Source organism: Micromonospora sp. NPDC049559 (assembly GCF_040676675.1).
Taxonomy (GTDB): domain Bacteria; phylum Actinomycetota; class Actinomycetes; order Mycobacteriales; family Micromonosporaceae; genus JBFAPK01.
Genome location: NZ_JBFAPK010000027.1, coordinates 56033 through 113062, shown reverse-complemented (window position 1 = coordinate 113062; position 57030 = coordinate 56033). Strand labels below are relative to the sequence as shown.

General features: G+C 72.4%; 53 protein-coding genes (2 of these 53 only partly in view). 30 read left to right on the top strand and 23 right to left on the bottom strand.

From position 1 onward, the window contains the following. The 3 genes in view from AB0J86_RS26000 to AB0J86_RS25990 are tightly spaced (at most 2 nt apart) and all read right to left on the bottom strand, a layout consistent with a single transcriptional unit that may run on beyond the window. Positions 1–79, bottom strand: the beginning of a protein-coding gene (locus tag AB0J86_RS26000) for a carbohydrate ABC transporter permease (RefSeq protein WP_363860220.1). Its footprint begins 782 nt before the window's first position; only the first 79 of its 861 coding nucleotides appear in the window; it begins with the start codon at positions 77–79; the stop codon falls past the left edge of the window. A 2-nt stretch (positions 80–81) separates the two neighbouring features. Continuing rightward, entirely contained in the window at positions 82–1080 is a 999-nt protein-coding gene (locus AB0J86_RS25995; RefSeq protein ID WP_363860219.1) for a sugar ABC transporter permease, read from the bottom strand. Continuing rightward, positions 1077–2384 carry an extracellular solute-binding protein gene (locus AB0J86_RS25990; RefSeq protein ID WP_363860218.1) on the bottom strand — a complete coding sequence of 436 codons (1308 nt, stop codon included), beginning with the start codon at positions 2382–2384 and terminating at the stop codon, positions 1077–1079. Before AB0J86_RS25990 ends, AB0J86_RS25995 begins: the two co-directional genes overlap by 4 nt. 140 nt (positions 2385–2524) lie before the next feature. Here AB0J86_RS25990 and AB0J86_RS25985 point away from each other — a divergent pair, with 140 nt between their 5' ends. Beyond that, the gene (locus AB0J86_RS25985) at positions 2525–3529 is read left to right on the top strand and encodes a LacI family DNA-binding transcriptional regulator (protein WP_363860217.1); all 1005 of its coding nucleotides are present in this window, start codon (positions 2525–2527) and stop codon (positions 3527–3529) included. A gap of 163 nt (positions 3530–3692) precedes the next feature. Here AB0J86_RS25985 and AB0J86_RS25980 read toward each other — a convergent pair whose 3' ends face one another. Further along, positions 3693–4568 carry an LLM class flavin-dependent oxidoreductase gene (locus AB0J86_RS25980; RefSeq protein WP_363860216.1) on the bottom strand — a complete coding sequence of 292 codons (876 nt, stop codon included), beginning with the start codon at positions 4566–4568 and terminating at the stop codon, positions 3693–3695. After that, entirely contained in the window at positions 4561–5883 is a 1323-nt protein-coding gene (locus AB0J86_RS25975) for an MFS transporter (RefSeq protein WP_363860215.1), read from the bottom strand. The genes AB0J86_RS25980 and AB0J86_RS25975 overlap by 8 nt, the downstream gene beginning before the upstream one ends. On the opposite strand from AB0J86_RS25975, the gene AB0J86_RS25970 reads away from it, so the two are divergent. Continuing rightward, positions 5882–6556, top strand: a complete 675-nt coding sequence (locus AB0J86_RS25970; protein WP_363860214.1) for a MarR family winged helix-turn-helix transcriptional regulator — start codon at positions 5882–5884, stop codon at positions 6554–6556. The genes AB0J86_RS25975 and AB0J86_RS25970 overlap by 2 nt on opposite strands. A gap of 309 nt (positions 6557–6865) precedes the next feature. Beyond that, positions 6866–7786, top strand: coding sequence for an alpha/beta hydrolase (locus AB0J86_RS25965; RefSeq protein WP_363860213.1), 921 nt, complete (start codon positions 6866–6868; stop codon positions 7784–7786). 114 nt (positions 7787–7900) lie between these two features. Here AB0J86_RS25965 and AB0J86_RS25960 read toward each other — a convergent pair whose 3' ends face one another. Beyond that, a complete protein-coding gene (locus AB0J86_RS25960; RefSeq protein WP_363860212.1) occupies positions 7901–8338 on the bottom strand; it encodes a heme-binding protein in 438 nt (145 codons plus the stop codon). Between the two features lie 235 nt (positions 8339–8573). Then, positions 8574–9395 (bottom strand): MarR family transcriptional regulator, encoded by an 822-nt coding sequence (locus AB0J86_RS25955; RefSeq protein WP_363860211.1) that lies wholly within the window; start codon positions 9393–9395, stop codon positions 8574–8576. A 208-nt stretch (positions 9396–9603) separates the two neighbouring features. Between AB0J86_RS25955 and AB0J86_RS25950 the strand changes: the two genes are divergently transcribed. Further along, positions 9604–10182, top strand: a complete 579-nt coding sequence (locus tag AB0J86_RS25950; RefSeq protein WP_363860210.1) for a hypothetical protein — start codon at positions 9604–9606, stop codon at positions 10180–10182. 226 nt (positions 10183–10408) lie between these two features. On the opposite strand, the gene AB0J86_RS25945 is transcribed toward AB0J86_RS25950, so the two are convergent. Beyond that, positions 10409–10903, bottom strand: coding sequence for a DinB family protein (locus AB0J86_RS25945; protein ID WP_363860209.1), 495 nt, complete (start codon positions 10901–10903; stop codon positions 10409–10411). Positions 10904–11088: 185 nt separating this feature from the next. Here AB0J86_RS25945 and AB0J86_RS25940 point away from each other — a divergent pair, with 185 nt between their 5' ends. Then, positions 11089–11298 carry a hypothetical protein gene (locus AB0J86_RS25940; RefSeq protein ID WP_363860208.1) on the top strand — a complete coding sequence of 70 codons (210 nt, stop codon included), beginning with the start codon at positions 11089–11091 and terminating at the stop codon, positions 11296–11298. Between the two features lie 62 nt (positions 11299–11360). Here the strand turns inward: AB0J86_RS25940 and AB0J86_RS25935 are convergent, their stop codons facing one another. Together AB0J86_RS25935 and AB0J86_RS25930 are read right to left on the bottom strand one after the other, a co-directional pair. Beyond that, complete coding sequence (locus tag AB0J86_RS25935; RefSeq protein ID WP_363860207.1) at positions 11361–11720, bottom strand: hypothetical protein; 360 nt, start codon at positions 11718–11720, stop codon at positions 11361–11363. A 110-nt stretch (positions 11721–11830) separates the two neighbouring features. After that, entirely contained in the window at positions 11831–12805 is a 975-nt protein-coding gene (locus AB0J86_RS25930; RefSeq protein ID WP_363860206.1) for a GlxA family transcriptional regulator, read from the bottom strand. Between the two features lie 453 nt (positions 12806–13258). Between AB0J86_RS25930 and AB0J86_RS25925 the strand changes: the two genes are divergently transcribed. The 3 genes from AB0J86_RS25925 (at position 13259) to AB0J86_RS25915 (ending at position 16410) form a co-directional block, all read left to right on the top strand. Beyond that, complete coding sequence (locus tag AB0J86_RS25925) at positions 13259–13897, top strand: HD domain-containing protein (protein ID WP_363860205.1); 639 nt, start codon at positions 13259–13261, stop codon at positions 13895–13897. A gap of 157 nt (positions 13898–14054) precedes the next feature. Continuing rightward, the gene (locus AB0J86_RS25920) at positions 14055–14993 is read left to right on the top strand and encodes an NADP-dependent oxidoreductase (protein WP_363860204.1); all 939 of its coding nucleotides are present in this window, start codon (positions 14055–14057) and stop codon (positions 14991–14993) included. Positions 14994–15150: 157 nt separating this feature from the next. Beyond that, positions 15151–16410: a nucleotide disphospho-sugar-binding domain-containing protein gene (locus AB0J86_RS25915; protein WP_363860203.1), complete on the top strand. Its 1260-nt coding sequence runs from the start codon at positions 15151–15153 to the stop codon at positions 16408–16410. A gap of 158 nt (positions 16411–16568) precedes the next feature. On the opposite strand, the gene AB0J86_RS25910 is transcribed toward AB0J86_RS25915, so the two are convergent. The 5 genes from AB0J86_RS25910 to AB0J86_RS25890 all read right to left on the bottom strand — a co-directional run bounded on the left by AB0J86_RS25910 (position 16569) and on the right by AB0J86_RS25890 (position 22249). Then, a complete protein-coding gene (locus tag AB0J86_RS25910; RefSeq protein ID WP_363860202.1) occupies positions 16569–17531 on the bottom strand; it encodes a DMT family transporter in 963 nt (320 codons plus the stop codon). Between the two features lie 10 nt (positions 17532–17541). Continuing rightward, a complete protein-coding gene (locus tag AB0J86_RS25905; protein WP_363860201.1) occupies positions 17542–18519 on the bottom strand; it encodes a BadF/BadG/BcrA/BcrD ATPase family protein in 978 nt (325 codons plus the stop codon). Between the two features lie 120 nt (positions 18520–18639). Continuing rightward, positions 18640–19812 carry a tagatose-6-phosphate ketose isomerase gene (locus AB0J86_RS25900; protein ID WP_363860200.1) on the bottom strand — a complete coding sequence of 391 codons (1173 nt, stop codon included), beginning with the start codon at positions 19810–19812 and terminating at the stop codon, positions 18640–18642. After that, entirely contained in the window at positions 19809–21110 is a 1302-nt protein-coding gene (locus AB0J86_RS25895; RefSeq protein ID WP_363860199.1) for a D-tagatose-bisphosphate aldolase, class II, non-catalytic subunit, read from the bottom strand. The genes AB0J86_RS25900 and AB0J86_RS25895 overlap by 4 nt, the downstream gene beginning before the upstream one ends. A gap of 293 nt (positions 21111–21403) precedes the next feature. After that, complete coding sequence (locus AB0J86_RS25890; RefSeq protein ID WP_363860198.1) at positions 21404–22249, bottom strand: GntR family transcriptional regulator; 846 nt, start codon at positions 22247–22249, stop codon at positions 21404–21406. 67 nt (positions 22250–22316) lie between these two features. On the opposite strand from AB0J86_RS25890, the gene AB0J86_RS25885 reads away from it, so the two are divergent. Both AB0J86_RS25885 and AB0J86_RS25880 read left to right on the top strand, forming a co-directional pair. Continuing rightward, positions 22317–22682 (top strand): class II D-tagatose-bisphosphate aldolase, non-catalytic subunit, encoded by a 366-nt coding sequence (locus AB0J86_RS25885; protein ID WP_363860197.1) that lies wholly within the window; start codon positions 22317–22319, stop codon positions 22680–22682. A gap of 66 nt (positions 22683–22748) precedes the next feature. Beyond that, a complete protein-coding gene (locus AB0J86_RS25880; protein WP_363860196.1) occupies positions 22749–24824 on the top strand; it encodes a glycoside hydrolase family 36 protein in 2076 nt (691 codons plus the stop codon). A gap of 92 nt (positions 24825–24916) precedes the next feature. Here the strand turns inward: AB0J86_RS25880 and AB0J86_RS25875 are convergent, their stop codons facing one another. The 5 genes from AB0J86_RS25875 to AB0J86_RS25855 all read right to left on the bottom strand — a co-directional run bounded on the left by AB0J86_RS25875 (position 24917) and on the right by AB0J86_RS25855 (position 31058). Then, a complete protein-coding gene (locus AB0J86_RS25875) occupies positions 24917–27373 on the bottom strand; it encodes a DUF4132 domain-containing protein (protein ID WP_363860195.1) in 2457 nt (818 codons plus the stop codon). A 38-nt stretch (positions 27374–27411) separates the two neighbouring features. Beyond that, positions 27412–27804, bottom strand: a complete 393-nt coding sequence (locus AB0J86_RS25870; RefSeq protein ID WP_363860194.1) for a hypothetical protein — start codon at positions 27802–27804, stop codon at positions 27412–27414. 130 nt (positions 27805–27934) lie between these two features. Then, the gene (locus tag AB0J86_RS25865; protein ID WP_363860193.1) at positions 27935–28759 is read right to left on the bottom strand and encodes a carbohydrate ABC transporter permease; all 825 of its coding nucleotides are present in this window, start codon (positions 28757–28759) and stop codon (positions 27935–27937) included. Further along, positions 28756–29727, bottom strand: a complete 972-nt coding sequence (locus AB0J86_RS25860; protein ID WP_363860192.1) for a sugar ABC transporter permease — start codon at positions 29725–29727, stop codon at positions 28756–28758. Before AB0J86_RS25860 ends, AB0J86_RS25865 begins: the two co-directional genes overlap by 4 nt. Then, positions 29724–31058, bottom strand: a complete 1335-nt coding sequence (locus AB0J86_RS25855; protein WP_363860191.1) for an extracellular solute-binding protein — start codon at positions 31056–31058, stop codon at positions 29724–29726. The genes AB0J86_RS25860 and AB0J86_RS25855 overlap by 4 nt, the downstream gene beginning before the upstream one ends. Positions 31059–31457: 399 nt before the next feature. Here AB0J86_RS25855 and AB0J86_RS25850 point away from each other — a divergent pair, with 399 nt between their 5' ends. The 3 genes from AB0J86_RS25850 to AB0J86_RS25840 all read left to right on the top strand — a co-directional run bounded on the left by AB0J86_RS25850 (position 31458) and on the right by AB0J86_RS25840 (position 34454). After that, the gene (locus tag AB0J86_RS25850; protein ID WP_363860190.1) at positions 31458–32498 is read left to right on the top strand and encodes a LacI family DNA-binding transcriptional regulator; all 1041 of its coding nucleotides are present in this window, start codon (positions 31458–31460) and stop codon (positions 32496–32498) included. A 67-nt stretch (positions 32499–32565) separates the two neighbouring features. Beyond that, entirely contained in the window at positions 32566–33531 is a 966-nt protein-coding gene (locus AB0J86_RS25845) for a family 43 glycosylhydrolase (protein WP_363860189.1), read from the top strand. Beyond that, entirely contained in the window at positions 33528–34454 is a 927-nt protein-coding gene (locus AB0J86_RS25840) for a carbohydrate kinase (protein ID WP_363860188.1), read from the top strand. Before AB0J86_RS25845 ends, AB0J86_RS25840 begins: the two co-directional genes overlap by 4 nt. A 63-nt stretch (positions 34455–34517) precedes the next feature. On the opposite strand, the gene AB0J86_RS25835 is transcribed toward AB0J86_RS25840, so the two are convergent. Beyond that, a complete protein-coding gene (locus AB0J86_RS25835) occupies positions 34518–35771 on the bottom strand; it encodes an NAD(P)/FAD-dependent oxidoreductase (RefSeq protein ID WP_363860187.1) in 1254 nt (417 codons plus the stop codon). Positions 35772–35802: 31 nt separating this feature from the next. Next, entirely contained in the window at positions 35803–36393 is a 591-nt protein-coding gene (locus AB0J86_RS25830; protein ID WP_363860186.1) for an OsmC family protein, read from the bottom strand. A gap of 75 nt (positions 36394–36468) precedes the next feature. Between AB0J86_RS25830 and AB0J86_RS25825 the strand changes: the two genes are divergently transcribed. From AB0J86_RS25825 to AB0J86_RS25765, 13 genes are all read left to right on the top strand, one after another. Further along, positions 36469–37671: a homoserine O-acetyltransferase gene (locus tag AB0J86_RS25825; RefSeq protein WP_363860185.1), complete on the top strand. Its 1203-nt coding sequence runs from the start codon at positions 36469–36471 to the stop codon at positions 37669–37671. Between the two features lie 28 nt (positions 37672–37699). Beyond that, a complete protein-coding gene (locus tag AB0J86_RS25820) occupies positions 37700–39025 on the top strand; it encodes an O-acetylhomoserine aminocarboxypropyltransferase/cysteine synthase family protein (RefSeq protein ID WP_363860184.1) in 1326 nt (441 codons plus the stop codon). 7 nt (positions 39026–39032) lie between these two features. Continuing rightward, on the top strand, positions 39033–39515 hold the full coding sequence (locus AB0J86_RS25815) for a CoA-binding protein (RefSeq protein WP_363860183.1): 483 nt from the start codon (positions 39033–39035) through the stop codon (positions 39513–39515). A 565-nt stretch (positions 39516–40080) separates the two neighbouring features. After that, on the top strand, positions 40081–40779 hold the full coding sequence (locus tag AB0J86_RS25810; RefSeq protein WP_363860182.1) for a DUF1684 domain-containing protein: 699 nt from the start codon (positions 40081–40083) through the stop codon (positions 40777–40779). 35 nt (positions 40780–40814) lie between these two features. Further along, positions 40815–42314, top strand: a complete 1500-nt coding sequence (locus tag AB0J86_RS25805; protein WP_363860181.1) for an ABC transporter substrate-binding protein — start codon at positions 40815–40817, stop codon at positions 42312–42314. Between the two features lie 10 nt (positions 42315–42324). After that, positions 42325–43290: an ABC transporter permease gene (locus AB0J86_RS25800; RefSeq protein WP_363860180.1), complete on the top strand. Its 966-nt coding sequence runs from the start codon at positions 42325–42327 to the stop codon at positions 43288–43290. Next, the gene (locus AB0J86_RS25795; protein WP_363860179.1) at positions 43287–44102 is read left to right on the top strand and encodes an ABC transporter permease; all 816 of its coding nucleotides are present in this window, start codon (positions 43287–43289) and stop codon (positions 44100–44102) included. The genes AB0J86_RS25800 and AB0J86_RS25795 overlap by 4 nt, the downstream gene beginning before the upstream one ends. Beyond that, the gene (locus tag AB0J86_RS25790) at positions 44099–44905 is read left to right on the top strand and encodes an ABC transporter ATP-binding protein (protein ID WP_363860178.1); all 807 of its coding nucleotides are present in this window, start codon (positions 44099–44101) and stop codon (positions 44903–44905) included. The genes AB0J86_RS25795 and AB0J86_RS25790 overlap by 4 nt, the downstream gene beginning before the upstream one ends. Beyond that, positions 44902–45687 (top strand): ABC transporter ATP-binding protein, encoded by a 786-nt coding sequence (locus AB0J86_RS25785; RefSeq protein WP_363860177.1) that lies wholly within the window; start codon positions 44902–44904, stop codon positions 45685–45687. The genes AB0J86_RS25790 and AB0J86_RS25785 overlap by 4 nt, the downstream gene beginning before the upstream one ends. Before the next feature lie 166 nt (positions 45688–45853). Continuing rightward, positions 45854–47128: a CHAT domain-containing protein gene (locus AB0J86_RS25780; RefSeq protein WP_363860176.1), complete on the top strand. Its 1275-nt coding sequence runs from the start codon at positions 45854–45856 to the stop codon at positions 47126–47128. A gap of 11 nt (positions 47129–47139) precedes the next feature. Continuing rightward, positions 47140–47466, top strand: coding sequence for a hypothetical protein (locus AB0J86_RS25775; protein ID WP_363860175.1), 327 nt, complete (start codon positions 47140–47142; stop codon positions 47464–47466). After that, positions 47463–48080, top strand: a complete 618-nt coding sequence (locus AB0J86_RS25770; RefSeq protein WP_363860174.1) for a hypothetical protein — start codon at positions 47463–47465, stop codon at positions 48078–48080. The genes AB0J86_RS25775 and AB0J86_RS25770 overlap by 4 nt, the downstream gene beginning before the upstream one ends. Next, positions 48077–53479, top strand: a complete 5403-nt coding sequence (locus AB0J86_RS25765) for a hypothetical protein (RefSeq protein WP_363860173.1) — start codon at positions 48077–48079, stop codon at positions 53477–53479. The genes AB0J86_RS25770 and AB0J86_RS25765 overlap by 4 nt, the downstream gene beginning before the upstream one ends. 60 nt (positions 53480–53539) lie before the next feature. Here the strand turns inward: AB0J86_RS25765 and AB0J86_RS25760 are convergent, their stop codons facing one another. Further along, positions 53540–54031: a type II toxin-antitoxin system PemK/MazF family toxin gene (locus tag AB0J86_RS25760; protein ID WP_363860172.1), complete on the bottom strand. Its 492-nt coding sequence runs from the start codon at positions 54029–54031 to the stop codon at positions 53540–53542. A gap of 174 nt (positions 54032–54205) precedes the next feature. On the opposite strand from AB0J86_RS25760, the gene AB0J86_RS25755 reads away from it, so the two are divergent. The 4 genes from AB0J86_RS25755 to AB0J86_RS25740 form a co-directional block, all read left to right on the top strand. After that, positions 54206–54997, top strand: coding sequence for a MerR family transcriptional regulator (locus AB0J86_RS25755; RefSeq protein ID WP_363860171.1), 792 nt, complete (start codon positions 54206–54208; stop codon positions 54995–54997). After that, positions 54994–55536, top strand: coding sequence for a GyrI-like domain-containing protein (locus tag AB0J86_RS25750; RefSeq protein ID WP_363860170.1), 543 nt, complete (start codon positions 54994–54996; stop codon positions 55534–55536). Before AB0J86_RS25755 ends, AB0J86_RS25750 begins: the two co-directional genes overlap by 4 nt. 215 nt (positions 55537–55751) lie before the next feature. Next, complete coding sequence (locus AB0J86_RS25745; RefSeq protein WP_363860169.1) at positions 55752–56921, top strand: serine hydrolase domain-containing protein; 1170 nt, start codon at positions 55752–55754, stop codon at positions 56919–56921. 28 nt (positions 56922–56949) lie between these two features. Beyond that, positions 56950–57030, top strand: the 5' end (the start) of a protein-coding gene (locus AB0J86_RS25740; protein ID WP_363860168.1) for a D-alanyl-D-alanine carboxypeptidase. Its footprint extends 1206 nt past the window's final position; only the first 81 of its 1287 coding nucleotides appear in the window; its start codon is at positions 56950–56952; the stop codon falls past the right edge of the window.

The following is a 57030-nucleotide window of genomic DNA, read 5'->3' as shown; positions in this document are numbered from 1 at the left end:
CCAGCGCGTAGGTGAGCGGGGTGCTCCACGCCACCGGGCGGCGCGGGGCGGGCAGGGGCGGGGCGGGGTTGCCGGCCACGGTCACTTCACCTTCCCGGTGATGGCGCCCTCGATGTCACGACGGAGCAGGAAGCGCTGGAACAGCAGCGCCGCGACGAACGAGATGACGAACAGGATCACGGCCACGGCGTTGCCGTAGCCCCACAGGCGGGCGAAGAAGCCGTTGTCCACCATGTAGGTGGCCATGGTGGCCGACGCGCCGAGCGACCGCACCGCGGGCACCGAGGTGACCCAAATGACGTCGAAGACCTGCAGCGAACCGATGATGGACAGGAACATCCAGATCCGGATGGTCGGGCCCAGCAGCGGGAGCGTGACGTGGCGCTGGGTCTGCCACCAGCTCGCGCCGTCGATCGCGGCGGCCTCGTTCAGCTCCTGCGGCACGTTCGACAGGCCGGCGAGGAGCAGGATGATGGCGAAGCCGACGTACTTCCAGGTGAGGATGACCAGCAGCGTCCAGATGACGACGTGGAGGTCGGCGAGCCACGCCTGCACCAGGCCGCCCAGTCCCAGGGACCGCAGCAGCGCGTCGAAGGTCCCGCCGCCGGTCAGCAGCAGCTTCCACATGATGCCGACGGTGACCTCGGCGAGCACGTAGGGCACGAAGACCAGCAGGCGGAACACGGTACGCCCGCGGAAGCGGCGGTTGAGCAGCAGCGCGATGCCCAACGCGATGGGACCCTGGATCACGAGCGACCCGACCACGATGATCGCGTTGTTGCGCAGCGCGTCGAGGAAGATCGGGTCCTGGAAGGCGAGGACGTAGTTGTCGAAGCCGACGAAATCGGTGGGCGGCCCGACCCCGCGCCACCGGTAGAGGCTGTAGTAGACCGCGAAGCCCATCGGCACGAGCACGAACATCACGTACACGACGATGGCCGGCGTCGTGAGCCCGATGATCTCGTACCACTTGCGTCTGGTCTCGGCCGCGCGGGTGGACGAGCGCCGGGCGGCGGGGCGCCCCGCCGGCGGCGCCTTGCGGCCGCCGGCGGGGGTCAGGGTCGGGTTGGTGGAGGTCACTTCTTCGCGGCCGCCTTCATCGCCGAGACGACCTGTTCCGGGGTGCCGTTGCCGGCGAAGATGGCGACGATCGCGTCGTTCATCGCGTTGCCGACGGTGCTGCCGAAGGCCGTGTCCAGCCAGAGCTGCAGGTAGGTCGCGCTGGAGGTGGCCGTCAGGATGGACTTCAGGGCGGGGTCGGAGATGCCGGCGTCCGCGCCCTTGGTGACGGGCAGGCCGGTGCCGGTCTCGGCGTAGCCCTTCTGCACCTCCGGGCTCACGAGGTACTTGAGGAACTCCACGCACTCGGCCGGGGCGTTCTTGGCGCAGGCGAACCCGTCGCCGCCGCCGAGGGCCGCCTTCGGGTCGCCCGCGGAACCGGCGATCGCCGGTACGGGGAACCAGCCGAGGAACTTGCCGAGGGCAGCCTTGTCGGTGGCCACGGTGTCCAGCGTGCCCCGGTTCCAGTCGCCCATCAGTTCCATCGCGGCCTTGCCGTTCGCGAGCAGGCCGTTCGCGCTGGTCGGGTCGTTCTGACCGGGCGTGGCGATGAAGTTCGGCTGGAACGGCTTGGTGTCGATGAAGCTCTTCAGGTCCTGGCCGGCCTTCACGAAGCACTGGTCGTCGAAGGACAGGTCGGTGGACGCCTTCTTCAGGGTGTCGACCGAGCAGGCGCGCAGCGCGAAGTTGTACCACCAGTGCGCGGCGGGCCACTTGTCGCCGGCGCCGACGGCGATGGGGATGACGTTGATCGCCTTGAGCTTGGTGACCGCGTCGTTGAGCTCGTCGAAGGTGGTCGGCGGGGCGGCGATGCCCGCCCGGGCGAACATGTCCTTGTTGTACCAGATGCCCTCGATGCCCATCCGGTACGGCAGGCCGTACTGCTTGCCGCCGGCCTGCCAGATCTCGGCCGCGCTGCCGATGTTGGCAACCTCGTCCTTGACCTGGTCGGTGATGTCCTTGAGGTAGTCGGCCTCGACCTGCTCGCGGATCTCCCCGCCGCCCCAGGACTGGAAGATGTCCGGCGGGTCGCTGCTGAGCAGCGCGGCGGGCAGCCGGGTGCGCTGGAGCTGGTTGGTCTCGATCCCCTCGGCCTTGATGGTGACCGTCGGGTGCAGGGCGGAGAAGTCCTTGGCGACCTTCTCCCAGTAGGTCTTGCCGGGCCCGTCCTGGGAGGCGTTGTGCCACCACGTCAGGGTCACCGGGTTCTTGTAGAGTTCGTTCTCGGCGGGCTCTTCGTCCCCGCCGCCGCCACAGCCGGCGACGAGGAGCACGCCGGTCGTGACCAGTGCTAGGACGGCGCCCGCGCGGCGCTTAACTGCCATCGATATCTCCTCGACTAGTCAGTCGCGATACTCGACCTGCCGGCGAGTGTTACAGCCGTGCAACGTCGATGTCAATCGTTATCGATAACGTTTTCGAAGCTGTGATGACGGGGTGCCGGAGGCGCTCTATCATCGTCGGCGTGGCGTTCCCGCAGCGTGTCAAGATGTCGGACGTGGCCCGTACGGCCGGCGTCTCGGTGGCGACCGTGTCCAAGGTCGTCAACGGCCGGTACGGCGTGGCAGAGGCGACGGTCGAGCGCGTGCAGCAGGTGATCCGCCAGCTCGGGTACGAGGCCAGCCTCGGGGCGCAGAGCCTGCGCAGTCACCGCACGAACGTGCTGGGCATCCTGGTCGCCGAGTTCGAGCCGTTCTCGACCGAGCTGCTCAAGGGCGCGTCCAGGGAGGTCGCCGGCACCGGCTACCAGCTGCTGGCCTACTCCGGCGGTGACGGCGAAGCCGCGGCCATCGGCTGGGAACGGCGGTCGCTGGCTCGCCTGTCCGGAACGCTCATCGACGGGGCGGTGATCGTCACCCCGACCGTGGTCGAGACCAAGCAGGGCTTCCACGTCGTGGCCGTCGACCCCCACACGGGCCCGTCCGGCCTCCCGACCGTCGACTCCGACAACTTCGCCGGCGCCGTGCTCGCGACCGAATATCTGCTCTCGCTCGGCCACCGCCGCATCGGGCACATCAGCGGACGCCCCGACCTGGAATCGGCGCGCCTGCGCGAGGCGGGCTTCCGCAAGGCCATGTCCGACGCCGGCGTCGCGGTCGACGAGCGGCTCGTGCTCGTCGGCGGGTTCCGGACCGAGAGCGCCGCCGACACGGCCGCCACGCTGCTCGCGCTCCCCGACCGGCCGACCGCGATCTTCGCGGGGAACGACCTCTCGGCCATCTCCACCATGGAGGTCGCCCGGAGCATGGGCCTCACGGTGCCCGACGACCTGTCCGTGATCGGCTTCGACAACGTCCCGGAGTCGGCGCTGGCCAACCCGCCGCTGACGACCATAATGCAACCGCTGCAGCGGATGGGTGCCGAGGCGATGCGCCTGCTCGTCGACCTGATCGGCGGCGTCGAGCGCGACACGCACATCCGGCTGCCCACCGATCTGGTCATCCGGTCGTCCTGCCGCCCCTACCGCTGACCCGCCACCGGCCGAGGAACCACACCGTCACGCCCGCCGAGCGTGACGGACGCGACGGTGGCGGTCCGGCCGGGCGGTTCAGGCGATACCGAGGTGACGGCGCGCCGCCTCAATCCCGCCTCGGCTCGACATGATCGACAGGACCCGGCCTAACCAGGTCTGGTCACCGGGCCGGGGCGGTGGTATTGCGAGCGGCGTTGACGAGTTCCCGAACGGCGGGGACCACCTCGGCCGCGTACAGCCGGACAACCTCGGGTGAGTCGGTGGGCAGCAGGAAGCCGCTGACGCCGTGTTCCAGGGTGAGTTCGGCCAGCTGCGGCGCCCACGCCGTGGGCGGTCCGGCGGGAGCGATGTTGTAGAGCCGCCGGATGGACCCCGGTGACCTGCCGGCGGCGACGGCCGCGTCGTCGACGATCCGTTGCCCGGAGGCGAGCTGGTGGGGCGGGATGCGCGGCCAGCTCGGTAGCCAGCCATCGGCGACCTGCCCGACCAGGCGCAGGATCCGGGGCTTGAGCGCACCCACCCAGATCGCGATGTGGTGCTCGGGCGCGGGGCCGGGCGACGCGCCATCGAGTCGGTAGTGCTCACCGTGGACCCAGGCCCCCTCGCCGCCGGTTTCCCACAGCGCCCGGATGACGGCGACCGCCTCGCGGAGCGCTTCCAGGGCGTGGCCCGGCGTGCGGCGAGGCCCGCCCTCGGCGGCGATGGCGTCCCAGTACGCGCCAGCGCCGAGTCCCAGCTCCGCCCGTCCGCCGCTGAGGATGTCCAGGCTCGCCGCCGCGCGGGCCAGCGCCGCCGGCGGCCGCAGCGGAAGGGTCGCGACGTTGGGGAAGACCCGTACCCGGGTGGTACGCGCGGCGATGACCGACAGCAGCGTCCAGGCGTCCAGGAACGCGGGCTGGTACGAATGGTCGGCGACGCTGACGAGGTCGAGTCCGGACTGGTCGGCGATTCGGGCGAGGGCGACGACCTCGCGCGCCCGGCCGGCGAGCGGGGTGAGGACGAGCCCGAACAGCAGGTCGTGTCCGTAGTCAGGCACGGTCACCGCCCAGCAGGTGGCCCGGACCGGCGAGCGCGGCGAGCGCGGCGACGCCCATGGCGGCGGCGGACATGACGAACGCCTGGGTGTAGCCCACCTCGGCGGGGACCGGCAGGCCCGTGACCTGATGGCTGGCGACGATCGTGGCGGCGATCTGGGCCCCGAGCGTGCCGCCGACCGTACGCATGATGGTGTTGACCCCGGTGGCCTCGCCGGTCTGCCGGGCGTCGACCGCGTTGACCACCAGGTTGGCCAGCGCGGCGAAGGCGAAGCCGACGCCGACACCGAGTACCGCCGCGCCCAGGTAGATCGTCCACTCGTGGTCATGGGCGGCGGCGAAGAGCACGAACCCGGCCGCCCCGACGACGCAGGCCAGCACGAGCGGGAGCTTGAAGCCGGTACGCGCGCCGAGCCGGCCTGCCAGTGGGCTGGCGAACAGCATGGTGATCGCCATCGGGACCATGAACAGCCCCGCCTCGGTGACCGACGCGCCGAAGCCGTATCCGGCCGTGGTGGGTGTTTCGACCAGCGCCGGCACCATCGTGAACGCGCCGTACATGCCGAACCCGACGATCAGGGCGGCGGCGTGCGAGGTGAGGACGGCGCGTCGGCGTAGCAGGGCAACATCGATCAGCGGCCGGTCGAGCCGCGACTCGACCAGCACGAACGCGACCAACAGTGCCACCGCCCCGCCGAGCAGGCCCAGCGTGCCGGCGGATCCCCACCCCCAGGTGCGCCCCTCGCTGATGGCCAGCAGCAGGGCGACCAGCCCGCCACCGAGCAGCACGGCCCCGGCCCAGTCGATCCGGCCGGGCGATCGGACGGCCGACTCCGGGATGAAGACCCAGACCGCCACCAGCGCGGCGAGGATCACCGCCAGCCCGACCCAGAAGATCCATTGCCAGCTCAACGCGTCCACGATCAATCCAGGTACGACGAGACCGGCCGCGAAGCCGATCCCGAACGTGGAGCTGATCAACCCGATCGCGACCGGCACCCGCTCGCGGGGAAACTGGTCCCGAACGATGCCGAAGGCCAGCGGAAAGGTCGCCGAGCCCACTCCCTGGATGGCGCGGGCGGCGATCAACGTCCCGATCGACGTGGACAGGGCGGCGAGCAGCGTGCCGACGGCGAAGATCGCGAGGCTGGCCAGCAGCAGGCGGCGCCTGCCGAACATGTCGCCCAGCCGGCCGAGTACGCCGGTCGCCACGGCTGAGGTGAGGAGGAACGCGCTGAGGACCCACGACACCGCGGTGGTACTGACGCCGAACTGCTGCCGCAGGTCGGGCAGGGCGGGCACCACCATCGTCTGCATGAGCGAGAACGACAGCACGGCGGTAAGCAGCGCCGTGAAGGGGGCCGCGGTGCCACGGGTCGTGCCGGGAGGGGAGATTGCCGGAGCTGATGCCATGGCGGAACGATTACATGAGGACATTATTTCGTCAAGCTATACTTTCGTCGTGGACACCGCCGACATCCGCCCGCCCTCGCTGCTCGCCCTGCCGTCCTACCTGGCCGGCAACGTGGCACGCATCGGCCACCAACTCCTGATGGAGGCGCTCGCCGCGCACGACATGCGGCTGCCGCACTTCGCCGTACTGAGCGCGCTCGCCGACTTCGGGCCGCAGGCGCAACACGAGCTCGCCGACCGACTCAATCTCAATCGCAGCCACCTGGTCGGTTATCTGGACGAGATCGAACAACGTGGGCTGGTCCGGCGCGAGCGCGACCCCGACGACCGCCGCCGCCAGCAGGTCGCCCTGACCCCGTCCGGTACCACGCTGTTGGGCCAACTCCAGCGGGTCGCCCGCGACTCTCAGACCGACTTCCTGCGGATGCTCACCGAAGCCGAACGCGAGACCCTGATCTCACTGCTCCGCCGGGTGGTACGGGCCCACGACGCCGCCCGCCTCACCGGAAACGACGTCGTCGTCGAACCGTCCCCCACGGCGGGCTCACCAGGTTCCGTCCGACGCCCGCCGGCATGACCGCTCCGCCGCGCGCTGGTTCGCCCCGGGAAGCCGCTCACCGAACCGATCGCGGCCGTGCCGGGATCATGGCCAACCCCTTGAAACCGCGGTATCGGGGCAACCGGCGTCGCGTAGCCCGTTCGGCGCAACGCCTGCGCGAGGTCGAAGTTCGATCGAGGGGCCAGCATGCGCGAGGTTGAAGTTCGATCGCTGGGGTCAGCAGCGCACTTCGAACCGACTGGTACCATCTCCCGCATACCCGTTCCCGAAGGCAGCAGCCCGGGCCCAGGCTCTTGCTCGCCTGCGTACGGCCGGGATAGGAGAGACATGTCGAAATCGACGTCCGACGCCGAACTCGCGCGTTCGCTGGAGGGCGGGTTCGTCAGCAGCCACGCCGAGGTCAACGGCGTCCGCCTGCACTACGTGGCGGGCGGCCAGGGCGAGCCGCTGCTCCTGTTGGGCGGCTGGCCGCAGACCTGGTGGGAGTTCCACAAGATCATGCCCGCCCTCGCGGAGCACCGCCGGGTCATCGCCGTCGACCTGCGGGGCATGGGCGGCTCGGACAAGCCCGCGGACGGGTACGACAAGAAGACCATGGCCGCCGACATCCTCGCGCTCGCCCACCACCTCGGCCACGACACGGTGGACATCGTCGGACACGACATCGGCGGGATGGTCGCCTACGCCTTCGCGGCCAACCACCCGGCGAGCACGCGACGGATCGCGCTGTTGGGCATCGCCCACCCCGACGAGCGGTTCTACCACTACTCGCTCCTGCCCGTGCCCGGGCGCCAGCAGGTGGGCGGCGACATCCACGCCGGGCCCGGGCGGTTCCTGTGGTGGTTCGCCTTCAACCAGGTCCCCGGCCTGCCCGAACGCCTGCTCGCCGGCCGCTCCCGCCAGCTGGTCGACTGGATGATCGACTATCTGGTCGAGGACCCCGGCGCCATCAGCGACCACGACCGGGACGTCTACGCGCACGCCTATTCCAGCGAGGACGCGATCCGGGCCGGCAACGCCTGGTACCGGGCGTTCGGGCAGGACATCGCCGACGAGGAGACCTACGCCCCGGTGAGCGCACCGCTGCTCGGCCTGGGCGGCGGCGAAGGCGGCTACCGACTCCTGAAAGCGGTACTGCCGAACAAGGGCGTCGACGTCGAGGTCGCCGCGGTGGCAGACAGCGGCCACTATCTCCCCGAAGAACAGCCCGAGGCCGTCATCCGGCACCTCACGCGGTTCTTCGGCTGACCCGACACAGGCCGCTCGGCGGTCCGGTGGCTAGGACGCGCCGGGCCGCCGCGGACAACCGCCCGGACCCGGCCGCGACGTGGCGGGACCGGACCCCGGATCAGTTCTGGCCCGCTACCTCTTGCCGGAGCGGTTTTCCTGCCACCGGTCCACCGCCGTCTGGACGGCCGCTTCGTCTTCGACGGCATGACCACCGGACGCGCCTGCGGCGCCGAGGATCACATCACCGTCGGTGATCAGAATGCCACCCTTCCACGGCACGAAGTCGCCGCCGTAGAGGTGCTGGATGCTGTCGACGATCCCCCCGGGCAGCTCGATCAGGCCGGAGGACTTCAGCGCGAGCAGCGCGGTGCGCGCCTTGGCCACGGCGATTCGGCTGGTCATAGGCATACCGCCGTCGGCTCGCCGGAGGGCGATCGGCTCTCCGGTGACGTCGACAACGGTCACCGCCAATGGCGGGAAACCCCGCTCGGCGGCGACCGCCAGCGCGGTCTCCACCAACCAGTCGGCGTCGGCCAGCGTGAGCCCGGGAAGGCGCGGATTGTCAGACATGGGCACGAACCTGAATGGCCTCTCGTCATGCGGACACTCTTCTAGATCACAACTCTCGAACCCGCCGCCAAGATCACCCGCGATCCGGACCCGTACCCGCGCCGACATCCGGCGCTGGAGCAAGCCGGGTGGGGGCTCGACGAGCCACCGGCGAACGCCGCCCTCCCCCACGCACCCGCGATGCGGCGGAAGAGCGTGCGCCCGCGTCGAGCACTACCGCGAGCCGGCGGCAGTACTACCGGGAGCCGGCGGCGTCGAGCGCCGCGGCGACGGGCTCAAGGTCCGCGACGAGCTGGTCGAGCTCGCTCGGCCCGAGGCTGTCGTACGTCGGTGCCGCGAGGTCGTCGGTGAGCGACTCGATCCGCTCCTTCCTGTCCCGCCCGGCGTCACTGAGCCGGCCGGAGGAGTCGATCAGGCCCCGGGCGCGCATCCCCGCCACGACCTCGGCCAGCCGCGCCGCGGGGAGGTGGTGGACCCGGCCGAACTTCTCCGCGGGAATGCCCTGGGAGAGCGCGTGCAGCACGTGGGCCTCGGTCCCGCCGATGCCCTCGGCGACCAGGGCGGCGACATGGCCGTCCCCGCGATGCTCGCGGAGCAGGGTGGCCGCGTGCCAGAGCCGGGCCACCGGCTCCTCGGGTACGGGGAGCGCCCGCAACGCGGCGTACATGACCCGTCCCTCCGTCGGGGCGCTGGTGGCCGCCTTGGTGGCGAGCTCGGCGGCACGGGCGAGACCGGGGGCGTCAGCGAGATCGTCGAGGATCCGCCGCAGCGCCGCGACGCTGCCCCGCTGGCGAGCGGCCAGCGCCTCCTCGGGAGTGGCGGTCTCCCACACCCGGGGGATGTGACGGGAGACCTCGCCGGCGGCGAAGTTGTAGAAGATCGAGTGGACCACCTCGGCCGGGGCCCGGCCCAGCGGTGCGGCCCGCCCGGCGAAGTAGCCGTCCCAGTAGTTCCGGTGGCCGAGCGCCATGAGCGCCTCGGTCGGCTCGGCGGCGAAATAGGTGACCAGGTGGATCGGCTCCACAAGCCGGTACAGGCGGCGGGCGGTGGGCTCCATCGCCAGATGCTAACGGCCCGGGAGGGACCAGCGCGGCGACCGCCGCACGGATGCCCACCACCACCGGGTCCGCGATCCGCTCCGGCCTGCCGTGTTCGCCGTGTGCGCGGTCGAAGCGGTCCTCCGGACGAGCCCGGCGCCGCGGGTGACACCAGTCTGGACAGGATGCTCGACGTTGTTCGCGTGTTCGTCGTGGCAAGGTCGACGGGTGAGCATCGACCGCGAGACCGCCCGCTTCGACTGGTCTCGGATCCAGACGTACTGGGGCCACGCCGAGATGGTGCCCGCCGCCGTGCGCGGGCTCGCAGCGGCTCCGAACGAAGAGGAGGCGGTCCGGCTCGGCAAATGGATCGAGCACATCATCCTGTCCGCAGCCGGCCCCTGTGAGGGCTGCGCTCCCGTCGCCACCGTCCTGGTCGCGACGCTGCCCGAGATGACGCCAGCCGGGCACAGCGTGGCCCTTGACCTCCTGGCGCTCCTCGGTGCCGCCGAAATCAGCGGACCGGCGCACGAACAGATAGGCGCGGTCGACGTCGACGAGATCCGGGAGGCGGTGGGGGGCGGCTTCCAGCACTATGTCGCGGTGCTCCGATCGGAATCCTCCTCGGTATCCGATCTCTACTCCTGCATCGATCTCATGGACATCCTGGCGTTCCACGACCCCCGCCTTGCGGCAAGCGCCACCGCAGCGCTCAGGGCGATCCGGACCGGCGGTCGTGCCCGAGCATTGGCTGTGGTCATCGAGAACACGCTCGACGATCTGGCCGGTCTTTCGCGCGATTCCTGACAAGGGCCAGCCACAGACCCTCACCCCGGCCGGTCCGTAAGCAAGCCCACCGAGGCTGACTCAACCGAGCATGACCGCTACCTCAGGCCCGGCCGCGTCCGATCAGCGGCAGATCCGTGCGTGTTCCGTACCGTCACCTTGCCGACCGTTCGGGCCGTTGATGGTCTCCGGGCGCTCGACGCGGCTACCCAGGGCCGAATCGGGTACGGCTCCGAGTCGCTATTCCCTACCGACCGGTGGCACCGTCGATGAGCTCTCGCAGGATGTCGGCGTGACCGGCATGCCGGACGGTCTCGCTCGTCATGTGGGCGAGCACCCAGCGAAGCGTACGAGGCGCGTCATCGACCGACTGCGCGGTGAGGACGTCGGGGCCAACGGCTGCGATGATGTGGGCGTCACTCTCGGCAATCGCGGTCCGGTAACCGGCGATGATCTGATCCGGCGACCTGTCCGGTTCGACCACCATGTCGAAGTCGAGTTCGGCGTAGCGCGGGTCGCCGGCAAAGGTGTAGCCGAACCAGTACCGTTCGGCGTCGGTCAGGTGCTGGACCAGGCCCAGCAACGTGGTGTCGGAGACGACCAGCCGGCGCCGCAGCTGCTCCTCGTTCAGGCCGGCGACCTTTTTCAGCATGCATGATCGAGCGAAGGACAAAAAGGCGAGGGTGGTGTCGAGCTCGCCACCGTCGTTGCGCGGCACTGCTTCGCGTTGGGATTCGATCATGTCCGGACCTTACCGAACCTGTCATTCGGGCGCGGGTGGGATGTCATCCGAGCGGCACCGACCAACGCCCGCTCATCGGCAAGACCGTGCGCTGGGCGCTGCCGCTCCTGCGTCACGTACCGTGGCGCTCGGATCGCGGCAGATCCTGGTGCCCGTCACGGCAGCCGGCAAGGCATCATGGTCCGATGTCGACCGAACGCTTCGTGACGACGGACGATCACGTTTCGACGGCCGTCGGCCCTCCTGAGTGGTGGATCGTCTGGCGGCAGGACGACAACGGCAATCGATTCGAGGTGGCGCGGAAGGAGTCGCGCGCGGACGCCGAGGAACTCGTGGCCGTGCTGGAGGCGCGGGGTCACAAGCAGCTCTACTGGGCTGCGAGGGCGTCGGGGTAGCCGGCCCGGACAACGGCAGCGGCCGGACGTCGTCGGCCGTCCGAGACCCGTGGCAGCCGACGTCAGCGACGCCGGAGCCGGCCATCCTCGGGTACGCCGAGCGCGAACGTCGCCCCTATGTCGCCCTCGTACCCGAAGTCCACGTTCTTGACCAGCAGCCGGTCGGGACTCGCCTCGACGATCCGCACCGCGATCGGTTCGGCCCGGCCGTCGAGAGTGAGCCACCACTGGTCGGCAAGATAGCTCAGCCCGACCGATTCAAGCGTCTGCCGAGCGTCGTACTCGTCGGTGGGACCCCCGAGCGGGTACCCGAAGACGGTAACCGGGATGTACCGGTCCGGTTCGCCGTCGACGGGACGCAGGTAGCCGACAAGTTCGTCGTCCTCGGCACGCCGGTGTTCGATCCAGGTCGCGGGAATCACGGTCGCGGAGTGTAGTCCGCGCCCAGCGCGCCTCAGAAGCGTTTTCCCGATGCCGCGCGGCCCCGGCGCGTGATCGAGCTTTCGTGCTTCGAGCGGTTCCCACCAGGGCGTCAGCCCGCGCTGGCGCGGCGGGCCGTACTGAACCGGCGTTGGTAGGCGGCGGGGCTGATCGAGAGTTTCCTGGCGAAGACCCGGCGCATGCTCTCGTAGCTCGGGAATCCCGCGAGGGTCGCGGCCCGCGTCGCGGTGTGCCCCTGGTCGAGCAGCGCGCGGGCCAGGTCGAACCGGATGTTCTCCACGTAGCGGGCGGGCGTCGTGGACAACTCGTCCTGGAAGAGCCGGATGAGGTGCCGGGTGCTCACGTTGAGGTGTCTCGCGAGTTCACCGAGCGAGTGGTCTCCCCGGGGGTTCGCCGTGACCAGGTCGGTGATCCTGCGCAGCGCCGGCGAGCGGGGCGGTGGCCCTTGCAGCGGTGCCGAGAACTGGGACTGGCCGCCCGCACGCTGCATGTACACCACCAGGGCGCGGGCGACGTCGCGCGCCAGGTCGGGCCCGTGGTCCTCTTCCACGAGGGCGAGGGCCAGATCGATGCCGGCCGTCACCCCCGCCGACGTGTACGTGGTGCCGTCGCGGACGTAGATCGCGTCGGGCTCGACGCGACACGTCGGGTACCGGGCGGCAAGCTCGTGCGCGACGTGCCAGTGGGTGGTGGCGCGCTTGCCGTCGAGGACGCCGGCGGCGGCGAGCACGAACGCTCCGGTGCAGATCGAGGCGACCCGGCCGGCGGCAGCCGCCGGTATCCGTGCGGCGTCGGCCAGGTCGGCGGGGACAGGGGCGCGCGGATAGAGGTCGGAGCCGGCCACCAGCAGCGTGTCGAAGGCCGGCTCCGGGGAGACGGCGCCCCCGACCGCGATCCGGACCCCGAGGTTCGAGGTGACGTCCGCACCGGTCGGCGACAGCAACACGATCCGGTAGTCGGCACCGAACCGGTTCGCCTCCTTGAACGCCTCCGCGGGACCGGCGACGTCCAGTAACGTCACTCCGTCGTAGACGAGGATCGCGACGCGATGGGGGCGCGCGCTCACCATCGTCGTCCCCGCGGAGCCGGATCCGCGCGGCGAGCGGCCGGGCCCCGACGGCACCGACCACCGCCGGGTCGACGAAGCAGGAGGCGTGACACCGCTTATTGGTAGCACGCCGTTGCCGGAGATGACCGGGACCCTCGTGGGCGGAGTTGCTCACGTTACGGCAATTACCGGTAGACAAACTCTCCGTGCTCCCTCGGCTGATTACGCGCGGAGAGAGCGAACCCGACACCGGGCAGCGCCTGGGACGGACGTGACGGACGGCACGAATCGCAGGTCGATGCTGGACCCGGCCGCGGGACGTGGCGCCGCGCGGGTTACGCACATCCCGGCCTCGTCGCGTCCGGATATCGGTGATTCCTGGCCGGACGAAGGCGGCGCCGTACGACGATCGGTGGGCAGCATGGAGGCCGGACGCCCCGTCCGTACACACTTCCCGGAAGGTCGGAAAACGTGCCAGAGGTCATCGCGGGGTTGGAGATTCCGGAGACAGCGGCGGTCGCCGAGGCGACCAAGCACATCCAGGAGACGACCAGCCCTCTCATCTACCATCACTCCCGCCGGGTCTTTCTTTTCGGCCTGATTCACGCGCACAAGCTTGGCGTGAAACCGGACCCGGAACTGCTCTATCTGGCGGCCATGTTCCACGATTCCGGCCTCCTGGCTCCCTTTTCCGACGTCGAGCAGCGCTTCGAGGTCGACGGCGCCGACCACGCGCGCAAGTTCCTGCTGGACCGGGGTTTCCCGACGGCCGCCGCCGAGACCGTCTGGACGGCGATCGCGCTGCACACCACGCCCGGCATCCCCGACCGGATGGCCCCGGAGATCGCGACCACGTACCTCGGTGTCCTGACCGACGTGCTGGGCCTGGGCCTGGACGGACTGGAACACGACCAGCTGGGCGAGATCCTCGCCGTCCATCCGCGCGGGGACTTCAAGAACGACTTTCTGCGGACGTACGTCGACGGGCTGCGGAACCGCCCCGAAACCACGAACGGCACCGTGAACTCCGACGTGCTCGAACACTTCATCCCCGGTCTCCGGCGCGTGACGACGGTCGAGCGCATCGTCGGTTCGCCCTGGCCGAGCTGACCGGAGGTCTCCCGGGGCCACGCGACGAACGGCGTGAGCGTCCTCGACGACGGAGCCGGCTCGGACGTCCTGGTCACCTCGCCCCGTGCGAGCGGGCCCCGCGCCGGGCGCTCACCGCCACCCCGTACCGACGCACCTACCTGGAAGGGATTCGAACATGCGCGCGATCACCGTACGAGACCGTAACGCGGGTGTCAGCGGGCTCACCCTGAGCGACATGCCGTACCCGAAAGCCATGGAGAACGACGTCATCGTGCGGGTGCACGCCGCGGGCTTCACCCCGGGAGAACTCGACTGGCCGGCGACGTGGTCCGATCGCGCCGGCCGCGACCGGACCCCCAGCGTCCCCGGGCACGAGCTGTCCGGAGTCGTGGTCGAGCTGGGCTTCGGGACCACCGGCCTCACCGTGGGCCAGCGGGTGTTCGGGCTGACCGACTGGACCCGCAACGGTTCCCTGGCCGAATACACCGCGGTGGAGGCCCGCAACCTCGCTCCCCTCGCGGCCGACATCGACTTCACCGTGGCCGCCGCGCTGCCCATCTCCGGGCTGACCGCCTGGGAGGGGCTGTTCGACCACGCCCACCTCACGACCGGTCAGACCGTCCTCGTGCACGGCGCCGCGGGCGGCGTCGGCTCGACCGCCGTGCAACTCGCGCGGGAGGTGGGCGCCCGGGTGATCGGTACCGGCCGGGCCGACGACCGTGAGGTCGTGCTCGGCCTCGGCGCGCAGGACTTCCTCGACCTGCACGCCGACGATCTGCGGCAGGTCGGCGAGGTGGACGTGGTGTTCGACGTCATCGGCGGCGAGATCCTCGCGCGATCGACCGAACTGGTACGCCCGGGTGGCACCGTCGTCACCGTCGCCATGCCACCAACGGTGCGGCCCAAGGACGGGCGGGCCATCTTCTTCGTCGTCGAACCCGACCGCGCCCGGCTGACCGAGCTCGCCCAGCGCGTCCGCACCGGACGGCTCAAGCCCATCGTCGGCGACGTGCGGCCACTCTCCGAAACTGCCGACGCGTTCGCCCGCCACCGCCGCACGGCCGGCAAGACGATCATCCAGGTCGCGGACAAGGAAGGTACGCGGGGCTCCTGACCGGTGTGCGCGGCGGCCCGCCGTCGGAGTGCGCGGGAACACGTGAACCGTCACGCCGGATCTCTCGTTGTGAGGGTGCCGGGTCAGGCGGCAACTGCGAGAAGAGGAGACTCGATTGGCCAGGGTGATAGTCGGAGCGAGCCCCTTCCAGGGACACGTGAGTCCGGTCCTCACGGTCGCGGCGGACCTGGTCCGGCGCGGTCACGAGGTGGTCGTGTACACCGGCTCCCGGTTCGAGGAGCGCGCGCGGGCGATCGGGGCGCGGTTCCAGGCGCTGCCGCCGGAGGCCGACCTCGACGACCGGAGGCTGGACAGCCTCTTTCCGGTACGGGCCACGCTGCCGCCGGGACCGGCCCGGTTGTCGTTCGACTTCGAGAACTTCTTCCTCGGCCACCTGCCCGCGCAGCTGCGGGGTCTACGGGAGCTGCTGGCGACGTTCCCGGCGGATGTGGTGCTCGGTGAGCTGGGGTTCTGGTCGATACCGGTGCTGAGCCTCGGCACGGCGCGGGCGCAACGCCCGACGCTCGTCACGCTGGGCGCCATCCCCCTGATCATCCAGAGCGACGACACTCCCCCGTTCGGCGCCGGTGTCCTGCCGACCCCGGGCGAGGAGGCACGCGCCCGCAACCGGGCGATGAACGCCGAGGTGCGCCGGCTCTTCGCCGGGCTGCAGGAGTTCGGCGAGGCGATGCTGGAGTCGTTGGGCGTGCCGGCCTCCGGCTTCCTCTTCGATCTGCCGCTGCGCCGTACGGACCACTACCTGCAGCTGACCGTGCCCGGCTTCGAGTACCCCCGCGGTGACCTGCCGGAGCACCTCCGGTTCATCGGTACGCTGCCGCCGGCCTCCGGTGGCGACCACGGAGAGCCGGCGTGGTGGCCCGAGCTGTCGGCCGGTCGGCCGGTGGTGGTCGTCACCCAGGGCACCGTCGCCAACACCGACCTGGACGAGCTGGTCATCCCCACGGTGCGGGCCCTCGCCGACCTCGACGTCCTCGTGGTGGCCGCCACCGGCCGCGAGGACGGGCCGGACCTGGTACGCCGCGCCCTGTCCGCGGTGCCGGACAACGTGCGGCTGGCCGGCTTCGTGCCGTTCGACCGGCTGCTGCCGCACACCGACGTGTTCGTCACGAACGGCGGTTACGGCGGGGTGCAGAGCGCCCTGTACCACGGGGTGCCGCTGGTGGTCGGCGGTGCCAGCGAGGACAAGCCGGAGGTGGCCGCCCGGGTCGAGTGGAGCGGTACCGGCGTCAACCTGCGCACCGCCAGGCCGGAGGTGCCGGCGGTGCGGGCCGCGGTGCGGGCGGTGCTGGACGATCCGGGCTACCGCGCCCGGGCCGGGATCATCGCCAAGGAGATCGGCCAGCACGACCCGTTCGAGGCGATCGCCGAGATCGTCGAGGCGTCCGCCCGGCGCTGAGGACGGCGGGGCTGAGGACGGCGCGTACGAGGCGGGCGCGGGCGACCGCCGTCGAGGCGTACGGGCAAGGCAACGGGCGACCGGCGGGGAGACGCGCGGTTGTGCCCGGCGGGCGGTCCGGACCGGGTCCGGGCCGCCCGCCGGGGTCGATGCGGCGGTTACGGTACGGCGACGTCGGGCGCGCCCCGGTCGAGCGGGCCCGGGTTGGTCACGTTCGCGGCCGCGGCCTCGCCGCGCTTCTCGTCGGCGTAGACCATCAGGGTGGACCCGACGATGGCGAGCACGATGCCGATCGTGGCGTAGACCGACGGGATCGTCTGGTAGACGATCAGCGAGAGGATCACGGTGAGCACGGGGGCCAGGGCGTTGGTGGTGGGGGCCACGATCGACGCCTTGCCCCGGCTGAACGCCATCACCAGGAACAGCGCGCCGACGGCGTTGAGCAGCTGGGTGACCGCGGCGAGGGTCGGCGCCTGCCAGGGCGCGTCCAGCGCCAGGCCGCCGGCCATCCAGATGGCGATCGGCACCAGCAGCAGGCCGCTGATCGTCATCCAGGTGAAGGTGGTGGCGTCGTTGACGCCGACCGTGGCCGCCTTGCGCATGAAGTAGGCCTGCACACCCCAGGCGACGCAGACCACGACGGCCAGGATCAACCACGCTCCGCCGGTGGCGGAGCCGTCGCCGTCGCTGACGCTGAAGAGCACGACCGCGACCAGCGCGGCGACCACCCCGATCACGGCGAGCCGCGGGATGCGTTCCCGCAGCAGCACCGTGGCCATCAGCACCGTGATCGCCGGGGAGAGCGCGATCAGCGGGAAGATCAGGTAGGCCGGGCCGATGGTGAGCGCCTTGAACAGCAGCAGCTGTCCGCCGGCCCCGGTCAGGCCGACCAGCAGGCCGTACACGGCGGCGATCGGGCGGCGGTCCAGCCGGTTGCCGCGCAGCGCGGCGACGGCCGGAATGATCATGGTGAGGGCCCAGACGACGTAGACCATGCCGTCGGGGTAACCGTAGTCGTTGGTCGGGACGGCGGAGAAGGCTCCCCACACGCCCCAGAACAGCACGAGCAGGCCCGCGTACGGGATCCAGCTGCGGCTGATGCGGGAAAAGGTCGTTGGCATCTGCGCCTCCTCAGGCGGCGGTGGCGGTCGGTGTGCTCCGGAGCTGCCCGAGCGCGTCGGCGCTCAGTGGGCGGCCGGCCTGCTTCGCGGCGTAGAGCGCCGCGCCGACGACCGGCGAATACAGGGGCTGACGAAGGTCGTACCCACCGTGCAGCCTGTGCAGGTGCTGGCGGAACGCCTCGCGCACCTGTGGTGCCGTGAACGTTCCGCCGGAGTAGGAGACGACCACCTGCTCGTCGGCGGGGTAGCCGAGTCGACCACGGGTGGTCTCCACCAGGAGGGCGAGTTCCCGGCCGGCCTCGGCGAGGATCCCCGCGGCCGCCTCGTCGCCGCGGTCGGCGGCGCGGGTGACCAGTGGGCTCAGCGCGGCGATCTTGCCGCGGTCGCCCTGCCACCGGTTCAGTACGACGTCGATCAGGTCGAGGTCCGCGGCGAGCTCCAGGTGGTCGCGCAGGACGTCCAGGAGCGGACCGGCGGGCTGTCGACCGTCGCTCATGCGGGAGAACGCCTGTAGGCCGCGGGTGGCGATCCAGTACGCCGAGCCCTCGTCGCCGAACAGCTCGCTCCAGCCGCCGACACGCAGGCCGCGACCGGCGCGTTCGCCGTACGTCATCGACCCGGTGCCACTGATCACGTTGATGCCGTCGACGGCGCCGAGCGAGCCGGACCAGCCGCAGACCATGTCGTTGTCGACCCGGTACCGGTCGTGCCCGAGGACCTCCCGTGGCGCCGCGTCGAGTACGGCGACGTCGTCGGCGACCTCGCCGTAGGTCGGGATGCCGAAGAACGCGAACTCGATCTCGGCCGGGGTGATGCCGGCCGACGCGCAGACGGCGCCGACGCCCTCCCCGAGGACCCGGGTCACCAGGTCGATGCCTTCGCTGAAGTAGTAGCTGCTCGCGGCCGTGGCCTCGGCCACGATCGAGCCGTCCGCCCCCAGTAGGCAGAAGGCGGTCTTGGTGCCGCCGCCGTCCACGCCGAGGAACATCTGTCTCACCTCCGTCTGGCGTCACGGCTGACGTCGACCCTGTCGCCGTGCGGGGCCGGGATGGCCCTGGATCTGGATCTGTTGTCGGCCGGACCGGGTCAGCGGCTCGGCCGTCCGGGCTCAGCCGCTCGCCCGGGCCGGGGTCGGCGGCAGGGGATGCATGATCGCGCCCTGGACGACCCGGTTGACCTCCCCGCCGGGGAAGGGGTTGTCGGGTGTGCGCCCGAGCGCCAGGGAGAAGTGCAGGCCGATCAGCTGCGCGCAGATCACGGCGGGCAGCGCCAGCGCGGCGTCGTCCACGTCGGCGATGCCGGGCAGGCCCCAGACGTTTCCGCTGGCCGGCTGCCCGGCCTGGGCGGTGACGGTGACGAGGTTCCGCTCCGGTACGAGCCGCAGCAGCTCGGCCACCATGTCGCGGTCGTACTGGCTGGTGTACGGGTCGTTGGACTCGTAGCTGACGACCAGGGTCTGCTCGTTGACCACGGACTTCGGTCCGTGCCGGAAGCCCAGCGCGGACTCGGCCAGCGCCACCGCGTGGCCGGCGGTCAGCTCCAGGACCTTCAGGGCGGATTCCCGGGCCACGCCGTGCAGGGTGCCGCTGCCGAGGTAGACGATCCGCGAGTAGCCGCGGGCGGCGAGGTCGGCCGCCGCGCCCGGCCCGGTGGCCAGGACCTGCTCGGCCGCGGTGGCGAGCCGCTCCACCAGGGCCTCGTCGGGGCCGCCGAGGGTCAGCAGGCCGGCCAGCACCATGCCGGTGAAGCTGGAGGTCATCGCGAAGCCCCGGTCGTTGGCCGCCTCGGGCAGCAGCACCCGCAGAGCCGACCCGTCGGCGTGCCGGCTGGCGAGCCGACCCTGCTCGTTGCAGGTCACCACCAGGTGCCAGCACTCGGTCAGCACCTGGCTGGCCAGTTCGGGGGCGGTGACGCTCTCCGGACTGTCGCCGGAGCGGGCGAACGACACCAGCAGCGTCGGGACGTCCTCGGCGAAGCAGGCCAGCGGGTCGGCGACGATGTCGGTGGTAGCGACGGCGTCCACCCGGCGGCCCAGCCGCCGGCGCAGCGACGGCGCCAGCACCTCGCCGACGTACGCGGAGGTGCCCGCCCCGGTGAGGACGACGCGCAGGTCGGGCCGGTCGAACAGCGGCTTCAGGAACGCGGCGGTCGCCGCGCAGGACTCCGCCGTCATCCGGCCGATCTGGCGCCAGACGGCCGGCTGCTGCGCGATCTCGCGGGCGGTGTCGGCGGCGCCGAGCCGGCGCAGGTAGTCGGGGTCGTGGCCGAGGAGAGCGCTCATGCTGCCCGCCGCCCTTCCGATGGGGTGGCCGCGCGGCGGTAACCGCGCAGGACGTCGCGGATGCGATCGAGGACGAGTTCGACGGGGTCGTTGCCGAGGCTGCCGTCGCGGACCCGCTGGTACTGGTCCGGTAGGTACTGGCTGAGCAGCGGCAGCGGGATGCTCCGGTCGGTCAGGTTGCCCAGCAGGCGCCGTTCGGCGGCCTGGATCTCCGGGTCCGGCCAGTAGTAGCGCATCCGGTCGCTGTAGCTGTACCGCCGGGCCAGGCGCTGCTCGGCGGCGTCGCCGGTGTAGTACTTCGCCCACTGCGCCGGCTCGGCGAGCATCCGCCGCTCGACCACGTCCGGCAGGTTGGCGCGGTCCTGCTCCGGTACGAGTTCGGCCTCGATCGCGGCCAGCGCGAACAGGGCCTCCCGCAGCGCGAAGGTCAGGCCGGGCCCGACCTTGAGCACCGCCCAGTGGCCCTCGACCAGGGCGGCGAGTCGCGGGATGGTCTGGTAGTCCGTGGAGTGGGCCTCGAAGACCATCCTCGGCTCGTCCTCGAGGACCCGTTGCAGTTCCTTGGTCCGGTCCCGGTCGTAGTCCACGACCCGGAGGTGGTCGAACTCGACGCCCGGCTGCACGACCAGGGCCATCACCTGCGGCCACACGTGATCGAGGCCCCGCTCGGCGAAGGCCGCCCGGTGCCGCGCCAGGGTCTGGCGGGCCGACTCGGCGGTGGTGGGCCGGAGCTCTTCGATCGTCTCCTCGGCGCCGCCGGGGACCGGGACCTCGGTGCCGATGACGTACCGGAGTTCCCCGGCCCGCCCGGTCGCGGCGGCGGTCTTCTCGGCGACCGCGAGCATGCGGGCGGCCCGGGCGGCCATCACCTCGTCGGTCAACGGGGTCCGGTCGTCCGCGCAGGGATAGCTGCAATCAAGGTGGATCTTGGTGAAGCCGGCCTCCACGTACGCCGCCACGAGGACGTCGGCGCGCGCCATCGCCTCCTCGGCCGGCAGCGAACGCCACCGGTTCGGCCCCAGGTGGTCGCCGCCGAGCACGACGCGCTCCCGGGGCAGCCCGGCCTCGTCGGCGGCCCGGTGCACCAGGTCGCGGAAGTCCGCCGGTCGCATACCGGTATAGCCGCCGGTCTGGTCGACCTGGTTCGAGGTCGCCTCGATCAACACCAGGTCGCCGCCTTCCCGGGCCTGGGCCATCGCGGCCCGCAGGACCAGTGGATGGGCGGAGCAGATCGATGTGATGCCGACCGGCTCCCCCCGTTTGTGCAGGGCGATGATGGTGTCGAGCGGGTTGCTCACGGGCCGGGTCCTCCTCGCCGTACCGAAGTTGGTACTGGACCCTACTGGTATTCCGCGTGGTCGGCTACTGTCTGCCTGGTATTAATTTGGTATGAAGCGGTGGTCGTGAGCCACCCGACGTCGGCGCAGATCCGCTGCGTGACCAGGAAGTCGTCACACCGTCACCGGCGCGCGGGCGGTTCCCACCGACCGCCGGGCGGGCCGACGGGCGCACGACGGGCAGCGGGCGCACGACGGCGCGCCGGCGGTCGCCGGTGCCGCTCGGGACGGTGCCGGCCGGACGCCGGTGGCGGTCAGTTGGTGATGGAGGCCCGGAAGCGGTACCGGTCGCCGCGGTAGACCTGGACGGTCAGCTCGATCGGGCGGTCCGCCTGGTTGAAGGTCAGCTGGGTCGCGACCAGCATCGGCATGGTCTCGGCGATCTCGAACAGTTCGATCTCCCGCGCCGTCGGATGCCGCGCCTCGACCGAGTAGTCGGCGACCCGCGGCAGCTGCGGCGGATCCGACGCGCGCAGGGTGGCGTACAGCGAGGCGGCGTTGAAGTCGGTCTCGGCCAGGGCCGGGCAGGCCGCCAGCGGCAGCCGGTTGTGCTCCAGCACGACCAGCAGACCGTCGAGGAAGCGCAAGCGGTGGAGTTCGAAGAGATCGGCGCCGGGGGCGATGCGGAAGTCCTCGGCCTCGGACACCGTCGCCGGGCGGACCCCGGCGGAGAGCACCCGGCTGGTCGCCGTCAGGCCGTTGAGCCGGGCGAAGTCGGCGAAGCCCTGCACCACGTGTCCGGACGGCCGGCCCTCGGCGGGATGCGGCGCACGGCCGTCGCCCGCCGCCGGGTCGTCGCCCGCCGTCAGGGGCGCGCCCGCGGTCGGATCGTCGCTCGCCGACAGGTCGGCGACGAACCATCCGCGCGACGAGGACGGGCGCACGATGCCCCGCGACTCCAGCTCGGTGAGGGCGGCTCGCAGCGTCACGCGGGAGACCGCGTACCGGGCCGCGAGTGCCCGCTCGGAGGGCAGCCGGTCACCGGCGCGGGCGGCGGTGGCCCGCAGGTCTTCGAGCAGCTGCACGGCGGTGCGCTCGTACAGCGGAAGCGCGTCGTCGGCGAACAGGCCACGGGGCATCCGCGCCCTCACAACAGTCATACCAGCCAACCGTACCAGTTCCATCGATCCTTGAGCCGGCCGCCACGGGCCGCCCGCCCCGGCTCGGGTGACCGTTACCAAGCCAAGAGTTACCGGAAACCGGCCATTGACAAGCCAATCGTATACCACCTACGTTCGTCCAGCAGACCACCCCGTAGCGAACGGGAGTGCTGCATGCGTGAGTTCTTGTTCGATCCTGTCCGGCGCCGGGGTGCCGGGTCGGCGGTTGGTATCCCCCTGGTCCGCTCCGCATCCAGCGGTGGTCGAGACGGCGGTGTCACCGCGCGCACGACGACACCCCGCCGCGGCGGACACGACGTCGAACCAGGTCGACCAGCCCGGCGGCTACCCGGGCACGCGGCCGTCGGACGGTCGTGACCTCGGCCTCGGCACCACGGAACGTATCGGCTCGTTCGAGGTGGCTCGATTTTGATCATCTACGGCGACGAGCAACGGCGTGGCCGGCAGGGCCGCGCGACGAGCCCGAAGGGAGTTTGACATGAGCGACATGACGCGACGGACGGTGCTGAGGTTGGCACTGGGGAGCGCCGGCCTGGCCGCCCTCCCCGCCGTGACCACGGGTGTGGGCGCCACACCCGCGGCCGCCGCGCCGAACCGAGATTCCGACGTGGTCGGGGTCGGCGACACCTCCATCACCCTGGAGTTCGACGACAAGCTGCGCACCCGGGTGGCGTTGCGTGACGTCGGGGTCACAGGCTTCGACGCCAGCGAGGCCCTGCTGCTGGGCGGTACGACGATCGACGAGTTCACCTACCGCGGACACGAGACCCGCAAGACGACGCATCCCCGGCACGGCGCGGGCGTCCAGGTCACCGTCCGGGGCGAGTCCCGCAACGGCGTACGGAAGACGGTGGAGCTGACCTCCTTCCAGCGCCTGACCGGGATGATCGTGATGAGGGTGACCTACACCAACATCTCCCGTACCGAGCTGCGGGTCACCGGGTGGCGCAGCGGGGCGCACGAACTGCTGGAGAAGCCGGGCGGCTTCTACACCTTCTCGGGCACCACGCACGAGGACCGTCGCGACTGGGTGCAGCCGGTGACCGACGGGTTCGAGCAGGCGAACTCGCTGGGGATGGACGCCTCCGACTACGGCGGCGGCACCCCGATGGCGTCCGTCTGGCGTCGGGACGCGGGTCTCTCCGTCGGGCACGTCGAACCCGTGGCGAGGATCCTGCGCCTACCGGTGCGCAAGACGGGCGCCGGCGCGAGCATCGCCGTCGAGGGCGACACCCCCCGTACGCTGAAGCCGGGCCAGCAGCTGACCACCGAGACCACGTTCCTGACGGCGCACTCGGGCGACCACTTCGTGCCGCTGCAGCGCTACCGCGACTACATGAGCGACATCGGCCAGCGCGCCCCCCGGGTGCCGGCGCCGGCGTTCGAACCCATCTGGTGCGCCTGGGGGTACGAGCGCGACTTCACCGTCGAGCAGGTCGTCGGCACGCTCCCGAAGGTGCGGGAGATCGGGCTCAAGTGGGCCGGGCTCGACGACGGCTGGCAGACGAACGAGGGCGACTGGGACATCAACCTGGCGAAGTTCCCGCGCGGCGAGGCGGACATGCGGGCCTTCACCAAGCAGATCCGGGACGCCGGCCTGCGGCCGCGCCTGTGGTGGGCCCCGCTGGCGGCGGATCCCGGGAGCAACCTGTTCAGGGAACGCCCCGACATGCTCCTGCTCGACCGGGACGGCAACAAGCAGGACGTGACCTGGTGGGACGCCTACACGCTGTGCCCGGCGTACCAGCCGGTGGTGGACTACTTCGTCGGGCAGGCAAAGAAGTTCATCCGGGACTGGGGCTACGAGGGGCTCAAGATCGACGGCCAGCACCTCAACGGCGTGACCCCCTGCTACAACCCGGCGCACCGGCACGCCCGCCCGGAGGAGTCGACCGAGGGTCTGGCGCAGTTCTGGAAGGCGATCTACGAGGCGGTACACGAGGCGAACCGCGACGCGGTCGTGGAGCTCTGCCCCTGCGGTACCGCCTTCGCCTTCCACAACCTGCCCTACATCGACCAGTACCCGGGCTCGGACCCGGAGTCGTCGTACCAGGTCCGCAGCAAGGGCAAGACGATGAAGGCGCTGATGGGTCAGGGCGGCAGTTATGCCGGTGACCATGTCGAACTGAGCGACGGCGGCGACGACTTCGCGTCCAGCTACGGCGTGGGGGCCGTCCTGTCGACCAAGTTCACCTACCCGGCCGGTCCGGACAACGACACCCTGCTCACGCCGGAGAAGGATGCCCTCTGGCGCAAGTGGGTGGACCTCTACCAGGAGAACATGCTCCCCACCGGCGAGTACCGGGGCGAGCTGTACGACATCGGTTTCGACAAGCCCGAGGCGCACGTCGTGGCCAAGAGCGGCACCCTGCACTACGCCTTCTACGCCGACCACTTCGACGGAACGGTCGAGCTGCGCGGCCTGGGCCGGGGCAGGTACCGACTGACCGACCCGTTCAACGGCGTCTCCCTCGGCACCGTCGACGCCCGGCACAACACCGTGCGGCTGACCTTCGACAGGTTCCAGCTCGTCGTGGCCAAGCCGGTCGACTGACCCGAGCCCGTCGCGGCCTGGCGTCGTGAGGTCTCCGGTAGTGGGTTCGTCGCGCAGGAGAACCCGTAGCCGGAGACCTCACGACCGCCGGGTCAGCGGCGCAGCTGCTGGGTGATCGTGGGGTCGGTGATCCCGGTGTCCCGCGCCAGCATGACCGCCTTGCTGAGGATGACGCCGAGCACCCGGTCCCCGTCGAACGGGAGGAAGACGTCGCCGGTCGAGGAGCCGGCCGACTGCTTCGGCACGATGCAGAGGTACTGGTCGTTCGGGCTCATCAGGATGTTGCCCGAACCGAGGTGGATCTTGTAGGTGCGCAGGTCGCCGCGGACGACGAGGAAACGGCCCTCGACCCGCGCCCGGTCGGCGATGGCCAGTCGGGGCACGAGGCGTTCGAGTATCTCCTTGCGGGTCTGCGCGGTGCCGCTGAGCTCGCCGAAGCTGTACGACGCCCAGTACTCGCGGAACCGCCCCTCGGGACCGCCGTCCTGCCAGGCCGGGTCGTTGCCGACGCTGGCGACGCCGACGAACAGGTCCACGTCCCGCAGCACCTCGCTGAGCACCAGCGGCGGGATCCCGGCCAGCGGCAGCGGGTCCGTCGGCTGCGCGTCCGGGTGCAACCACTGCTCGTAGCCGCCGCCACCGGCGTGCGCGTGGTTCTCGGGCGCGTGAATCGGATAGAACCGGACCTGGTCGGTGGCGATCCGCAGGTACGCCCCCGACTCGGTGGCGTCGGTCTCCCAGTTGTGGCCCGCGCCCTCGATCCAGAACTCCGCGCGCAGCCCCCACTGCGGCAGCTCCCGGACGGCCGGCTCGTACGTGTCGTCGACCATCATCCGCAGCTTGTTGCGCCAGCCCCGCGCCGCCGTCAGCGCGTGGAACTGGTGCTGGCGCAGGATGTGCGCGGCGTACCGGTTGGAGTAGACCCGGGTGTTCTCCTCGGCCGCGGTCAGCAGGTAGACCTCGCGGTGCGCCTGTTTGAACGGCTGGGTCACGCGCTTGGCCTCCAGCCACCCGCGCCAGGCGAGCACCTCGTCCACCGCACGGTCGATCGGGTGCCACAGCCGCACGGTCTCGCCGGCCGCGATCTCCTTGTCCTCGACGGTACGCAGCGCGCCGTCCCAGTACGCGCACGGCACGTCGTCGACCAGCCAGATCAACCGGCGGGCCAGCGTACCGACCAGGGGGTGGTCGAGGTAGCGGGCGCGCCAGGCCGCGAACGGCCAGACCCGCTGGGCGAGGAACTGGCGGTCGAGGCGCTCCGCCTGGGCCGACAGCATCTTCTCGACGTCCTTGCCGGCGGCCTTGAACTCGGCGAGCCGCTCGGCGTGCTCGGAGCGCACCGAGGCGGGGACCGACTTGACAGTCTTGCCGGCGCTGTTGCGCCAGGTGACCGTGACCGTCCCGGAGGTGGCGTCCAGCGTCGCCGCCGCGTCCCCGAAGTGTTCGACGCGCCGGCCCACCTCGGTCAGCCCGTACGCCGGGACGGCCAGCTCCTCGACCTCGTCCCGGGTCAGGTCCAGCGCCGCCGCCCGGGCGTCGAGGGCCGCGTTCAGCTCCTTCAGCGTGCCCTTGTAGGTAACCCGCGCGGCGAGCCGGGCGATCTGGGCGAGCGCCTCCTCCGCCGGGATACGCGACAGCGCGTACACGGCGGCGTTGGCGACCTTGGGGTTACGCGGGCCGATTCCCGCCACCTTGCGCAGTGACGTCTCGACCAGCGCGCCGAGCACCCGCGGGGTCTCGGGATGGTCGGGCAGGAACGAGGTCAGCCAGACGAGCCCCCGCAGAGGCGTCGCGTTGTACTGGTCGAATGCCTCGTTGACGTCGTGTTCCCACCGCGTCCGGTTGAGGAGGATGGTGCGCGGACGGCCGACCAGCGTGAGCCAGCTCCGCAGCCGGTCGCCGGGCTCGGCCAGCTCGTCGAGCAGTTTCCGGCCGGTCACCGCCCACTTCTCCGCCGGCCTGGCGCTCGTCGCGGTCGCCGCGTGCCGGAACAGCTCGTGCCATCGGCGGGCCTGCGCGGGGTCGAGCGACGCGACGTCGGCCAGGGCGCGGTCGGCCCACGCCTCGCCGGGGTTGAGCGCTGGTACGTCGAGCCGCTCCAGCAACGGCTTCAGCGCCCCGGGCGAGCCCCAGTAGCCGTGCGCGACGGTGCGACGCATCATCGCGACGACCTCCAGCGGCAGCGGCCGGGCGGCGTCGAGAAGGACCTCGGCCAGCTGCCGTTGCTCGTCGCCGCCGAAGTAGGCGGTGTGCCGGGCGGCGAAGGCGAGCGCGACCGCGGCCGAGTCCGGTGTGCCGACCGTGCTGTAGGGCTTGACCAGGATCTCCAGCAGGTCGTTGGTGACCCGACGCTGTTCCGTCTCGGTGACCCGGCAACACCGTTCGAGGATCGCCATCAGCAGTTCGGGCCTGCGCTCGGGCGCGACGAGGCCGAGCGCGTCGGTCGCGTCCCGACTGTCGCGGCCCCACTGCCCGGTGTAGCCGGCGGTGTACGCCAGCACCTCGTCGGCGAGGCCCTCGACGTCGTCGCGGCGGGCGAGCTCGGCCATCCGTTCGGCACGTTCGGGCGAGTGGGTCGGCGCCGGCATCATCCACCGACCAGCGGTACGAGCTTGAGGAAGGTGACCTGCACGCCGCGGGTCAGCTCCACGACCGCGTCGAGGTCCTCGACCTGCCGATCGCCGACGAGGACGATGAAACCGTTCCGGGAGAACGCCTCCAGGGCGCGGGCGGCCTGCTCTTCCGGATCGACCCGGCGCGGCTGCTGGAGTTTGAAACCGTTGAGCGTCCGCTCGGTGTTGGTCGGCTGCACCAGCCCGCGGAAGACGTCACCGCCCTTCGCGTTGTGCTCGGCGACCTCCTGGAAGACGCGGCGACGGATCACCTCCCGCAGCGGCAGGCGTTCCTCGAAGATCTCCAGATGCCACGCGGCACCGCGCTCGCCCGCGGTCGTCTCATCGACGAAACTCACCATCGCCATGGCGCCGCAGTCTAGGACAGCCCTCCGACAGCATCGGCGGCGCCGAAGCGACGCCGTGGGCGAACACGTCCGCGACTCCGCGGCGACCTCGCTCGACGTCGCCGGGGATCCGTGGACGCGTCGCCGGCGGCTATCCCTTGAGGGAACCCTGGAGCAGGGCCTTGATGAACTGGCGCTGGAAGATCAGGAACACGACGAGGGTCGGGGTGAGGATGAGCAGCGATCCGGCGCAGAGCAGCACCAGGTCCGTGCCCCACCGACCCTGGAACGCGCCGAGCGCCCCGGCCATGGTGCGCCTGGTGGCGTCGTCGACGAGCACGATGGCGAGCAGGAACTGGTTCCAGGTCCAGAGGAACAGCAGGATCGCCAGGGAGGCGATCGCCGGCCGCGCCAGCGGCACCTGGATTCGCCAGAAGAGCTGCCAGGTGGTGCTGCCGTCCATCCGCGCCGCCTCGGAGAGTTCGGTCGGCACGTTGGCGAAGTGCGCCCGCATCCAGAACACGGCGAACGGCATGTACAGCCCGATCAGCGGCAGGACGATGGCCCACCGGGTGTTGAGCAGCCCGAGGTCGCGCATCTGGTAGTAGATCGGGGTGATCACCGCCTCGAAGGGCAGGGTCAGGCCGAGCAGGAGGAGACCGAAGGCGAACCTGCCGCCCGGTACCCGCAGGTGGCCGAGCCCGAAGCCGGCCATGGTGGCGATGACCACGGAGACCGGTACGACGCCGACCACGATCAGCAGGCTGGAGCGCAGCAGCGCGGCCATGTTCGCGGCGGTGAAGGCGTCGACGAAGTTCCCCCACTGCGGGTGCGCGGGCCAGGTCAGCCCGTCCGGTACGGTGCCGCGGGGCTGCAACGCCGCGGACAGCATGCTCACGAACGGCAGGAGTGTGACGAGGACCAGCGCGACGAGGAAGACGCGACCGGTCAGCCACTCGCGGCGGCTCAGGTTCATCCCTTCTCCTCCCGGGTGAGCCGTTGGATCGGCAGCACGCACGCCAGCACCAGCAGCATGAGCACGACGGCCAGTGCCGAGGCGAGCCCGACCTGGCGCTGCGAGAACGCGAGCCGGTAGATCTCCAGGCCCGGCACGGTGGTCTGCAGGCCGGGGCCGCCGCTGGTGGAGATGTAGACGATGTCGAAGCTGGCCAGGGCCGCGATCACGGTCACCGTGAGGCACACCCCGATCTCGTGTCGCAGGCTGGGCAGGGTGACGGCGAAGAACTCGCGTACCGGCCCGGCGCCGTCGATGCGGGCCGCCTCGTACAGCGCGGGGTCGATCTTGCTCATGCCGGTGACCAGCAGGATCGTGCAGAGGCCGAGCAGGACCCAGGCGCCGATCACGCCGACGGCGGGCAGCGCCGTGTCGAAGTCGCCGAGCCAGGCGCGGGCGAGCCCGCCCAGGCCGACCGCGCGAAGCACCTGGTTGACCAGGCCGTTCGACGACAGCAGCCAGCTCCACGCGATGCCGGCCGCCACCAGGGGGATCACCTGCGGCAGGAACAGGATGGTGCGTACGACGGTGCCGAACGGTCCCGCGGTGATCCGTCGGACGAGGCTGGCGACCAGCAGCCCGAGCCCGACCGGGATGAGGCTGAAGAACACGATCAGGACGAACGCGTTCGAGATGATCTTCAAAAGGTCGCGGTCGGTGAAGACGGTGAGGTAGTTGTCCAGCCCCGCCCACCGGGCCACGCCGATGCCGTTCCAGTGGTACAGCGAGTACTGGAAGGTCAGCGCGAGGGGGCGCAGCACGAAGACGGCGTACATGAGCAGGGCGGGCAACACGTACAGCCAGCCGCCCCACCGGGCCGTGCGGCCCCACCGGCGTCGGTGGGGCCGCACGGGCGACGGGCGGTTCCGGCGCCCCGCCAACGGCACCGTCGTCGGCCCGGTCCGGGCGTTGCCGACGGCAGGCGTCATCGGGACAGTTCCTTCGCGTACTCGGCCTGAACCGCCTGCACGTACCCCTGCGGGGTCTGCTGGCCGGCGACCAGCTTCTGCAGCTCCGGGGTGATCGCCGCGGCGAAGATGCCGCCGGTCGCGTTCGCGGTGAAGTCCACCGCCCCGTTCTCGGCCCCGAGCTGCTGGGACGCCTTGAGCGTCTGGGCGAGCACGCTCCCCGCCGGAGCGGCCGGAACGGCCAGGTCGGACGGGCCGCCGGGGTGGGAGCCGCCGACGGTCACCGAGATTTCCCGGGCCGTGGGGTTGGTGTGGACCCAGTTGAGAAAGAAGGCGGCGGCGTCCGGGTGCTTGGCCTTCGCGCCGACGCCGAAGGTGTTGGGCGCGGACATCGCCACGTGCCTACCGGTGCCGGACTCGGTGGGGAACAGGAAGAACCCCACGTTGCCGGGCATCGACCTGTCGAGGTTGCCCGACTCCCAGTCGCCGTTGAACATGAACAGGCCGTGGCCCTTCTGGAACTCCCCCATCATCGCGGTGTAGTCCAGGGCGTTCGCGTCCTTCGGGAAGTACCCGGCCTGCGCCCACCGCTGGATGGTCTGGGTGGCCTTCAGCGCCGCCGGCGTGTCGAACGTCGCGCCCGGCTTCTGGAAGATCCAGTCGGCGATCTGGGCGGGGTCGCCGAACTGGTTCTGCAACGCCTGGTGCGGGAAGTTGACGCCGGCGGTGTTCTTGTTGAACTGCATGATCGGCTGCACGCCGGCGGTCTTGGCCTTGGCCAGCAGCTCCTCGAACTCGGCGATGGTGCTCGGCGGCTCGGTCATGCCGACCTGCCTGGCCAGCGCCTTGTTGTAGAACACCCCGGTGACGCTGTAACCGAGCCCCATCCCGTACAGCGAGCCGGTGCCGCGCGGACGGCCGCCCTCGGCGACCCGCAGCTGCACCAGCTGGGAGGCGGGGAACCTGTCCCAGCCGTACGCGGTGAAGTACGGGTCCAGGTTCTTCAGCAGCCCGTCCTTGACCAGGTCCACCTCGGTGGGCAGCCGGATGATGTCCGGCGCGTTGTCCGAGGCCAGTACCCGCGGAGCGTTCTCCACGATCACCGTGAACTGGTCCTCCCGTACGTTGAACCTCACGTTCGGGTACTGCTTCGTGAACTCGTCGGCGAGCGCCTTCGCCAGCGGGAAGCCGCTCTCCGCGTACATCTCCAGGGTGATCGGCCCGCTCCCCAGTTCGGTGCTGACGGGTGCGGCGGACGCCTCGGGAGATGCCTGATCCGCTCCAGGGGCGCTACAAGCAGTGATCGCGGCGGCGGTCAGCAGGGGAACGACCAGCGCCAGCCCGCGTCGCAAGTGCTTCCTCGACAATCCAGACACTTCCACGGCTCCTTGACTCCTCCGCACGCCTCACCGCGAGCGACCGCCGCGACGGTTCCGTGGGATCCGGCACGACAGCCCGAGGGCCGCCACGCGATTCACGTCGCGACCCGCCCCGACCCGCAGCGCGCGATACCCAACCATGACCTCTCCCACAGCGGCGTCGGTACGCCTTCCGTGGCACGAAACCCCGTGGCTAAACTGATTTAGCAGAGCATGCGCGCGAGGCGTGGAGCTGTCAAGACAGGCCCCGGCAACGGCTCCCCGAAACAACGGGTCCACACCACGCCGGGTCCGACGGCACCGGGCCCACCCGCCCGCTACGGGATGATGAGCATGGCGGGGTCGGACGGGCCGCCACGATTCGGAGGACAGATGGGCCGAGGACAGATGGGCCGCAACCGGGCAACGCTGGCCGACGTCGCGCAGCGCGCCGGGCTGTCCAAGACCGCCGCGTCGATGGTGCTGAACGGGCGGGAGGGGACCCGGCTCTCCGCCGAGGCGCACCAACGCGTCTTCGCGGCCGCCGAGGAGCTCGGCTACCGTCCCAACGTCGCGGCGCGCAGCCTGCGTACCCGCAAGACGGCCACCATCGCGTTCGTCTCCGACATCGTCGCCACCACCCGGTTCGCCGGCGGCCTCATCCGCGGGGCGCTCGACGCGGCCCGGGAACGGGACCACGTGCTGCTGATCGCCGAGACGCAGGGCGACGCGGCGTTCGAGCGGTATGCCATCGAGGCGATGCTCGACCGCCAGGTCGACGGCGTCGTCTACGCGGCGATGGCGACCCGCCGGCTGACGGTGCCGCCCGCCATCCTGAGCGGGCCCGTCGTGCTGCTCAACGCCACCAGCCCGGAGGACCTGCCCCGCGTGCTCCCCGACGACGAGCGGGCCGGCCGGACCGTCACCACCGCCCTGCTCGACCGGGGCCACCGCGACCGGATAGCGCTCATCGGCCGCAACCGGCTCAAGGAGCGCGACCCGGAGGTCTCCCTCGCCGCACAGGCCCGCCTGCGCGGCATCCGGGAGACCCTCTCGGCCGCCGGCGCCACCCTGCTCGCGGAGGCGTTCTGCAGCGACTGGCTACCCGAGCACGGCTACGCCGCCATGCGCACCCTCCTGACCAAGCCGGACCGGCCCAGCGCGGTCATCTGCATGAACGACCGGCTCGCCTTCGGCGCCTACCAGGCACTCGGCGAGGCCGGACTGGCCGTCCCCACCGACATCTCCGTGGTCTCCTTCGACGACGACCCGATCGCCGCCTGGCTACGCCCCGGCCTCTCCACCGCCGCCCTGCCGCACGAACAGATGGGGCGCCGCGCGGTGGAGATCCTGCTCGACGGCCGCGCCACGGAACCGGTCCTCGTCCCCATGCCACTGCGTCGACGCAGGTCCGTCGCGGCGCCCTCCGCGTGAGCCGGGTCCGGCCCGTCGACGTGGTCGGCCGGTCCGCTAAACCGATTTATCTGATAGCTTGCCCGCCATGCTACGTCTGCCAGACCACTGGGTGTGGGACAGCTGGTACGCGCAGGACGAGGCCGGGCTGCGACACGCGTTCTTCCTGCGCGCCTCCCGCGCCCTGCTCGACCCGCACCGCCGCCACCTGCGGGCCACCATCGGCCACGCCGTCTCCACCGACCTGCGCTCATGGCGGCTGGTCGCCGACGCGCTCGTCCCCGCGGACGCGCCGAGCTGGGACGACCTGGCCACCTGGACCGGCAGCACCGTGCGGGGGCCGGACGGCCGGTGGTACCTGTTCTACACCGGGGTCAGCCGCGCCGAGGACGGGCTGGTCCAGCGCATCGGTCTGGCCGTCTCGGAGGACCTGACCACCTGGCACCGGCACGGCACCGGGCCGCTGGTGGAGGCCGACCCGACCTGGTACGAACTCCTCGACCGGGACCTGTGGTACGAGCAGGCCTGGCGCGATCCCTGGGTCTTCCCCGACCCCGCCGGCGCCGGCTGGCACATGCTCGTCACCGCCCGCGCCAACCACGGCCCGGCCGGCGAGCGCGGCGTGATCGGCCACGCCACCTCCCCCGACCTGGTCACCTGGACCGTCCGGCCGCCGCTGTCCGCCCCGGCCGGGTTCGGCCATCTCGAGGTTCCCCAGGTGGCGGTGGTCGACGGCCAGCCCCTGCTGCTGTTCTGCACCAACGCCGCGACCACCGCGCGGGGTACGGGCCACCGGATCTGGACCGCCACCGGGCCGACCGTCAACGGTCCCTGGGACGTCGCGTCCGCCACACCATTCCCCCACCCGCACCTGTACGCGCCCCGCCTGGTCCCGGGCCCCGACGGCGGATGGTCCCTGATCGGCTTCCTCGACGACGTCGACGGTGAGTTCGTCGGCGCGCTCATCGATCCCATCCCCGTCCGCTACCATCCCGGCACCGGGCTGGTCGCGGGCGGACCGAGCGAGGAGACCCGGCCAGAAAGGGCGCCATGAGCACCGGGACCATCACCGTCGTCGGCGAGGCGGTCGTCGACCTCGTCCAGTCGCCGGACGGCCGCTTCACGGCCCACCCCGGGGGCAGTCCCTTGAACGTCGCGGTCGGACTCGCCCGGCTCGGCCTGCCCACCAGGTTGATCGCCCGGTTCTCCACGAACGCCTTCGGTCGACGGTTGCGCGAACACGCCGAAGCCAACGGCGTCGACCTCGGCCATGCCGTCACCGCCGCCGAGCCGGCGACCCTCGCGGTCGTCTCGCTGGCCGCCGACGGCGCCGCCGCGTACGACTTCTACCTGGCGGGCACCGCCGACTGGCAGTGGCGGCCGGCCGAGTTGGCCGGCGCGCTCGACCACGGGGGCATCCTGCACACCGGGTCGCTCGCGGCGTTCCTCGACCCCGGGGCCGAACACATAGCCGAGACGCTGCGCGCCGCCCGGGACCGGGGCATGGTGATCAGCCTCGACCCGAACGTCCGGCCGGGCCTGATCGGCACCCCCGAGCAGGCCCGAGCCCGCGTCGAGCGGCTCGTGCGCCACGCCCACGTGGTCAGGGCCAGCGACGAGGACGTCGCCTGGCTCTATCCCGGCGAGCCGGTCGGCGACGTCCTCCAGCGCTGGCGCGACCTCGGCGCCGCGCTCGCGATCGTGACCCTCGGCCCCGACGGCGCGGTCGCGGCCACCGGTGCCGGTCCGCTGCGCCAGCCGGCACCGGTCGTCGAGGTGGTCGACACCATCGGCGCCGGCGACGCGTTCACCGCCGGCCTGCTCGCCGCCCTGTCCCGCAGCGGACCGGGGCCGTCCTGGCACCGCGACGACATCGCCGCCGCGATGCGGTTCGCCGTCGAGGTGGCGGCCCTCACCTGTACCCGCGCGGGGGCCGACCCGCCGCGCCAGGATCAGCTGCCGGACCGCAGCCGCTGACCATCGTCCGGACCCGGAAACCAGCCGGCCGACGGGCCCGGCCGGTCCGGGACGGGCCGCCGGTCAGCCGTCCCCCGCGCTCCGCGGCGCCCGACCGCCGGCCGCGCCGGCCAGGTACCGGGCGAGGTCGTCGACCACCTCGCGGGCGTCGTCCTCGATGCCGTAGATGAAGGTGGACTTGCGCCGCCGCAGCACGGGCAGCCCCAGGGCGTACATGCCGGGGCTGTCGACCGCGCCGCCGTGGTGGCGCAGCCGGCCCTTCGCGTCGACCACCGGCACGTCGAGCCAGCCGTAGTCGGGCCGGAAGCCCGTCGCCCACACGATCGTACGGATCTCGCCGCTGCGCAGGTCGAGCCGCAACCGCGCCGCTCCGGGCGGGCGGGTGGCCGGGAACCGCTCGGGCGGGCCGACCTCCCCGTCGCGTCCGTGACCGCGCGCCCACTCGTCGAAGGTGTCCAGCAGGCGCTCCATCTTGAGGTCGGCGAGCGAGAACAGGTTGCGCAGCCCGCCCGAGAAGAGCGCCTGACCGTCGCGCAGGGCCGCCCAGCGGCCCACCAGCTCGACCCCCGCCGCGGTGAGCGCGTTGAGGTCGAGGTCGTGCCGCTCGGGCGTCCCGGCGAGCTGCGGCGAGGGCAGGCGCCGGGCCCGTTCGAGGTCGTCGACCTCGTCGTACCGCTGGTCCCACACGCCCGACGCGGCCATCCACCACAGCACGTCGCGCCCACGGTAGGTACGCGGCAACCGTACGTGCTCGCCCACCGAGAGGGTCACCGGCCGCCCGGACCGCCGCAGCTCGGCCGCCAGCTGCACCCCGGTGGCCGAGGCGCCCACCACGAGGACGCCGCCGTCGGGGAGCTTGCCGGGGTCGCGGTAGTCGAACGGCGTCAGCTGCTCGACGGAGTCGGGCACCCCGGGCGCGAACCCCGGCACCACCGGCTGGTTGCACGCGCCGCTCGCGACGACCACCGCCCGGCAGCGGATCTCGCCGTGGCTGGTGGTGACGTGGTAGCCGTCGTCGACGCGCCGCACCGACGTGACGTTCGTCCCGGTCCGTACGGGGGCACGCGCGACGGCGGCGAAGCGGTCGATGAACTCGACCACCTCGCCGACCGTCAGGTAACCGTCGGGGTCCGGCCCTTCGTAGTGGTGGCCCGGCAGGCGGCACTGCCAGTTCGGCGTGAGCAGCCGCAGGGACTCCCAACGCTCGTGCTTCCAGGAGTTCGCCACCTCGCCGCGCTCGAGCACCACGTGCTCGATCGACCGTTCGGTGAGGAAGTGGCTCGCGGCGAGGCCGGCGTGGCCTGCCCCGATGACCACCGCGGTGGTGTGTTCGATGGCTCGGTCCCCCTCAGGCGACCTCGACGGTGACGTTCGTCGGGTTGGTGAGGGCGTCGAAGACGGCGGAGCGCTTCTGCGACTGGGCCACCAGCGCCTCGATCTCCTGCTCGGAGGCGTCCGCGTCGATGTTGAACGTCACCTTGATGTCGTTGTACCCGTTGCGGACGTCGCTGTCGACGCCCAGGATGCCGCGGATGTCGTGCTGGCCCTCGACCGTCGCCTCCACCGAGCGCAGCTGGATGCCGCGGTTCTGCGCGACGGACGCCACGCCCGCGGTCAGGCAGCTGGCCAGGCCGACGAGGAGGTACTCGATCGGGGTGATGCCGTTGTCCTCCGCCGCGAAGACCTCGGGGTGGTCGGCGTCGAAGACCGCCTCGGACCTGTGGGTCTGCTCCTGCCCGAGACCGAAGAAGTTCCGCACCCTCGTGGTGCTGTGCACGCCGTTCTGCCATTTCGCGGTCGCCCGCCAGGTGAACTGGGCGGCCTCGGGGGCGCCCTTCAGCGCTTGCCGCGCGTCGAGCAGTGCCTGCACGTTAACGCCGTTGTCGACCGTGGTCATGCCGCCCGTCTCCACCTTCCGCTCGTTCGCCTGATTACTCACAGGCGCTAGACAACATTACCTATGGGGATGGTAGACATTACCATCGAGAGGAGGGAATTGGCTATGATCACGTCCGTGGCGTCAGGCGGCACTGCCTCTGTCGGCAGCGTCGAGACGCGGTACCTCGACCTGCCCGAGCCGGCACGGCTGGACTGCGGCCGGGAGCTGGGTCCGATCCGCGTGGCGTACGAGACCTACGGCACCCTCTCCCCCGCGCGCGACAACGTCATCCTGGTGTGCCACGCGCTCAGCGGCGACGCCCACGCGGCGGGGCTGTCGGCGACGCCGCCCGAGGCGAGCACCCGCGACGGCTTCGCGGCGGCGGATCGCGACGGCCCGGCCGGACGGGGACTCGGCTGGTGGGACGGGATGATCGGCCCCGGCAAGGCGTTCGACACCGACCGCTACTTCGTCGTCGCCACCAACCTGCTCGGCGGTTGTCGCGGCACCACGGGGCCGTCGTCGATCGACCCGGCGACCGGCCGGCCGTACGGGTCGGACTTTCCGGTCATCACCGTGGCGGACATGGTCCGGACGCAGCGCGCGTTCCTGGACGCGCTCGGTATCGAGCGGCTCGCCGCGGTGGCCGGCGGTTCGCTCGGCGGGATGCAGGCGCTCGAATGGGCCGTCCTCTTCCCCGACCAGGTCGACGCCGTCGTGGCGATCGCCAGCACGCACGCCCTGCACCCGCAGGGCCTGGCCTGGAACGCGATCGCGCGCGAGGCGATCCTGCGCGATCCCGCCTGGCAGGGCGGCCACTACTACGGCTCGGGTCGCGCGCCGGACGGCGGCATGGGCGTGGGCCGGATGGTCGGCCACGTCACGTACCTGTCCGCGCCGGCGCTGGACGACAAGTTCGGCCGGCGGCTGCAGTTCGCCGACGACGTCCGCTACACGATCACCGAGCCGGAGTTCGAGGTCGAGAACTACCTGCGCCACCAGGCCGACTCGTTCATCCGGCGCTTCGACGCCAACACCTACCTCTACCTGTCGCGCGCGCTCACCTACTTCGACCTGGGCCGGCAGCACGGCGACGGATCGCTCGTGCGGGCCCTCGAAGGCGTCTCCGCGCGGACGTTGCTGATCGCCTTCAGCTCCGACTGGCTGTACCCGCCCGCGGCGTCGAAGGAGATCGAGGAGGCGCTGCACGCCCTCGGCAAGCCGGCCGAGTTCCACCTGATCGAGGCGCCGTACGGCCACGACTGCTTCCTGCTGGAAGAAGCGCGCCAGACGCCCATCATCCGCCAGTTCCTGGCCCGCGGTCGGGCCGGCGGCTGACGCCGAGAGAGCGAGGAGAGAGGCCTTCGTGACCGACGAGCCCCCGCGGACCGAGGAGGCCCGCGACTTTGGATTCGAGACCCGGCAGCTGCACGCCGGGCAACGCCCCGACCCGAACACGGGCGCCCGCGCCGTGCCGATCTTCCAGACGACCAGCTACGTCTTCGAGGACCCGGAGTCGGCGGCGGCGTACTTCAACCTGCAGGAGTACGGGAACACGTACTCGCGCATCATGAACCCGACCGTCGCGGTGTTCGAGGAGCGGGTGGCGAACCTCGAGGGCGGCTGTGGCGCGGTGGCGTTCGCCAGCGGCATCGCGGCGCAGGCGGCGGCCCTCTTCACGCTGCTGCAGCCGGGCGACCACGTCGTGTCGTCCTCGGCGCTCTACGGCGGTACGGTCAACCAGCTCAAGCACCTGCTGCGCAAGATGAACGTCGAGCTGACGTGGGTCGATCCCGACGATCCGGACGCGTGGCGCCGGGCGGTCCGCCCGAACACGAAGGCCTTCTTCGGCGAGACGATCGGCAACCCCGCCGGGAACGTGCTGGACATCGAGACCGTGGCCACCATCGCGCACGAGCACGAGCTGCCGCTGATCGTGGACAACACCTTCGCGACGCCGTACCTGTGCCGCCCGATCGAGTGGGGCGCCGACATCGTCATCCACTCGGCGACCAAGTTCATCGGCGGCCACGGTACGAGCATCGGCGGCGTGGTCGTCGAGGCGGGCACGTTCAACTGGTCCAACGGCCGGTTCCCGGTGATCGCGGAGCCGTCCCCCGCGTACCACGGCCTCCAGTTCCACGAGACGTTCGGCGCCTACGGCTACCTGATGAAGCTGCGGGCCGAGACGCTGCGCGACCTCGGCGGGGCCCTCGCGCCGTTCAACGCGTTCCTGTTCCTCCAGGGGCTCGAGACGCTGTCGCTGCGGATGCAGCGCCACGTCGAGAACGCGCTGGCCGTCGCGGCGTTCCTCGAGTCGCACGAGCTGGCGACGAACGTGACCTACCCCGGCCTGCCGACGAGCAGGTACCGGCCGCTCGTGGAGAAGTACCTGCCGCGCGGCGCGGGCGCGGTCTTCTCGTTCGACTGCGCCGGCGGCCGAGCCGGCGGGCAGGACCTCATCCGCGGCGTGACGCTCTGGTCGCACCTGGCCAACGTCGGCGACGCGAAGAGCCTGATCATCCACCCGGCCAGCACGACGCACCGCCAGCTGAGCGACGACGAACTGCTGGCGGCCGGCGTCGCGCCGGGTTCGGTGCGTCTGTCGGTCGGCACCGAATCCGTCGACGACCTGATCTGGGACCTGGAGCAGGGCTTCGCGAAGGTCGCCGCGACGGTGGGAGAGGGGTAGCGACGGCATGACCGATCTCAGTCGGTACCAGGACGTGTCGGCGATCCAGCGGGTGCTGCACACCGCGCGGACCATCGCGATCGTCGGCCTGTCGAACAACGAGCTGCGGGCCAGCTACTTCGTCGGCTACTACCTCAAGCGGCACGGCTACCGGGTGATCCCCGTGAACCCCCGCGAGACGACGATCCTCGGCGAGACCAGCTACCCGAGCCTGGGCGACGTACCCGTGCCGGTGGACCTCGTGAACGTCTTCCGCGCGCCGAGCGCGCTGCCGGCGATCGCCCGGGAGGCCACCGCCATCGGCGCGGGCACCCTCTGGTGCCAGTTCGGTGTGATCAACGCCGAGGGCGGACGGATCGCCGAGGAGGGCGGCCTGACGGTGATCATGGATCGCTGCATCAAGATCGAGCACGCGCGCTACCGGGGCCGGATGCACTGGCTCGGCTTCAACACCCAGCGCATCACCTCGGTCCGTACCGGGCTCCAGTAGGCCGCGGTTCGACCGTCCCTCCCGCCGGCCCGAGCGGTGTTCGCGACCCGGCCTCCGGCGCGGACGGCCGAACCGCGACATCGCCGTGCCGACCCCGGCGCGGGCGGGCGCCGGCCGGACGGCCAGGCCAGGCCAGGCCAGGCCAGGCCAGGCCAGGCCACCGGCATGATCAGGGTCTCGTCACGTTCGCTTGTCGTGTCGCCACGGCCGTGCCTAGACTTCCCGGGTCTGTCCGTACGGCCCGGCTGCGAGGAGGTGACGGCGTGCGAACCAACGAGGGCGCCGTCATGCTGCGCATGCGCCGGCACATCGACTTCGGTCGCGCTGTCACCGCGGCCTGTCCGGGCTACCCGCCGGCCCGCTGAAACATCTTCCGCCTCTCGTCGAGGCGTCGTCACGGGTGGCCGCGGCCGCAAGGGCCGCCACCGGGCATCGTGAGGCATCGACCAGCCGACTTCCGGCCCCAGCGCGGTCGACGCCAGCATCCTGGCCAGCAGCCGGGACACCACGGCCGAGCTAATGCCAAATACGGCCAGAACAGCAGAAATCAATCGGAAGACGTGTCATGTCCTCTCAGCTAGACCAGGCGCGGGACGAGTGGGCGGCGTGGCGCCGGGCCCGCGAAGCCGCGCTGACCGCGCCGACCGGAAACCTCGCCCTCGTGGAGACCCGCTGGCTCGCCGGTGACGAGGAACCCCCGCCGGAGCGGGAGCCCGACGGCGTGTTCACGACCACGATCCGGCAGGTCGACCCCGTCACCGGAGGGACCCGGCACGGCATCCGCCGGTGGGACCCGCGCTCGGCGGCGATCACGCACTTCGTGAGCACCGACCCCTATCCGTACGACCCGGCGTGGGTGCTGCCGGCGCGCTTCGTACCGGCCGGTCCGGAGCACCACGTCGCGTTCGCGCACCGCCGGGACAACGGCGCCACGCGCGACCTGCCGGTACCCGGACACATCGAGGTGACCGTGGCGGGCACCGAGTTCACCGTCCACGCGTTCGACGACGAGGGCTCCCTGCTGCTCGTCTTCGGAGACCGCACCAACGGCCGCCAGACGTACGGCGGTGGCCGCTTCCTCACCGTGCCCTGGCCGTCCGACTCCGGCCGTACCGTCCTCGACTTCAACCGGGCCCACACCCCGCCGTGCGGCTTCTCGGCCCACTACAACTGCCCGCTGCCGCCGCCGGAGAACCGGTTCCCCTTCCCCATCGAGGCCGGCGAACGACTCCCCGTCTTCCGCGACGGCTTCACCGTCGGATGACGACACCCCGCCCGCATTCCAAGGAGCACATCCCCGTGAGGAAAATACTGACCGCCGTCGTCGCCGTCGCGCTCGGCCTGGGCCTGGCCGCCTGCGGCGCGGACGGCGACCGCTCGGCCGCGTCCGGCGCCGACGCGACCATCGACGTCGGCTCGCTCTACGAGCCGCAGAACCTGGACAACACCGGGGGCGGCGGCCAGGGCGTCACCGAGGCCCTCAACGGCAACGTCTACGAGGGGTTGTTCCGGCTCACCGACAACGGCAAGGTCGAGAACCTGCTGGCGAGCGACTACAGCGTCAGCGGTGACGGGCTCACGTACACGTTCAAGCTGCGTACCGGCGTCACGTTCCACTCCGGCAGGGCGCTCACGGCGGCCGACGCCAAGTACAGCCTGGAGAAGGTCATCGCGCCCGACTCGAAGTCGGCCCGCAAGAGCAGCTTCGGCCCGATCTCCACCATCGCCGCGCCGGACGACAGCACGCTCGTGGTGACCCTGAAGAGCCGATCCATCTCCTTCGTCTACAACCTCTCCTACGTCTGGATCGTCAACCCGCAGAACCAGAGCCCGACCACGACGGCGGACGGCACCGGCCCGTACCGGCTCACGAAGTGGCAGCGCGGGGCGACGCTGAGCCTCACCCGCTTCGACGGGTACTGGGGCACGAAGGCGTCGAACAAGGAGGTGGTGTTCCACTACTTCACCGACGCCAGCGCGCTGAACAACGCCCTGCTGACCAACCAGATCGACCTCATCACCAGCGAGCAGAGCCCGGACGCGCTGAGCCAGTTCACCGCGAACTCGGGGTACCAGGTGAACGACGGCGCCTCGACGACGAAGCTGCTGCTGGCCTTCAACGACCGGGTGGCGCCGTTCAACGACGTCAAGGTGCGCAAGGCGGTCTACTCGGCCATCGACCGCAAGAAGCTGCTCGAGTCGATCTGGGGCCCGCACGGCAAGCTGATCGGGTCGATGGTGCCGCCGACCGACCCCTGGTACGAGGACCTCACCAGCGCCAACCCGTACGACGTCGACCTGGCCAAGCGCCTGCTCGCGGAGGCGGGGCACGCCGGCGGCTTCGCCTTCACGCTCGACACCCCGAACTACGACCCGCACCCCACGGTCGCCACGTTCCTCAAGTCCGAGCTGGCGAAGGTCGGCATCACGGTCAACATCAACGTGATCAGCGCCGACGAGTGGTACACGAAGGTGTTCCAGAAGCACGACTTCGCGGCCACCCTGCAGGAACACGTCAACGACCGCGACGTGGTCTGGTACGGCAACCCCGACTTCTACTGGGGGTACGACAACCCGCAGGTGACGCAGTGGGTCACCCAGGCCGAGCAGGCCGCCACGGCGGACCAGCAGACCGCGCTGCTCAAGCAGGTGAACCAGCGGATCGCGCAGGACGCGGCGAGCGTCTGGCTCTACCTCTACCCGCAGATCGTGGTCGCCTCCACGAGCGTGTCGGGATACCCCGTCAACGGGCTGAACTCGCAGTTCTACGTCTACGGCATCACCAAGCGGGAAGGCTGACCGGCGACACATGGTCAGGTACCTGGTGCGGCGGGGCGGCCTGCTGGTCGCCTCGCTGCTGTTCGCCAGCGTCGCGCTGTTCCTGCTGCTGCGGGTGCTGCCCGGCGATCCCGCGAACGCGCTGCTGACGGTGAACGCGACGCCGGAACAGATCGCGGCCGCGCAGCGGCAGGTCGGCTCGGACCGACCGCTGCCCGAGCAGTTCGTCACCTGGCTCGGGCAGCTGGCGCGGCTGGACTTCGGGCACTCGTTCGTCTCCACCCTGCCCGTCGGCCCGGAGATCGTCGACCGGCTGGCGGTCACGCTGCCGCTGACCCTGATCTCCTTCGCGCTCGCGATCATCATCGCGGTACCGGTCGGCTACCTCTGCGCGCGCTGGTCCCGCACCTGGTACGGCGCCGCGATCTCCGCGCTGTCCCAGCTCGGGATCGCGGTGCCGGCGTTCTGGGTCGGCATGCTGCTGGTCTTCGTCTTCGCGCTGCGGCTGCGGGTGTTTCCCTCGGGCGGGTTCCAGCGCGCCGGCTGGGCCGACCCCGGCGCCGCCGTCACCTCCCTGACCCTGCCGGTGCTGACCATCGCGATCGTGATGTCCGCGTCGCTGATCCGGTACGTCCGCTCGGCCACGCTCGACGTGCTCGGCAGCGACTACCTGCGCACCGCCCGGGCGCTGGGCGCCTCGGGCACGGAGGCCATGTGGCGGCACGGGCTGCGCAACGCCGCCGGACCCGTCGTCTCCGTCCTCGGCATCGAACTGGCCACCACGTTCCTCGGCGCGGTGGTGGTGGAGAGCGTCTTCGCGCTGCCGGGGCTGGGCAGCATGCTCGTCAAGGGCATCACCCAGCACGACTACCCCGTCATCCAGGGCGTCCTCTTCGTCAGCACGGTCGCCGTACTCGTCATCGGGTTCCTGGCCGACCTCGCCCAACGCCTCATCGACCCGCGGCTGCGCCGCGCCTCGTCCGGGAGCGCGCGATGACCCGACACCGCCGCTCGCTCGTCGCGGGCACCGCCCTCGTGGGACTCACCTGCGCCGTCGCGCTGCTCTCGCTGCTCTGGACGCCGTATCCGGTCTCGGACACCTCGGGCGGCCGGCTCGCGCCGGTCAGCGCGGCGCACCTGCTGGGTACCGACCGGCTCGGCCGGGACCTGGCCACGCAGCTGATGGTCGGCGCGCGCATCGCGTTGCAGACCGGGCTGGGCGCGGTCGCGATCGGCGGCGCGCTCGGTCTCGCCGCCGGGATCGCGGCCGGGTTCGCCCAGCGCTGGCTGGACGACGGCCTCGCGGCGGTGCTGGACATCGTGATCGCGTTTCCGACGCTGCTGCTGGCCATGCTCGTGGTCGCGGCCCGGGGCGCGTCGCTCGGCTCGGCGATCCTGGCGCTGGGACTGGCGATGTCCGCGGTCGTCGCGCGGCTGACCCGGATCCTCGTCAAACGGGTGCTCGCGCAGGACTTCGTCACCGCTTCTAGGGTCTCCGGTACGTCCTGGCCACGCGTGGTCGCCGAGCACGTGCTGCCCAACATCTGGCCGACCCTGGCGGTCAACCTGGCGTTGCAGTTCGGCCTCGCGGTGCTGGCCGAGGCGAGCCTCTCGTACCTCGGGTTGGGCGCGCCGCCGCCGAACCAGTCCTGGGGCCGGATGCTTCAGGAGGCGCAGTCCACGGTGCTCGTCGCGCCGGCCGGGCTCGTCGCGCCGGGGCTCGCGCTGCTGGTCCTCGTGGTCGGGGCCAATTTCGTCGCCGACGGCCTGCGCGAGGCCGCCGACCCACTGGCCCGGCGGTCGTCATGAGCCTGCTCACCGTCGACCGGCTCACCGTCGCCACCCCAGGCGGCCGGCCCCTCGTCTCCGACCTCTCCTTCGAGCTGCCGGCGGGCGGGCGGCTGGGCGTGATCGGGGAGTCCGGATCCGGCAAGTCGCTGACGGCCCTGGCCGTGCTCGGGCTGCTCCCGGACGGACTGCGCGCGTCGGGCAGCATCCGCCTGCACCCGTCCGGGGGCGCGCCCGCGCAGGTCGTCGGCGCGCCCGAACGCGAGCTGCGGCGGCTGCGCGGCCGGGTGGCGACGGCGGTCTTCCAGGAGCCGTCGACCGCGCTGGACCCGCTCATGCGCATCGGCAACCAGATCGGTGCGGCCGTCCGGCGTACCCGGGGACTGCGCGGGACGGCGCTGCGGGCGGCCACCCTGTCCGCGCTCGCCGACGTCGGTCTCGACCGGCGGATCGCCCGCGCCTACCCGCACGAGGTCTCGGGCGGGCAGCGCCAGCGCGCCGCCATCGCCGCCGCGGTGGCGTGCCGGCCGGCGCTGCTGATCGCCGACGAGCCCACCACCGCGCTGGACGTCACCGTCCAGGCCGAGGTGCTCGCGCTGCTGGACCGGCTCGTCGCCGACCGGGGCATGGCCCTGCTGTTCATCAGCCACGACCTGGCCGTGGTCTCCCGGATCGCCGAGCGCGTCCTGGTGCTCGCGCAGGGGTCCGCCGTCGAGTCCGGCACCGTCGCGGACGTCGTCACCGCTCCCCGTCACCCGGTCACCCGCGCGCTGCTGGAGAGCGCCCGGCAACTGGACGCGGCCCTGGAGGTGAGCCGACCATGATCCTGGAAGCGCGCGAGATCGGCTTCGCGTACCCGCGCGGGCGTACCGTCCTCGACGGCGTCAGCGTCGGCGTCACCGCCGGTCGCGGCGTCGCCCTGGTCGGCGAGTCCGGCGCGGGCAAGACGACCCTGCTGCGGATCCTGCTCGGGCTGCTGCGGCCCACCAGCGGCGAGGTCCGCTTCGACGGCGAGCCGCTGCGGCTGGGCGACCGGGCGCTGATGCGGCGGTTCCGGCGCGACGCGCAGACCGTCTTCCAGGACCCGTACTCGTCGCTGGACCCGCGCCAGCGGGTGGCGCGGATCGTCTCCGAGCCGCTGCGGTCGCTGGGGCTGGACGCCGCGCCGGAGCGGGTGGCCGAGGCGCTACGCGAGGTCGGGCTGCCCGAGGACGTGGCGGGCCGGTACCCGCACGAGTTCTCGGGCGGACAGCGCCAGCGCATCGCCATCGCCCGGGCCATCGTCTGCCGGCCCCGGCTGCTCCTCGCCGACGAGCCGGTCAGCGCCCTCGACGTCACCACCCGGGTACGCGTCGTCGACCTGCTCGCCGAGCTGCGCGAGACCCGTGGCCTGACCGTGGTCATGGTGACCCACGACCTCGCCGTGGCCGCGCTGCTGTGCCAGGAGACGGTGGTGCTCTCCGCGGGGCGCGTCGTCGAGCAGGGCGACACCGCCGGGGTGCTCGGCTCCCCCACCCAGCCGTACACGCGTCGACTGCTCGCCAGCGTCCCCCGGCTGCCGGCCCCGCACCCGGCCGGCGCCCCCGTCGAACCGAACTCCGAGTAGCGGCCCCGAGACGCCCGAGGCCGGACCGCGACCCGTCGTCGGCCGTACGGGTGGGGAGCGGAACCCAGGACGGCGGTGAGGGTCGCCCGACGGCCGCCGACGACCGTCCGAAGTGGGTGGTGCACCGGCTAGGAAGGGCGCGTCACCGTCGGTAAACTCGCCGGTTATGGCGGCACCGAACCGGGACGCCCTCAGCCGCATCGTCGACCGCCGCATCGCGCTGGCCCGCGAGTGGGACGGCCTGGTCGAACAGGTACGGCAGCTCGGTCCGCAGCTCGGCGACTTCCTCCGGCCGCCGCGCGCGGGGTCGCTGCTGCCGGCCGTCGGCGACGGTGCGGCCGTACTCGTCAACGTGACCGCCCGGCGCTGCGACGCGCTGGTCGTCACGGCCGACGGCGTCCGGCCGGTACGCCTGCCCGACCTCACCGCCGACGAGGCCGGGGAGTTGGCGGCGGAACACCTCGACCGGCTCGCCGAAGTGGACCGTACGGCGGCGGAGCTGCACCTGGCCCGCGACCGGGTGACCCGGCGCGCGGACGCGGCGACGTTCCAGGCGCACCACGCGGCGAACCTGGCGGCGCAGCGGGCCCAGGGCGAACTCGACCGCCACCTCGTGACGGCGCTGCGCCGGCTCTGGGACGTCGTGGCGGAGCCGGTCCTGGCCACGCTGCCCGAGCCGTCCCGGGTCTGGTGGTGCCCGACCGGGCCGCTGAACTTCCTGCCCCTGCACGCGGCGGGACGGCACGACCGGCCCGGATCCTCCGTGCTGGACCGGACCGTCTCCTCGTACACCCCGACGCTGCGGGCGCTCGCCCGCGCCCGCCCAACCGGCGCGGAGGCCACCGAACCGGGCCGGATGCTCGTCGTCGCCGTGCCGGAGGCCCCGGACGCTCCGCCGCTGCCGCAGGCCGCCGACGAGGCCGAGCTGATCCGCGCGCTGGTACCGGCCGACCAGCTCACCGTGCTGGCGGGCGAGGAGGCGACCCGCGCCGCCGTACTCGCCGCCCTGCCCGCGCACCGCTGGGCGCACTTCAGCTGCCATGGCACCCCCGACGACGAGCACCCGTCCCGGGGCGGGCTGCTGCTGCACGACGGCCGGATCACGGTGGCCGACGTCGGGCGCGGCCGGTACCACGGCGAGTTCGCCTTCCTCTCCGCCTGCCACACCGCCTCCGGTGGAATCCGGATGCCGGACGAGGTGATCACCCTGGCGGCCGGGCTGCACCACGCCGGATTCCGACACGTGCTGGCCACGCTCTGGGCCGTCGACGCCGACGTGGCCCGCCTGCTCACCGAGACGGTCTTCGGCGCCCTCACCACCACCGGCCGGTTCGACCCCGGTGGCGCCGCCGAGGCCGCCCGCGCGGCGGTCCTGGCGCTGCGCGCGACCGACCCCGGCCGGCCGAGCCGATGGGCACTGTTCACCCACACCGGACCCTGACGGGAGAGCCGATGGACCGTCTGCCGTACGCCGAGGTCACCGAGCCCGGCTACGCCGAGCGCGCCGCCGCCACCTTCCAGGCCGCGCGGCCGGCCCCCGGCACGCTGCTGCTCACCGGCCCCTGCCCGCGCTGCGGCACCGTCATCCAGGTACCGGTCGTGGACGGCGTCTACAAGACCACCGGACGGTTCCGCGTCGGCGGCCGGCGGGAACCGGCCCCGTCGGAGCGGCTGGAGCCGCTGATCTGCACCTGCGAGGAGGAGCACCCCGGGCGACCGGCCGGGCGCGCCGGCTGCGGCGCGTACTGGCTCCTGCGGATCACGGTCGACGCGCCGTGAGCGTCAACCTGGCGGCCGGGCCGCCCGCCGAGCCGTGGCACGCCGCGCTCGCGCAGGAGCGGTACGGGCTGCTCGCCGGCGAGCTGGACCGGGTCCGCGCCGCCGCGACCGCCTGGCGCACCGGGATGGCCGGTCTGCTCGCCGCGCTGGTCGGCTTCGGCCTGGTGAAGGGCCGCACCGACATCGGCCAACTGGCGCCGCCGTGGCCGGTGGTGACCGGCGTCCTGCTGCTCGCCGCCGCCGTCGCCGGCGGCGCGGGCGCGCTCTGGCTGCTGCGGGCCGCGCACGGCCGACCCGCGGTCAGCCCGCTCGCCCCCTCCCTGCCCGGCGTGCTGGCCGACCATCTGGCCGCCGGTACCGCGCTGCGCGACCTCCGCCGGGGCGTCGCCGCCACCCTGGCCTGCGCGGCGCTGCTCGTCGCCGCCGTCGCGACCACCTGGTACGGCCCGGGCAAGGACGGCCCGCGCCTGCGCGTGCAGCAGCCGGGCAGCGTGCTCTGCGGCAGCGTCGTCGGCGTCGACCGGGGCCGGCTCACGCTGAGGACCGAGGCCGGACAGGTCACCGTGGAGCTGGGCCAGGCGTTGACCGTACAGCCCGTGGAGCGCTGCCCGTGAGCGGCGACGGGCCCGGCGAGGACCTGGCGGACCTCACCGGCCGCGCCGCCGCCCTGCACGAGCGGTACCGGCGCGACGGCGACCGGGCGGCGCTGGACGAGGCCGTCGCGCTCACCCGGCACGCGATCGAGGTCGGCGGTCCCGAGTGGCGCAACCGGCTCGGCGCGAACCTGGCGACCCTGCTGCGCCTCGTCGCCGACGCGGACGGCGACGACGCCGCGCTGCGCGAGTCGATCGCGCTGGAGGAACGGTTCGTCGCCGAGGAACCGGACCCCGAACCGCGGATGCTGCTCTGGCATCTCGACCACCTGCGCGGGTCGTACGAGCGGCTCGCCGAGACGTCCGGCGCGGGCGAGGCGGTGGGCGAGACGGCGGGCGGCCCGGCCGAGCCGGCGGGCGAGGCGACGGCCCGCGCGCTGGCGGTGCTGCGGCGGGCCGCCACGGTCCCGGACGCCAACCGCGGGTACCGCCTGGAGCGCCTGGCCGACGCGCTGGCCGACCGGTACGAGCAGACCCGCGAGCCGGGGCTGCTCCGCGAGCGCGCCGACGCGTACCGCGAGCTGATCGCCGAGGTCGCCGACCCGGTCGACGCGCCGCGGCGCGGCTACCACCTCGGCCTGCTCGCGATCACCCTGCGCGAACTGCACGCCGCGACCGGGGATCCCGACGTGCTCGACGAGGCCGTCGCGACGTTCGGCACGGCGGCCGACACCGCCACGACTCCCGCGGTCCGGTCGATGTTCGCCGGCGAGACCGGGCGGGCGCTGGTCACCCGGTACCAGCGGCGCGGCGATCGGGCGGACCTGGACGGGGCCCTGCGTCGCCTGACCGAGGCGGTGGAGTTCGCGGGCAGCCCGCAGGCGCGGTCGGCGGAGTTGTTCGCGCTCGGCAACGCGTACCGGGAACTGGCCGAGCGGACCGGCGGTGTCGGCGACCTCCGGCGGGCCGTCGAGAGCTACCGGGCGGCGCTGCCGCACGCCGAGGCGGAGGTCGCCCGGCGCTGCACCGCGAATCTCGCGGGCGCCCTGGAGCGGCTCGGGCAGCGCCTCGACGATCCGGCCATGCTGCGCGAAGCCGTCGAGCTGGCCGGTCGGGCCGCCGCGGCGAGCCCGGACCTGACCGCGCGGGTGATGCACTGGGAGCGCCTGCTCGCGGCGACCCGCGCCCCGGGGACCGGCCCGGACGCCGTCGAGGACCTCGTCCGGTACGCGCGGGAACTGGTCGCCGACGCCGACGAGGAGCAACGGCCGGCCCGCCTCTCCGACCTCGCGCTCTCCCTGATGCACCTGTACGACGCCGTCGGCGCCCCGGAGGCGCTCGCCGAGGGGGTGCGCACGAGCCGCAGCGCCGTGGCGGCGGCGGCCCCCGGCTATCCCCGGCGGCACCGGCTCCTGGCCAACCTGAACCTGCTGCTGCGCCGCGAGGCGGCCGCGAGCGGCGAGGTGGCCCCGCTCGACGAGGCCGTCTCGGTGACCGAGCAGGCACTCGCCGAGGTGGACGAGGCGGACCCGGACCGGCCGAGCATGCACGGTGAGCTGGCCGCGGTGCTGCTGCACCGGTACGAACTGTCCCGACGCGCCGCCGACCTGCACTCCGCGATCGCACACGCCGGTGCCGCGGTGGCCGGCGCGGCGACCGCCGGCGAGCGGGCGGAGCAGGTCGCCGTGCTGGCGATGGCGCTGGTCCACCGCGCGTTCGCGACCGGTGACCCCGCCACCCTCGACGAGGCGATCGCGCGCTGTCGGGAGGCCCTGGACCTGCCACTGTCACCGAACCACCGGGTCGGCACGCTGGTCGCCCTCGTGGAGGCGGTGGTGCAGCGGCTCAAGCGGCGCGACCTCGGCGATCCCGCCGCGCTCGACCAGGCGCGCGAGGCGCTGCACATCTGCCAGGAGGCGCTGGCCAACTGGCCGGCGCGGACGCCCGGCCGGGACAACCTGCGGCGGCACCTGATCGCGCTGCTGGGCCTGCTCGCCGCCGGCTCGCGGTCGATCCCCGACCTGCGCGCCGTGGCGGTCGCCGCCGGGGACCTCGCCGACGCGACGGACTGGGCCCCGGCCCGGCACCTCGCCGCGGTGACCTACGGTGCGATCTTCGACCGGACCGCGCAGCGCGCCGACATCGACGCCGCGATCCGGCACCACCTGCGGTCGGTCGAGCCGGTGCCGCCCGGTGACCCGGAACGGCCGCGGCTGCTGCGGCTGCTGGGCACCGCGTACCGGCAGCGCGCCAAGGTGACGTCCTCCCGCGACGACCTCGACGCCGCCGTCCACCACGGACGGGTGGCGGTGGTCGAGGCGGGCCCCGACGGGCCGGAGCTGGCGGCGGCGCTCGCCCACCAGTGCGCCAACCTCCGCGAGCGGTTCCAGCTCACCGGGCAGCTACCCGACCTGGACGAGGCCGAGACGGTCGGCCGCCGGGCGGTGGCCGTCGCCGTGTCACCCGGAGACCGCTCGACGGCGCGTACGCACCTCGGCGCCGCGCTGATGATGCGGTACCAGGCCACCGGGCGGGCCGCCGCGCTGGACGAAGCGATCACGCTGGGCCGCTCCGGGATCGAGGTGGCGCGCGGCGACGAGGACGCCGACCCGCCGGTCCCCGCGCTGACCACCCTCGCGGTGTCGCTGGTGATGCGGTACCAGCTGCTCGGCACGCTCGACGACCTGGGCGAGGCCGTCGAGCTGATGCGTACGGCGGTGGCGGCGACCGCCGACGGTGATCCGCAGGCGCCGGTCCGGCTGGGCAACGCGGCCAACGTGTCGAGGCTGCGGTACGAGCACACCGGCGACCCGGCCGACCTCGCCGCGGCGATCGGGTACGCCGACGCCGCGCTGGCGCTCGTACCGCCCGACAACCCGGCACACCCGCAGTACCTCGGCGTGCTGCTCGCGACCCGGCTCGCCGGCCCGCCGGACCCGGACGCCGAGGCCGAACTCGACCGCGTGGCCGACCGGGCGCTCGCCGCTGGTGCCCTGGAGCGGACGGCGGAACCGGCCTGGTCGATGGTGGCGCACAACATCGGCGTCGCCCTGGCCCGGCGGTCCGGCCGGACCGGGTCGGCCGCGGAGCTGGACCGGGCCGTCGACGTGCTGCGGCTGCGGCTGGACCGGGGGCGCCCCGACGATCCGCACCTCGTGGAAACCCGGATCATGCTCGGCGACGCGCTCAGCGACCGGGGCGGCGGCAGCGGCCCCGATCACGAGAACGCGATCCGGCTCTGGCGGGAGGCGAGCGAGCAGGAGAACGCGCGACCCGAGCGCCGCCTCGACGCCGCCGTACGCTGGATCCGCGCCCTCGACGGCGAACCGGCCGCCCAGGTCACCGCGTACCGGCAGGCCATCACGCTGTTGTCGCTGCTCGCCTGGCACGGCGCCCCGCGCGCCGACCAGGAGCGGGCGCTGCACGCCTGGCCCGGCATCGCCGGGATGGCCGCGGCCGCCGCGCTCGACGCCGGCCGCCCCGAGGCCGCCGTCGAGCTGCTCGAACAGGGCCGGACGGTGCTCTGGTCCCAGCTGCTCGACAGCCGCACCGACCTGAGCGAGGTTGCCCGGGCCGCGCCCGAGCTGGCCGCGCGGATGCTGGCGGTCCGCGCCGAGTTGGACACCGCGACCGACCTGCTCGGCGACGCCCAGCCGCCGGTCGTCGACCCCCGCGACCCGGGCGCCCCTGACCCGTTCGCGCTCGACGAACTCGCCACCGCCGGAGAGCTGCGGATGGCCGGCGACGTGGCGGCCGCCGAGGCCGTCTTCGTCCGGTACGCCGACGCGGAGCACCCGTCCCTGGCCGTGGCGGGCGCGTTCGGCCTCGGCCTGATCCGGTACGAGCGCGGCGACGTCGAGGGGGCCGTCGACGCGCTGGCCCGGTCGCTGGCCACCGGGCAGGGTGGGATGGCGATGATGGCCGGCAACCTCCTGGCCGAGGTCCACCTTGGCCGCAGGGACACCGACCTGGCCCGGCGGGCGCTGGCGGGAGTGCTGCGCATCGGCGCCGACGTCGACGCCGACGAGGCCGCGAAGGCCCGGGAGACGCTGGCGGCGCTGGACGAGTTGGAGCGGGACCCGAGCGGGCAACGGCTGCTGATCCGGCCGACGCTGGCCGGTGACGACCCGGGCGCCATGCTGGGCCTGGCGATCCGGTTGTTCGAGCGCGGCGACAACGCCGACGCGCTGCGGCTGTTGGAGCGCGCCCGGCAGGTCGCACCGCCGGAGGCCGGGCCCGGCATCGACCTGACCCGCGCCACGGTGCTCGCCGCCAGCGGTGACGTGGCCGACGCCGTCGAGGCGCTGCGCTCCGCGAGCGGCGCGGCGGAGCCCGAGATCGCCGACGCCGCCGCCCTCGGGCTCGCTGACCTGCTGGTCGAGGAGGGCGACCCCGGCGAGGCGCGCGAGGTGTACCGCCGCCTGATCCAGGGCGCGGGCCGGAAGCACGCGCGGCAGGCCCGACGGCGCCTCGCCGACCTGGACCTGCCGGCCGTGGACCCGCCCGCCGGCCCGCTCGCGTTCGACTTCGGGCGCTGGCTGGCGTTCCGGGAACCGTACGAGGACGCGGTGCGGGCGTTGCGGGCCGCGGTCGGCGCCGGCGACCGCAGCGGGCGTACCCAGCTCTACCTGGCCCTGGTGCACCGGAACCGGGACGGCGAGGCGGCCGTGCGGGCGTACCGTCTCGGCGTCGTGCTGGGCGAGCCGGACGAACCGGCCGTGGTGGCGATGTGCCGGGCCGAGCTGCGGGCGCGCCGCGGCGACCGGGCCGGGGCCAGGGCGGGGTTCGCGTCCGCGTACGACCTGGCGACCCGGGCCGGCGACGTGGAACTGGCGGCGCTCGCGGCGGTACACCTCGGGATGCGGCTGGAGGCGGAGGGCGACCGGGCCGGGGCCGTGGCGGCGTTCCGCCGGGCGATCCGCAGCGGTCACCGCCACCACGCCGCCGCGGCGGCCTTCGACCTGGCCCGGATGCTCGCCAGCGCCGGCGACCGCGACGGTGCCCGGGCCGCCTACCGACAGACCTTCGAGCTGGAACACCCGTACCAGAGCCCGATGGCCGGCATCAACCTCGCCGTGATGCTGCGCGAGGACGGCGACGACGACGCGGCGGCCCAGGTGTACCGCGCCGTCGTCGAGGGGCCGCGGCCGGACTCGGCCGCCCGGGCGGCGCTGGGCCTCGGTCGGCTGCTCGGCGACCGGGGGGACGTCGAGGGGGCGAAGGCCGCCTACCGGCGGTCGATCGGGTTCGGCCTGCCGGAGGAGTCCGCGCCCGCGGCGTACAACCTCGGGATCCTGCTCGCCATGGAGGGCGACCGCGACGCCGCCAGGGCCGCGTTCCGGCAGGCCCGCGGCGGGCCCGACCCGAGGGTCACCGCCGCCGCCACCGACGCCCTGCGCAGGCTCCGCCGCCAGCGGTAGGGTCGCCGGGCCGTCTGCGCGGGCCGCGCGGTCGGCGGTGGTTCGGTGTGGCGGCCGGGGTCAGCGCCAGCCGTAGCCGGCGCGCAACGCCTGCCCGACCCGGTCGAACCTGGCCCGGTCCAGCACCGCACCCTCGCGCCGGATGCTGTCCTCGCGCATCGTGAGGACCCGGTCGAGCCGGATCCAGCTCGGCCGGTTGTCCCGGTCCCACGCGCCCGGACCGAGCGCCAGCCAGTGCCGTTGGCCGTCCCGCTCGCTCTGGCTGGAGAGCATCAGCCCGAACAGGGTCCGACTCACCCGTCCCACCACGAGTACGGGTCGGTCCTTGCCCTGGCGTGGGTCGTCCTCGTACGGTACCCAGGTCCAGACGATCTCGCCCGGGTCGGCCTGCCCGTCCAGTTCGGGGGCGTACGCGAGTTGCCGCCGTTGCAGGGCCGCGACCTGGCGCCGCCGGGCGATCTGAGCGGGGCTCGGACCAGCGGTGCGCGGGGCGGGCACCCGCCGGGTGACCCGGCTGACCGTCGCCGCCACGCCTCTCCAGAGATTTGCCACGGCGGCACCCTACCCTGCTCGGTTGGCCGGCACGCCCGCCGTCCAGCGCGAACCGAGCGGGATGGTTCCCGGCGCCCCCGTCAGTCGCCGTCGACTGGGTGAGGACCACCGTGTCGGAGACGGCCGCGCCGCCCGCCTGGACTCTCCCACCGTGGGAGCGTTCATGCTGGTCGCGTGGACGAGGTGCTGATGCCCATCGGGCGGTTCGCGCGTCTGTGCAGGCTGAGCGTGAAGCAGCTGCGGCACTACGACGAGCTGGGGCTGCTGCGGCCGGCCTGGGTCGATCCGGACTCGGGTTACCGCTACTACCGGGCCGACCAGGCGCGCGACGCCCTGTCGGTCGGGTTGTTGCGCTCACTCGACGTCCCCCTGCCGGCGATCGGGCAGGTACTGGCGGGCAGGGGCATCGCCGAGGTGCTCGGTGGCGTGCGGGACCGGATGGAGGCCGACCTGGTTCGGCGTCGCCGGATGCTGGCCACCCTGGACCGGGTCCTCACCGACGGTCTGCCCCGGGCCGAGGTTCGACTGACCCGCGAGGACGCCCGCCGGGTGGTGGTCACCCAGGGCGCCGGCGGCCTCGGTGAGATCCCGGCGGTGACCACGGACTGCGTGGCCCGCCTCAACACGGCGCTGGCGGCGGCCGGCGAGCGGCCGCACGGCCCGTTGGTCGGGTTGTTCCCGTTGGACATCGCCGACCAGGTGAGCGTGACGGTGGCCGCGCAGGTCGACCGGGATGTCGCCGGCACGACGCCGGACATCCTCCGTGGCGGGTTGTTCGCCATGGCCACCCACGTCGGCCCGTACGACCAGCTGTCCCTTACGGCGCACGCCCTGCTGGCCTGGATCGGCGAGCACGGCCACGTGACCCGCGGCGACCTGCGCGAGGTCTACATCTCCGATCCGCGGCAGACCAGCCCGGATCAACTGGTGACCCACATCATGATCGGAGTCGAGGAGAGCGAATGAACGACTGGTATTCCGCGTCGGACAGCCCCGAGCTGGTCGAGTTCGGGCCGGTACGCGGCTTGGCGGTGACCGGCATGGGTGAGCCCGGCGGCGACGAGCACATGACGGCCATCCGAACGCTGTACGCGGTCGCCGCACCGCTGCTGGCCGGCGCGCTGCCCGCGCTGGAGGGACGCTGGTGGGTCGAGGACGACCGGCCGCCGCTGACGGTCCCACGCTCGCAGTGGCGCTGGCACCTGTTCCTGCGGCTGCCCGAGTCGGTCGAGCCGGCGCGGGTCGACGAGGCCAGGCAGGCGACGGGGTGGCACAGCGCGGCACGGGTGCAACTGGTCACGTTCACCGAGGGCAGGTGCGTGCAGGCGATGCACCACGGCTCCTATGACGACGAGCCGGAGACCCTTGCCCGGATGGACCGGTTCATGGCCGAGCGGGGCCTGGTGAGCAATGGCCTGCACCATGAGATCTACCTGTCCGAGGTCACCGAGACCGATACCGCGAAGATGCGTACCATCCTGCGCCAACCCGTTCGCGCGGCCTGAGCGGGCCGCGCTCGCCGGGGCCGGCGCGCCGGGCCACGGGGTCTCTCCCGGGTCCACCGGAGACGGCGGGGCGCGCACGCCGGGTCGGTCCCGGCCCACCTGGTACCGGGGGTTACCCCGACCCCACTCCCGGGGGATCACCGGATGGAAACGCATCGAGGGGTTTCGTACGGTCGGGTTCCGTCATCGTTCGCGTCCGTTCGAAGGGACATGACATGCGAGGACAACTCGGCCGAAGGAGCCTGGTCGTCGCGTCGGTCGCCGCGCTGGTCGCGGCCGGCGCGGTACCGGCCGGCGCCACCGCACCCGCCGCCACGGACCGGCGCCTCCAGGTCGCGGTCGACGACCTGCACGGCCTCGGCATCACCGGCGTGCAAGGGCTCACCCGGGTCGACGGGATCACCGTCCGCGCCCGGTCCGGCGTCGGTGACCTCGACCGCGGCACGCCGGTACCGCTCGACGGGTACTTCCGGATGGGGAGCAACACCAAGACCTTCGTCGCCGTCGTCGTGCTGCAACTGGTCGGGGAGGGCAGGCTCTCCCTGGACGACAGCGTCGACCGGTGGTTGCCGGGGGTCGTCGCCGGCAACGGCAACGACGGCCGGCGGATCACCGTCCGCCACCTGCTCCAGCACACCAGCGGCATCTACAACTACACCAGGGACATCGCGGCGCTCGGATCCCAGGAGGGGTACCTGGCGCACCGGTTCGACCACTACGACGCCGCCGACCTCGTCGCCCTGGCCGTGCGGCACGAGCCCGGATTCGCGCCCGGAACGAGCTGGGACTACTCGAACACCAACTACATCCTCGCCGGGATGCTCATCGAGCGGGTGACCGGCCGGTCCTGGGCCACCGAGGTGCGTACCCGGATCCTCCAGCCGCTCGGGCTGCGGCACACGTCCGCGCCGGGGGACCGTCCGTTCCTGCCGGCACCGCACGCCAAGGGCTACCAGCAGTGGGTACCGGGCGGTCCGCTGACCGACACCACGATGTTCAACCCGACGGTCGCCGACGCGGCCGGCAACCTGGTCACCACGCCGACCGACCTCGCCCGGTTCTGGCAGGCGCTGCAACGCGGTCAGCTGCTGAAGGCCGGCCAGATGGCCCAGTTGCACGAGACCGTGCTCGCGGAGACCTTCCAGGACTTCATCCCCGGCGCCCGGTACGGGCTCGGCATCATGTTCGTCCCGAACCGCTGCGGCGGCTACTGGGGCCACGGCGGTGACGTGCCCGGCATGAGCACCGCCAACGGGGTGAGCCCGGACGGCGACCGGGTGGCGGTGCTCTCCCTGGCCACGCAGCTCGCCGACGAGCGGGCGGCGCTGGCCGTCCAGGGGCGGGCCTCCCGGCTGATGGACGACGTGATCTGCGACCGCCCGTAGGGGGCTGGCGGCCGTTACTCTCCCCGCCATGGGAACGTGGCGTCTTGTGGCCGCCGGGCTGAGCGCGGGACTGATGGTCGGGCCGGCACCGGTGGCGGGTTCGGCACCG

Bases quoted from the DNA above. Each gene is read 5' to 3' on its own strand.
- AB0J86_RS25945 (WP_363860209.1), bottom strand. From the start codon at position 10,903: ATGATCGAATCCCAACGCGAAGCAGTGCCGCGCAACGACGGTGGCGAG.
- AB0J86_RS25815 (WP_363860183.1), top strand. From the start codon at position 39,033: ATGACCGATCTCAGTCGGTACCAGGACGTGTCGGCGATCCAGCGGGTG.
- AB0J86_RS25960 (WP_363860212.1), bottom strand. From the start codon at position 8,338: ATGTCTGACAATCCGCGCCTTCCCGGGCTCACGCTGGCCGACGCCGAC.
- AB0J86_RS25810 (WP_363860182.1), top strand. From the start codon at position 40,081: ATGTCCTCTCAGCTAGACCAGGCGCGGGACGAGTGGGCGGCGTGGCGC.
- AB0J86_RS25750 (WP_363860170.1), top strand. From the start codon at position 54,994: ATGAACGACTGGTATTCCGCGTCGGACAGCCCCGAGCTGGTCGAGTTC.
- AB0J86_RS25990 (WP_363860218.1), bottom strand. From the start codon at position 2,384: ATGGCAGTTAAGCGCCGCGCGGGCGCCGTCCTAGCACTGGTCACGACC.
- AB0J86_RS25845 (WP_363860189.1), top strand. From the start codon at position 32,566: ATGCTACGTCTGCCAGACCACTGGGTGTGGGACAGCTGGTACGCGCAG.
- AB0J86_RS25875 (WP_363860195.1), bottom strand. From the start codon at position 27,373: ATGGCCGAGCTCGCCCGCCGCGACGACGTCGAGGGCCTCGCCGACGAG.
- AB0J86_RS25870 (WP_363860194.1), bottom strand. From the start codon at position 27,804: ATGGCGATGGTGAGTTTCGTCGATGAGACGACCGCGGGCGAGCGCGGT.
- AB0J86_RS25775 (WP_363860175.1), top strand. From the start codon at position 47,140: ATGGACCGTCTGCCGTACGCCGAGGTCACCGAGCCCGGCTACGCCGAG.
- AB0J86_RS25900 (WP_363860200.1), bottom strand. From the start codon at position 19,812: ATGAGCGCTCTCCTCGGCCACGACCCCGACTACCTGCGCCGGCTCGGC.
- AB0J86_RS25970 (WP_363860214.1), top strand. From the start codon at position 5,882: ATGAGCGAGAACGACAGCACGGCGGTAAGCAGCGCCGTGAAGGGGGCC.
- AB0J86_RS25880 (WP_363860196.1), top strand. From the start codon at position 22,749: ATGAGCGACATGACGCGACGGACGGTGCTGAGGTTGGCACTGGGGAGC.
- AB0J86_RS25785 (WP_363860177.1), top strand. From the start codon at position 44,902: ATGATCCTGGAAGCGCGCGAGATCGGCTTCGCGTACCCGCGCGGGCGT.
- AB0J86_RS25905 (WP_363860201.1), bottom strand. From the start codon at position 18,519: ATGTTCCTCGGCGTGGACGGCGGCGGCACCAAGACCGCCTTCTGCCTA.
- AB0J86_RS25865 (WP_363860193.1), bottom strand. From the start codon at position 28,759: ATGAACCTGAGCCGCCGCGAGTGGCTGACCGGTCGCGTCTTCCTCGTC.
- AB0J86_RS25940 (WP_363860208.1), top strand. From the start codon at position 11,089: ATGTCGACCGAACGCTTCGTGACGACGGACGATCACGTTTCGACGGCC.
- AB0J86_RS25910 (WP_363860202.1), bottom strand. From the start codon at position 17,531: ATGCCAACGACCTTTTCCCGCATCAGCCGCAGCTGGATCCCGTACGCG.
- AB0J86_RS25780 (WP_363860176.1), top strand. From the start codon at position 45,854: ATGGCGGCACCGAACCGGGACGCCCTCAGCCGCATCGTCGACCGCCGC.
- AB0J86_RS25965 (WP_363860213.1), top strand. From the start codon at position 6,866: ATGTCGAAATCGACGTCCGACGCCGAACTCGCGCGTTCGCTGGAGGGC.
- AB0J86_RS25795 (WP_363860179.1), top strand. From the start codon at position 43,287: ATGACCCGACACCGCCGCTCGCTCGTCGCGGGCACCGCCCTCGTGGGA.
- AB0J86_RS25920 (WP_363860204.1), top strand. From the start codon at position 14,055: ATGCGCGCGATCACCGTACGAGACCGTAACGCGGGTGTCAGCGGGCTC.
- AB0J86_RS25890 (WP_363860198.1), bottom strand. From the start codon at position 22,249: ATGACTGTTGTGAGGGCGCGGATGCCCCGTGGCCTGTTCGCCGACGAC.
- AB0J86_RS25955 (WP_363860211.1), bottom strand. From the start codon at position 9,395: ATGGAGCCCACCGCCCGCCGCCTGTACCGGCTTGTGGAGCCGATCCAC.
- AB0J86_RS25790 (WP_363860178.1), top strand. From the start codon at position 44,099: ATGAGCCTGCTCACCGTCGACCGGCTCACCGTCGCCACCCCAGGCGGC.
- AB0J86_RS25840 (WP_363860188.1), top strand. From the start codon at position 33,528: ATGAGCACCGGGACCATCACCGTCGTCGGCGAGGCGGTCGTCGACCTC.
- AB0J86_RS25800 (WP_363860180.1), top strand. From the start codon at position 42,325: ATGGTCAGGTACCTGGTGCGGCGGGGCGGCCTGCTGGTCGCCTCGCTG.
- AB0J86_RS25745 (WP_363860169.1), top strand. From the start codon at position 55,752: ATGCGAGGACAACTCGGCCGAAGGAGCCTGGTCGTCGCGTCGGTCGCC.
- AB0J86_RS25850 (WP_363860190.1), top strand. From the start codon at position 31,458: ATGGGCCGAGGACAGATGGGCCGCAACCGGGCAACGCTGGCCGACGTC.
- AB0J86_RS25975 (WP_363860215.1), bottom strand. From the start codon at position 5,883: ATGCAGACGATGGTGGTGCCCGCCCTGCCCGACCTGCGGCAGCAGTTC.
- AB0J86_RS25860 (WP_363860192.1), bottom strand. From the start codon at position 29,727: ATGACGCCTGCCGTCGGCAACGCCCGGACCGGGCCGACGACGGTGCCG.